We start from the raw sequence: 57,671 nt of genomic DNA, 5'->3' as shown, positions 1-57,671 counted from the left end.
CACCCGTTTGCGGTAGGCGATGTTCATTGGGTTCAACACCTGAATAAACACCGCTGAGAAGAAGCAGAACGGGATGGTCAGCAGCACGTCGCGAAAGAAGACCGATGCTTCAGGGAATGCGCTGATATTAGCGAAGTTCCAGTGCGGAACCATCGCAAAACCAAACACGATGATGATACCCACTTTGACTACCACCATCGGACCGGAGATTTTGAACAGCAGTTTTTCTCCCCCGGAAGCAATGGCGACCAGCACGGCAAAAATGGCCACTTTGTAGATTATCGACTGTGAGAGATCGGCCTCGGTCAAGCCGAAAGTTTTGATATATGAGGCACTGTCAAAAACCACGGATAAGGAATAGATAAATATGCCGTGAATAATCATCAGAAAATAGATGACGCCAAGAAATACGCCCCAGTTCTTGCCCAGATAATGACTAATAATATCAGTATAGTCATTACAGGTTTCACTTTCTGATAATGTTTTTAAATAAATATCCTGCACAATATAGGTTGCCGGATAGGCAATAATAAAGGCGACAATGAATACCCAAATGCCTGTTAAACCTATTTGTACCGGCATCAGTACCGTTCCGGCGCCAATTGCCATGCCGATGCACAGTAATACCCAGCCAAAATCGTATTTCGTGAATGGTATTTTCTTTGAGAATGGTACGGCGGTTGCTGTATTGTTGCTTAGTTGTAGTGTGTTGTCCTGCATAGAACCCCCTGCCCAAAATACGCGCTCCCCCCGAAACAGGATTGCGCGTATTGCCAGACTGTTGTGCCTTGATTCTCAACAACCTGAACCGATCTGCGTCGGTTCAGGTCATAATGGTCAGAATGTTGCCTTTCTGATGGCGTGTTCAAGGTCGTTAATAATATCTTCTGGATCTTCAAGACCCACAGAAAGACGGATAAGCCCGTCGGTAATACCTGCTTTAAGCCGTTCCTCTGGCGCAACGGGCGAATGTGTCATAGACGCTGGGTGCTGAATGAGGGTTTCGGTATCACCGAGACTGACCGCGAGGAGGCACAATTCTACAGAATTGATCATCCGTCTGCCAGCCTCGAGGCCGCCAGCGATTTCGAAGCTGATGATTCCTCCTGGCAAGCTCATCTGCCGCTGGCCCAGCTCATACTGTGGATGCGAAGACAGGCCAGGATAATAGACCCGGGTAATGGACGGATGCCCTTCGAGGAAGCGGGCGATTTTCAACGCGTTTTCACAGTGGCGCTCCATACGAATACCCAGCGTTTTAACGCCGCGCAGCGTCAACCAGGCGTTGAACGGACTCATGCAGCCGCCAGTGATATCTTTCAGCCCAACAAACCGAGCCTGGTCGATGAACTCCTGCTTACCGACAATGATGCCGCCAATCACGTCCCCGTGGCCGTTGATGTATTTAGTGACGCTGTGCACCACAATATCTGCGCCCAACTGTAAAGGTTGCTGGCAGTAGGGCGACATAAAGGTGTTATCCACCACCAGCAATGCGCCTTGCTGATGGGCAATGCCGGCCACCGTTTCAATATCAACCAATGAGAGCGTCGGGTTAGCGGGTGTTTCGATATACACCACTTTGGTTTCCGGACGCATGGCGGCGCGAATTTCTTCAGGCTTAGCCGCATCGACAAAGCTGACTTTAATGCCAAACTTCGGCATGCTGTGCGACAAAAACGCGTGGGTACAGCCGTAAATCGCGCTGGCGGAAACAATATGGTCGCCCTGCTGGCATAACGTCAGCAGCGTTGTGGTGATGGCAGAAATACCGGACGCGGTTGCCAGCCCGGCTTCACCTCTTTCCAGTACCGCCAGTTTTTTCTCCAGCGCATCGGTGGTGGGGTTACCCAGGCGGGTGTAAATGTACCCGGACTCTTCGAGCGCAAAGCGGGCGGCACCTTGTTCGGCGCTGTCAAAAACAAACGTTGAAGTCTGGAAAATAGGCGTACTGAGCGCGCCAGTTGAAGGGTCGGGTTGTTGCCCCGCGTGAACGATCTGGGTGTTGAATCCGTAAGTACGACAGTCAGACATGATATCTCCTTTAATTCGGAACAGAACAGCTCACAGTCAAATAGCAATCGCTGTGCCAGAAATTGAATTAATAGATATCAATGGGTTATGTGTTTTCCTGGATTGATAGTCGGCAGGAATGTTGCCAACTGGCAAGAATCTTTCCAGCGTACTGGCGAGAAAAAAGGGTGAAATGCGAGGCGCTACGCAGAGCGGAATATTGCGCAGTGATATGGCTAGTGGGCTACCGTAGAATCAGCGGCAAGCCGGGAATTCCCGGTGAGGCGCAATGTTGCGGGGGCTTGATCCCCGGCGGCATCGGTTGCTGGAAAGAGAAAACCCCCGCACGTTGTTCGGTATAAACCTGGCAACAAAACGGGGGCTAACTTGACTCCAGACAAGTTAAGGATAGCCGCGAACAGTTGCCATTGCAACACAGGCGGCTATATGACGCTCGCACAGTTAGGCGTGGCCTTCTGGCACGATTTAGCGGCTCCAGTCATCGCTGGCATTATTGCCAGCCTGATTGTGAGCTGGCTGCGTAACAGAAAGTAATGCGCTTTGTGGGCGTCTGTCTGCCGCGATGGCAACATGCGCCCGAACCAGGCCGCAGGGGCGACCTTGCGGCCTTTTTCGGCTTAAATGCAGATAAATCTCGTCGTCAGGTGCCTATCCTGTCGCGATAATGCATGCTGGGAAGTTTTCAGATACCGCCTCTCTTAATACCGCTACGATCGGGTATACTCTGACGGCAGTTTCGTCTATCCGTGGAGAGTCAGTTTGCGTGTCAGTCGCTCGTTAACAATTAAGCAGATGGCAATGGTTGCGGCCGTTGTCATGGTGTTTGTGTTTATTTTTTGCACCGTTTTGTTGTTCCATTTGGTCCAGCAGAACCGCTATAACACGGCTACGCAACTGGAAAGTATCGCTCGCTCCGTCCGTGAGCCTCTGTCGGGCACAATCCTGAAAGGGGATATTCCCGAAGCGGAAGCCATTTTACGAAGTATTCGGCCTGCAGGCGTGGTCAGTCGTGCCGATGTGGTGCTGCCCAATCAGTTTCAGGCGTTGCGCATGAGCTTTATCCCTGAGCGTCCGGTTCCGGTTACGGTGACCCGTCTGTTTGAGCTTCCGGTACAAATCTCGCTACCGGTCTATTCTCTTGAGCGTTCTGCGAACCCGCAACCGCTGGCGTATCTGGTGCTGCAGGCGGATTCTTACCGCATGTATAAGTTCGTGATGAGTACGCTCTCAACGTTAGTGACCATTTACTTACTTCTATCGTTAATCCTCACAATAGCCATCTCATGGTGTATTAACCGATTGATTTTGCATCCATTACGTAAAATAGCACGTGAGTTAAACGATATTCCCCAACAGAATCTGATTGGCTATCAGCTGACGCTGCCGCGTCTGCATCAGGATGATGAGATTGGCCTGCTGGTGCGTAGCTACAACCTCAATCAGCAGCTGATTCAGCGCCACAGTGAAGAACAAAGCAACAATTCAATGCGGTTCCCGGTTTCCGAACTGCCCAACAAGTCGTTTCTGATGGAACTGCTGGAGCAGGTTGTTACCCGCCAGCAGACGACGGCGCTGATGATTGTCACCTGCGAAACCCTGCGTGATACCGCGGGTGTGTTATCCGAGACCCAGCGGGAAATCCTGTTGCTTACGCTGGTGGAAAAGCTGAAGTCAGTATTGGCCCCCAGAATGGTGCTTACCCAGGTGAGCGGCTATGACTTTGCCATCCTCGCACATGGCGTAAAAGAGCCCTGGCACGCGATTACGCTAGGTCAGCAAGTACTTACTATCGTTAATGAGCGATTACCGATTCAGGGTATTCAACTCCGTCCTGCCTGCAACATTGGGGTGGCGATGTTTAATGGCGATTTGACCGCAGAACAGCTATACCGCCGGGCGCTCTCAGCCGTGTTAACGTCGCGCCACAAGGGTAAAAACCAGATTCAGTTCTTTGATCCGTTGCAAATGGAAGAGGCGCAGCAGCGTTTGACGGAAGAGAACGATATTCTTACCGCGCTGGATAACCGTCAGTTTGCGCTCTGGATGCAGCCGCAGGTGGAGATGTCCAGCGGTAAAGTATTGAGTGCAGAAGCATTATTGCGAATGCAGCAGCCGGACGGAAGTTGGGAGCTGCCAGAAGGGTTAATCGACAGGATTGAGTCCTGTGGTCTGATGGTAACGGTCGGTTACTGGGTGCTGGAAGAGACATGCCGCCAGCTGTCAGCCTGGCAGGAACGCGGCCTGATGCTGCCTCTGTCGGTGAACCTGTCTGCGCTACAGCTGATGCACCCGAGTATGGTGTCGGATCTGCTGGAATTGTTAAATCGCTATCGCATCAAGCCAGGGACGTTGATTCTGGAAGTGACCGAAAGCCGGCATATTGATGATCCTAATGCCGCTGTGGCTATTTTACGCCCGCTGCGCAACGCAGGCGTGCGTATCGCACTGGACGATTTTGGCATGGGGTATGCCGGTCTGCGACAGCTGCAGCATATGAAGTCGTTACCGGTAGATGTACTTAAAATCGATAAGATGTTTGTCGATGGCGTTCCTGAAGATTGCAGCATGATCTCCGCCATTATTCAGCTGGCTCATAGCCTTAATTTGCAGATGATCGCCGAAGGCGTCGAAACCGAAGCGCAACGCGAATGGTTATCACAAGCCGGAGTTGAAGTGGCGCAAGGGTTCCTGTTTGCAAGGCCGGTCCCGGCAAATATCTTCGAAGAACGTTATCTGACGCCGGAAAACGCTGATTACAAAAGTTAAAAAAGGTCTCGCTTGTGCGAGCCAGCTCAAAATTTTTAACATTTCTGTATCAATTATGATCCAGGTGCATTTCTGTCATGTTGAGTGGGTGTTACTTTAAGGCCGCAGGTTAAACAAAACCTTACAAGACCTGTGGTTTTTACTTTAAGGACACCCTATGAAAACCTCTATATTCAAAAGCCTTTACTTTCAGGTCCTGACAGCAATTGCCATAGGTATTCTCCTTGGCCATTTCTATCCTGAATTAGGCGCACAAATGAAGCCGCTTGGTGATGCTTTCGTTAAGCTCATCAAAATGGTCATCGCACCTGTCATCTTCTGTACTGTCGTTACCGGCATTGCAGGCATGGAAAGTATGAAAGCCGTAGGCCGCACCGGTGCGGTTGCACTGCTTTATTTTGAAATTGTCAGTACGATTGCGCTGATCATCGGCCTTATCATCGTCAACGTGGTGCAACCCGGTGCCGGGATGAACGTCGATCCGGCGACGCTGGATGCCAAAGCGGTTGCAATGTATGCAGAGCAGGCAAAAGACCAGGGGATCGTAGGTTTCCTGATGGATATTATCCCGGCGAGCGTCATTGGCGCGTTTGCCAGCGGTAACATCCTGCAGGTATTGCTGTTTGCAGTAATGTTTGGTTTTGCGCTGCATCGTCTGGGTAGCAAAGGCCAGATGATTTTCAACGTGATTGAAAGTTTCTCACAGGTTATTTTCGGCATCATCAATATGATCATGCGCCTGGCGCCGATCGGTGCTTTCGGTGCCATGGCCTTTACCATCGGTAAATATGGCGTCGGGACGCTGGTCCAACTGGGTCAGTTGATCATCTGCTTCTACATCACCTGTATTTTGTTCGTGGTGCTGGTGCTGGGCTCAATTGCGCGCGCAACCGGCTTCAGTATCTTTAAATTCATCCGCTATATCCGTGAAGAACTGCTGATCGTTCTGGGGACTTCCTCTTCCGAGTCCGCGCTACCGCGCATGCTCGATAAGATGGAAAAACTGGGCTGTCGGAAGTCGGTTGTCGGATTGGTTATACCCACGGGCTACTCGTTTAACCTTGATGGGACATCAATCTATCTGACGATGGCGGCGGTGTTTATCGCACAGGCCACCAACAGCCATATGGATATCTTCCATCAGATAACCCTGTTGGTAGTGCTCCTGCTCTCCTCAAAAGGTGCTGCGGGTGTGACCGGGAGTGGCTTTATTGTTCTGGCCGCGACTATCTCTGCGGTGGGGCATTTGCCGGTTGCAGGTCTGGCGCTGATTCTCGGTATTGACCGCTTCATGTCTGAAGCCCGTGCGCTGACCAACCTGATTGGTAACGGTGTGGCAACTGTCGTTGTGGCTAAATGGGTGAAAGAATTGGACACCAAAAAGCTGGATGATACGTTGAATAACCGTGCGCCGGATGGCAAAACGCACGATTTATCCTCTTAATCTCGTCACTTATGCCCGTAGTCCCTTCCAGGACTGCGGGTGTTTGCGCATAATTACCCCCTGTGCCTGAAACTGCCGATTCGGCGGCGTCGGGATTTTTTCACTTCCTCCGTGACATTTTTATGTTCTTGCGGTCTAACACGAAGTGTTTTTAACGTCATATTCAGAGAGTCCTTTCACGGGCTGTCTTTTTATTTCCAGGATAGTTGATCAGGGGTTCACATGCAGGGCACAAAAATTCGACTTTTAGCGGGCGGCTTGCTGATGATGGCCACTGCCGGCTATGTGCAGGCAGATGCGCTCCAGCCTGACCCGGCGTGGCAACAGGGTACGCTGGCAAATGGTTTACAGTGGCAAGTCTTGGCCACTCCCCAGCGCCCCAGCGACCGTATTGAGGTTCGCCTGCTGGTTAATACCGGTTCACTCACCGAAAGTACGCAACAGAGTGGTTTCAGCCATGCGATCCCACGTATCGCGCTGACGCAAAGCGGCGGCCTCGACGCCACGCAAGCCCGTTCACTTTGGCAGCAGGGGTTCGATCCCAAACGTCCCATGCCGCCCGTTATCGTTTCCTATGATTCCACGCTGTATAACCTCAGTCTGCCTAACAGCCGTAACGATCTGCTGAAAGAGTCGCTTTCATATCTGGCCAATATTTCCGGCAATTTGAGCATTACCCCTGAAACGGTCAATCATGCGCTGAGTAGTGAAGACATGGTGGCAACCTGGCCGTCAGATACCAAAGAGGGATGGTGGCGCTATCGTCTGAAGGGATCGACGCTGCTGGGTCATGATCCAGCCGATCCGCTGAAAACGCCTGTCGATGCGACGAAAATCCAGTCCTTCTACCAGAAATGGTATACCCCGGATGCGATGACGCTGATTATCGTCGGTAACGTAGATGCGCGCAGCGTGGCTGAGCAAATCAACAAAACCTTTGGCGAGTTAAAAGGTAAACGCGAAACCCCGGCGCCGGTACCGACGCTCTCTCCGCTGCGTGCAGAGGCTGTGAGCATCATGACTGATGCGGTACGTCAGGATCGTCTGTCTATTATGTGGGATACGCCGTGGCAGCCGATCCGTGAATCTGCCGCACTGCTACGTTACTGGCGCGCTGATTTAGCTCGCGAAGCGTTGTTCTGGCACATTCAGCAGGAGCTCACCAAAAACAATGCCAAAGACATTGGCCTTGGATTCGACTGTCGGGTGCTGTTCCTGCGCGCGCAGTGCGCCATCAACGTTGAATCACCGAACGGTAAGCTGAATGCGAACCTCGGTACGGTTGCGCGTGAGCTGGCCAAAGTGCGTGATAAGGGGCTGCCGGAAGAAGAGTTTAATGCGCTGGTGGCGCAAAAGAATCTGGAACTGCAGAAGCTGTTTGCCACCTATGGTCGCACCGATACCGATATTTTGATCAGCCAGCGTTTGCGCTCACTGCAAAATCAGGTGGTGGATATTGCGCCTGAACAGTATCAGCGTTTACGCCAGAGCTTCCTGAACAGCCTGAGCGTTGAGATGCTGAACCAGGACCTGCGTCAGCAACTGTCGCAAGACATGGCGTTAATCCTGCTGCAGCCAAAGGGTGAACCTGAATTCAATATGAAGGATCTACAGGCGACGTGGGATAGCATTATGGCGCCGGTTACCGCAGCGGCAACCTCGGTTGAAACGGATGAATCACATCCTGAAGTGTCGGACATCCCGCCGGTACAGTAGACCTGTAGGCCGGGCAAGCTAAGCGCCCCCGGCCTACAAGAACAACACGTTATTGCGGCATGGCGTCGCGGGGGATAATCGCCCCACGATGCTGAATCACCGTGCTTGCCGTCAGATGGCCGCGTTTTGCGGCATCAGCAGCATCGCCACCGGTCAGACGTACCGCCAGATACCCGGCGCTGAAGGAGTCTCCCGCAGCGGTGGTATCGATCACCTTCTCTTTCGGCAGTTTTACGGCCGGAACGTCGATCAGTTCTTCGCCTGCAATGGAAACCAGGCAAGAGTCTGCGCCGCGCTTCACAACCACTTCCTGAACGCCAGCAGCGTGAGTACGGGCAATCACCTCGGCAACGGGTTTTTCACCCCACAGCGCGTCTTCATCGTCCAGCGTCAGGAACGCAATATTGGTGCATTCCAGCATCTGCTGATACACCTGCTGGGTCTCTTCTTTACTGCTCCACAGGCGTGGACGGTAGTTATTGTCAAAAATGACTTTTCCACCGTTGGCACGGCATTCACGCAGCAATGACAGCAGCTTGTCACGACTTGCCGGGCTTAAAATCGCCAGGCTGATTCCGCTCAGATACAGATAGTCAAATGTCGCCAGCTCTTCGCAAATCGCGGTGGACTGTTCGCTCTCCAGCCAGAATTTTGCGGCGGCTTCATTACGCCAGTAATAGAAGGTGCGCTCGCCGGTGCTATCGGTCTCAATGTAATAGAGGCCCGGCAGGCGGTTTTCCATGCGCTGAGTTAATGAGGTATCGACGTTTTCGCCCTGCCAGGATTCCAGCATTTGTTGGCTAAAACTGTCGGTACCCAGTGCAGTCACATAGTGTACGGAAAGTGCCGCAGCATCGACCTGACGGGCGATATAAACGGATGTATTCAACGTGTCGCCACCGAATCCGCGCTGAACGTCAGCGCCTTTCTGTGACAGCTCAATCATGCATTCGCCAATCACGGCAATCTTTCTGGACATAGTCGTAACCTGCTCTGAAAAAAATTAGCGTTAGTGTGCGCTGTGGGTGTTAAGTGGTCAACTATATTAAAACATCGTTCCATTATTTTTTTGAGCCAGCACGTGTTCTGCGTCGTTTTTTGCCGCTTAGTTTCTATTTTGCGTACGGCTGAACGTAAAGTTCTGCGCCTGAGCGCCGATAACCTTTGACGAGTCCGGTCAGTCACACTCTTATTTACAGGACATCTCAGATGATAAAGCAGGTTACCCAGCAGCTAATTACGCCCGATGCGAGTATTGAAAGCTTGCAGGAGAGACGCTATTGGCTGCAGTGCGAGCGTGCTTACACCTACCAGCCGATTTACCAGACCAACGGTCGGCTGATGGCCGTTGAGCTGCTGACCGTCGTGAGCCATCCTGAAAACCCCTCCCAACGCATCGCTCCAGACCGCTATTTTGCCGAAGTAGCCGTCCGACATCGTGTCGATGTAGTGAAAGAGCAGCTTTTACAGCTTGAACAAAAAGCAGCGTTTTTCCGGGTCAATAATCTGCTGGCATCAGTGAATGTCGACGGGCCAACGCTTATTGCCATGCGCCAGGATCCCGAAATCCTGAAAATCATCGAATGCCTGCCGTGGCTGCGCTTTGAACTGGTGGAGCATATCCGTTTGCCGAAGGGCTCGTCGTTCGCCTCAATGTGCGAATTTGGCCCGCTCTGGCTGGATGATTTCGGTACCGGTATGGCGAACTTCTCGGCCCTGAGCGAAGTGAGTTACGACTATATCAAAGTGGCGCGGGACCTGTTTGTCATGCTGCGCCAGACGCCGGAAGGCCGCAATCTCTTCACGCTACTGTTACAGCTGATGAACCGCTATTGCCGCGGCGTAATTGTTGAAGGTGTCGAAACGCTGGAAGAGTGGCGTGATGTGCAAAACTCACCGGCTTTCGCGGCCCAAGGCTATTTTCTCTCTCGTCCAGTGCCCCTGGATACCCTCGAAGACGTTATTCTGTCGCTTTGATGAGGATGTAGAGCGCCTCCTTTTCTTCTACTGGACTATCTTTAGGACAGGCAAGGAAGGAAGTAAGGAGGTTAGACATGACGAGAACAGGTAAAATAACCACTTCAGTAATAGGGGTTTTCTTGTTGTTGATCGTCGTACTCATCATTGTGATTGCGACATTTGACTGGAACCGGCTCAAACCGACCATCAACCAGAAAGTCTCTACAGAACTCAACCGGCCCTTCGCCATACGAGGGGATCTGGGCGTGGTTTGGCAGCGCCAGCAGCAGGAAACCGGCTGGCGTAGCTGGGTTCCGTGGCCGCATATCCATGCCGAAGATATTATCCTTGGCAACCCGCCAGATATTCCTGACGTTACCATGGTGCATCTCCCGCGCGTTGAAGCCACGCTCGCCCCACTGGCGCTGCTGACAAAAACCGTCTGGCTCCCGTGGATCAAGCTGGTCAAACCCGATGCGCGGCTTATCCGCCTGTCTGAGGAAAACAATAACTGGACCTTTAACTTAGCAGGGGATGAAAATCGCGATCCCAATGCGCCGCCATCCGCGTGGTCGTTCCGGCTGGATAACATTCTGTTCGATCAGGGACGTATCGCCATTAACGATAAGGTGACGAAGTCAGAGCTTGAGATCCTGGTCGATCCGCTGGGTAAACCGTTGCCCTTTAGCGAAGTGACCGGCGCAAAGGGTAAAGAGAGCAACGCCCGCGTCGAGGACTACGTATTTGGGCTGAAAGCGCAAGGGCGATATAACGGCGAACCGCTAAGCGGTAGCGGGAAAATAGGCGGAATGCTGGCGCTGCGTGGCGAAGATACCCCTTTCCCGATTCAGGCTGATTTCCGTTCGGGCAATACGCGCGTGGCGTTTATCGGCACGATAAACGATCCGTTGAACATGGGCGGGGCGGATCTGCGGCTTAAATTCTCGGGAGATTCGCTAGGGGATTTGTACGATTTGACCGGCGTACTGCTCCCGGATACGCCGCCGTTTGAAACCGACGGGCGTCTGGTGGCAAAAATCGACCCGGAAAAATCCTCTGTTTTTAATTATCGCGATTTTAATGGCCGCATTGGCGATAGCGATATTCACGGAACGCTGGCCTATACCACCGGTAAACCGCGACCCATGCTGAAGGGGGATGTTGAGTCTCGCCAACTGAGGCTGGCTGATTTGGGTCCGTTGATCGGTGTGGATTCAGGCAAAGGGGCAGAACGGGCAAAACAATCTGAACAGCGCAAAGGTGAGAAGAGCGTTCAACCTGCGGGCAAGGTCTTGCCGTATGACCGTTTTGAAACCGACAAATGGAACGTGATGGACGCTGACGTGCGTTTCAAAGGACGGCGTATTGAGCACGGCAGCAGTCTGCCGATCAGCGATCTCTCCACCCATATCATCCTGAAAAATGCCGACCTGCGCCTGCAGCCGCTGAAATTCGGTCTTGCGGGCGGCAGCATTGTTTCCAGCATCCATCTGGAAGGGGATAAAAAGCCGATGCGGGGGCAGGCGGATATCCAGGCTCGCCGCCTGAAGCTTAAAGCGCTGATGCCGGATGTGGAACTGATGCAAAAAACGCTTGGCGAAATGAACGGTGACGCCAGGTTTAGTGGGAGCGGAAACTCGGTCGCTGCGCTGCTTGGTAACAGCAATGGCAACCTCAAGCTACTGATGAACGATGGTTTGATCAGCCGGAATCTGATGGAAATTGTGGGCTTGAATCTGGGTAACTATATCGTCGGGCAGATATTTGGTGATGACGAGGTGCGGGTGAACTGCGCGGCGGCGAATCTGGATATTGTGAACGGCGTGGCGCGTCCGCAGATTTTTGCTTTCGACACGGAAAACGCGGTCATCAATGTCACCGGTACGGCGAGCTTTGCGTCGGAGCAACTGGATTTAACCATCGATCCAGAGAGCAAAGGCATTCGTATTATTACGCTGCGTTCGCCGCTGTATGTTCGCGGCACCTTTAAGGATCCGCAGGCTGGCGTGAAGGCAGGGCCGCTGATTGCGCGCGGTGCGGTTGCTGCCGCGCTGGCAACACTGGTGACGCCAGCGGCGGCCTTGCTGGCGCTAATTTCGCCGTCAGAGAGTGACGCGAATCAGTGCCGGACGATCCTGTCGCAGATGAAGAAGTGACGTCTGGCCGGATGCGGTGGTTACACCGTATCCGGCAATAGAATCACAATGACTGATGGCGGGTTTCGTGGGTTAACAGCAGCGCAATCAGCGTTAACGCCGCCATCGATGCCAGATACGTACCGACCGCCGCCAGACCGTAATTCGCCTGCAGCCATGCGGCAATGTAAGGGGCAACGGAGGCGCCAAGAATCGATGAAACATTGTATGAAAACGATGCCCCCGTGTAGCGCACTTCGGTCGGGAACAGCTCCGGCAGCAGCGCGCCCATCGGACCAAATGTCAGTCCCATCAGACTCAAGCCCAGCAACAGGAAGGCGAAAACCAGCACCGGATTGCCAGAGCCGAGCAGTGGTTTAAAGGCAAACAACGCAAACAGAATGATAAGCGTGGTGATGATGAGCATGCTCTTGCGACGACCAAACGCGTCGGCCAGCAGACCCGCCACCGGCACCATAACGCCAAAGCCAATAACCGCCATCATCAGCATCCACAACACTTCATTACGCGGCAGGCCAAGCCCTACAGGCGCTGCAGCGGTGCTGAACGTCATCGAATAGACGGTCATGATATAGAACAGCGTATAGGTCGCCAGCATGATGAACGTGCCGAGGATCGTCACGCGGACATGTTTTGTCAGCAGGGTTCCCAGCGGGATTTTCACCTGTTTTTTCGCCGCAGCCACTTTGACGAAGACCGGAGATTCATGCAGCGAGACGCGTACGTACAAACCGATAATCACCAGCACCGCAGAGAAGATGAACGGCACGCGCCAACCCCAGCTCATAAACTGCTCGTCGGTCAGCAACCAGGAGAGCAACAGGAAAGTGCCGTTGGCGAAGAAGAAGCCGATAGGCGCGCCCAACTGCGGAAATGATCCGTACAGCGCGCGTTTACGCGGCGGTGCGTTTTCCGTCGCCAGCAGCGCAGCACCACCCCATTCACCACCCAGACCTAACCCCTGGCCAAAACGTGCCAGAGCCAGCAGCAGCGGGGCGAAAATGCCGATAGTTTCATAGCCCGGCAGCAGGCCAATGACAACCGTCGAGATCCCCATGGTGAGTAGCGAAGCAACCAGCGTGACTTTGCGCCCTACGCGATCGCCAAAATGGCCGAACACAGCGGAACCGATCGGCCGTGCCACAAAGGCGATAGCAAAGGTGGCGAGCGACTGCAGCGTAGCAGCGGTCGGATCCCCCTGGGGGAAGAAGATATGCGGGAACACGATTACCGCAGCGGTGGCGTAAATATAGAAGTCGAAGAACTCAATGGCGGTGCCAATGAGCGAGGCGACGACGACTTTATTGCGCGAGTTGACCGGGGTATGTTCCTGTTCGTTGTCGAGCGTTGTGGCTGTTGCTTGCATAATATTTTCTTATTTTAGGTCGAACGAAAGGTCATATTACGCACAGCAAAAGAGACATTTCAATCTGTAACAAACCTTGGCGCCGGTCAAAAATGGAGCAAAAAGGGGATAATTTTTAGGCTGGAGATTTCACTTCCATGAAATGCTTCACAAAATTTAAAACTTGGATGATAAAACTGGTTTTTGGTTAAATAAAAGTTACGGACTGGATTTATTCACTAAATCAGTAAGAACAGGCGGTATTATAATTGCCGGATGGCGCTGCGCTTATCCGGCCTACAAACTCACCCGTAGGCCGGATAAGACGCGTGCGTCGCCATCCGGCAATTCACAACTAATCCGGCGGTGGCTATTGAGTTTTCCCCGGCATTCGCGGGTCGTCTTTGTATTCCGCCGTGGCAATCCAGGCTGCGCAAAACAGCGTCAGACGGGCGAAGAAGTAGAAAAATGCCATCAGTCCAAGCACGGAACCAAACGCCGCGCCTGACGGTGATTGGACCAACGATGGCAGCGTGTACGTCATGATCATTTTGATGACTTCAAACCCCAGCGCCGCGATAAACGTACCGCGAATGAGCGCTTTCTTACGCGGTCGGTGACGCGGTAGCCGCCAAAAAATCCAGAAGAACAGCAGGTAGTTGGCGAAAATAGAAATGGCCAGGCCGATCAGTCGCCAGGCGGGCTTCAACCAGTCGATACCGTCGAGATACAGCGCAGAGATAATCATCTGCTGGGCGGAACCGGCGATGGAGGTAATGGACAGAGTAACAATTAGCGCAATCAATAAGCCAATCAAGGACACAAAATCACGCAGATATTTGACCCAAATTTTTTCCTGATCCTGTGGGGTACGCTCCCAGACATCCCGCGACTGGGCACGAATCGCTTCGCGCAGGTTTCCCATCCAGTTAATTCCGGAATAGAGCGCAATGCCAAGCCCTACCAGACCCACGGTGGTACGTTGCTGAACGGCGGTATTGATGGTGTTTTTCAACGTGGAGGCGAGCGTCGGGTCGCTGACGTTGAGCAGAATTTTGCTGAAGATATCCTGCAACAGCGTAGGGTGCGAAGCGAGAATAAAACCTGCGGCGGCAAACGACACCATCAGAATGGGGATCATCGACAGAAACGAGAAGTAGGTGATGGCGGCGCCAAACTGGTTTCCCATGCGGTCATTAAAACGCTCTGCGGCACGAATCATATGGGCGATGACGGGCTGACGTTGAATTTTATCGGCGAAGGTCAGGGCGGTTTTCAATGCCTGATTGGTCGTACCGTCGGTTTCTGTTTTTTTACGCTCCTGGGTCTCAATTTTTGGGATCGGCGCGTGCTCAAGTTCCTGAATGGGGCGTTTAATTTCTTTTTCCTGCGTCATCAGGGCAGTAATCCTTGTTTTATTCATTCTCAAGACAGTATAGCTTGTCAGTCCACATAGTCTTTCATCACGCCGGTCAACCATTCCATAAACAGGTGTACCCGGCGGGAGAGGTTGCGGCGATGCGGATAGAGCAATGAAACCGGTAATGGCTCGGCGCGATATTGCGGCAATACTTCGACCAATGTACCGGCGCGCAGGGCTTCACGTACACCCACGCGCGGTACCTGAATAATGCCCAGACCGGCAAGACATGCCGCATGATACGTTTCGGTACTGTTCACCGTCAGCATACCGCCGGTTTTAACCCATTTAGCACCGTTGTCTGTCGCCACTTCGAAGCCTTGCGCACGCGTTCCCAAATTGACCGAGTAGTGCACCACCGCATGGGAGGCTAAATCTTCGAGGCTTTCCGGATAACCAAAGCGGGCGAGATATTGTGGGCTGGCGCAGTTAATCTGCGTGAGTTTTCCCAGCGGGCGTGCAATCAACCCTGAATCTTTCAGCGTTCCCACACGTACTACACAGTCGAAGCCTTCGCGGATCAAATCCACCAGACGGTCGCTGCTGCTGAGTTCGAGCTCAAGGCCCGGATATTGATGCAAGAAGGTCGGTAAGCGGGGCATCACCAGATTTCTCGCCACGCCAACCGGCATATCGACGCGCAGCTTGCCGCTGATGCTGGCCGGATCGTGATGAAATAGCCCATCCAGTTCATCCAGGTTGCTCAACAGATCTTTCGCACGTTCGTAATAAATCATGCCGTCTTGCGTGAGCTGAACGCGGCGGGTAGTGCGATGCAACAACTGCGTGCCCAGATGATTTTCCAGGGCCTGGATTTGGCGCGATACGCTACCTTTAGGAAGTCCGAGGGTGTCTGCCGCGCGTGAAAAGCTCTCCAGTTCTGCGACGCGGATGAACAACTGCATTGCGTGAATTTTATCCATTCTCATGCCCTATTGTTGTTCTAAATGAAACAGTAATGCGCAGTCAGCGGTATTTATTGTTTTTCTACCACCTAATAAGCTTTGTCTCAATCTTCACAACACCTGAAATGAGGTTTCTTATGACGCAACGTATCGCATTGGTGACCGGCGGCGGCCGTGGACTCGGTAAAAACGCGGCGCTGAAGCTGGCGAGTAAAGGAATTGGTATCATCCTGACGTGGAACAGCAATGAAAAAGAAGCGCAGCAGGTTGTGGAGGAGATCCGCCAATCTGGCAGTAAAGCAGCGGCATTGCCGTTGAATGTCGGCGATATTTCGACTTTCCCACAGTTTGTTAAACAGGTGCAGGAAACCCTACGGACGCACTGGCAAAGCGACACCTTTGATTATTTATTGAACAACGCCGGGATTGGCATTAACGCACCGTATCCGGCGTTCACCGAAGCGCAATTTGACCAGCTTTTGAACATCCATTTTAAAGGTCCTTTTTTCCTGACGCAGAACCTGCTGCCGTTGATCAACAGCGGTGGACGGATCCTTAATGTTTCGACCGGGCTGGCGCGCTTTGCGCTGCCAGGCTACAGCGCTTACGCTGCCATGAAAGGCGCGATGGAGGTGTTAACCCGTTATCAGGCAAAAGAGCTGGGCGAGCGCGGTATTACGGCGAATATTATAGCGCCTGGCGCAATAGAGACGGATTTTAGCGGCGGAAACGTGCGGGATAATGCGCAACTGAATGCGTACATCGCATCGCAAACGGCGTTGGGGCGCGTTGGGTTACCGGATGATATTGGCGACGCTATTGCTGCGTTGCTCAGCGATGAGCTGGCCTGGATGACGGCGCAGCGTATCGAAGTCTCTGGCGGGATGTTCCTGTAATCGACCCTCTTTTGGTCAGCCTTTGGAGCAATAGAAAACTGGCGCGCTATCATAGTTAAAAATATAGCTGGTGGCGTTTGCCGGTATTATCTGAAATCTGATCCCGCGATCGCGGTGCTGAAAGAAATCGGGGATAAACGTTCTGAAGAATTCATTCTTCTTCGGGAGTGGATTTGTTTCATCAGAAACCATGATCACTTCCCCATCCTCATGCCAGTATTTAAACGTCACTTTATTACTGACGGACTGAGACTGAGCGCCATCTTCTGTATATTCCCCCACGGCTTCATAGTTACCATTACCGTTATTAAGATTAAAGTCCAGGATCATATCCAGTACCGAATTGTCATACACAATGGCGGTGTGGATCTCACAGCTAAAATTCGCTCGCTGATGTTGAATATAAATGGCGGCCAATAGCGGTGCCGCAATCGCCAGAGCAATCAGCGACCAGATTAGAAGACCCTTATTTATTTTCATTATATTGCTGCTTGTAATAAATGGAGCGGCAACGTGTGGCGCTCTTTTGTGGGTTATTATCGCAAATTAACACCGTTACACCACGCTGCGCATGGTTGAGGGTTAAATAAGCATTTTCGCCTTCATGACAACTGAATGGATAGCGACCGGACAACGCTTCAAATGCGCTTTGGCTTTTGTCACGATCGTACCAGGAAGAGAAAACCGTGCATCCGTTCATTTGGCCAACAGGGTGATAGCGAGCAAAAATGGGCTCTTCATATTTCCAGGTCTGATAAAGGACGCTGCAGGAGAGAATAAACAGCAGGAGAGCTACCCAGTACGGCCACAAACGCTTTGGTGATGTTTTAGTGGCCTCGACAAATGCTTCTGTTTGTTCAGATGATGGTGCGATTAAAACGGGGTCGGCAGATATTTTCTGCGGTTTAATAAAATTGTCCCGCTCACCCGCAACAACCCGGGCGATACACTTAAAGCCCGCCTTGGGCAGCGTTTTTACCACATCATCAGCCAGACCCGCCGCCTTCAGCGCTTTGCGAATGGATGAAATCGTCTGATAAAGCGCATTGGTCGTGACAACCGCTCCCTGCTTTTCCCATACGGCAGAGAAAAGATAACGTTGTGTAAGCACTTCTCCATTGTGTTCAAGTAGTTGCGCCAGGCATTCATTTACCGGGCCATGCAGAGTGACCGCGCGTTCCGGGTAACTCGCTAATGACCCAAGGCGGCGAAGTTCCGGTTCAAATATTACCGTTTCGTTTATCAGAAACACTTTATTCATGACATGACCATTTGCGGCCGTTCAGGGGCCGGATTGTCCGCGATGTTTAACTGGCTTGCGCGCAAAACTTCTGATTCAGATTTTTTAGTTTGTAAATCAAATAATTATCGTTATATCTGTCAGCGTGTTTCACGCGTTTCCCCTCAAGTTGTGCGCTATGATTCAGTATAAATCAAAAAATATCACTGCTTCTTGTGGCCGATTGCTCTTATCGTGGCGTCAATGTGATAAAGGGAGCAGACGATACAGCGAGTCAGGGGGTTAAGGATTTAATTCTTTAGAATTATAAAAATTCGACATTAAAAGTTGAGTGTTCGATCGCTTATGCGCAAACAGGGTACATACTCTGAAAATTTCACATATGAAGAATAATAAACCGTGAATTTAATTTATAACTTCTAATCTACCATAAACGAATGCTAAACGACCGGTTCCTTATAGTACATCGGGTTGTGGATTGGAAAGCATTCATAGCAGCCATATAATCCACCACATAAACGGTATGGATTATCTCAACGCTTATATGTAGAGGTGCATGTTAGTCTTCATTTAACGTGGGTATAAGATATGGGCTATCGTCTATATGGATTTATGATCGGTGATGAAATTCATTTTGACATTTCTAATCGCCGACTGTATCGGCTTACAGGTAGCCATACCGAGAAAAGTCTCGCTTTTGCGTCAATTTATTTTAATGAAACAATGTTAAGGCTTTTCCTGTATTTATTAATGAATGCCAGGAGCCAGCCGGTAACGAAAGAAGAGTTATTTGAAAAAATCTGGGAGGCGCACAGTCTGAGCCCCTCCACGCAAAGATTATGGCAGGTTCTGCACAATCTTAATAATAAACTTAGCCTGCTGGGGTTACCCAGGGATTTTATTCTTAATATAAGAGGGCGGGGGTATATTATCAATTATCCTGATGTCATCCCCGTTTATTATAGAGTGAGCGAACTCCCGACTCACGCCGTTAAAAAAAGGGAGAAGACAGATAACCTGAGTGAGTGATGTCAACCCAGGTATTTGCCCTGAGCACGCAGGTGTGAGGGGCTTTTTTTTATCGTTACCTTTTCAATATCTATTTTCTATTAATGTTCGTTAAATAGCATTGTTGTTCGGTATATACCGACTCTGGGGTAATATATGGGCATAATTAATCGGTTTACCAATTTAAAAGTCAGTAAGAAATTATTCTTTGGATTTTCAATCGTCCTGCTTGTTACGCTTGCTATTCTGGTTTCGGGCTTGCTTGGTTTGGCAAATATCCAGGACAAAGTGAGAAAAAACGGACATACCACCGATCTGTTTAACGCGCTGTCCGAGGTACGCCTGGGACGCACGAATTTTCAGTATACGCTGGACCAGAAATATCTGGATCAAATCAACGCCGCCACCAAACGCATGCAGGGTATTGCCGTTGAGATGGATACGTTGTCCTGGTCCCAGGAGGGGAAAAAGGCGCTGGACGATACGGTAAATGCAGTCAATAGCTACGTTGCGAGCCTTGAACCCTTTACGAAAGCGCTTTCTGAAAAGAAAATCAGCGAACAAAAACTGAATACCCAGGGACTGTGCGATAACTCTGAGCTGGCTTCAACGCTGAGCCGGAATGGTACGCTGGACGCCCAACATGCGCTTGTTGCGGCGCAAATCGCATTTATCATGAGTGACATTGACTCACAGATGTCGCTGTATAAACAGCATCCGACAGATGAGTTAATGAATGGGATCCGCAAACGTCTGGAGACGGCAAAGTCCGATACCGGGCAACTGCTGTTGGTTGCTTCTGAAGATCAAAAGGTCTGGTTGCAGTCCGGGCGTGAAAACATGCAGAGCGTAGCGGCTGAGCTGGTCAATTACAAAAGCGTTTGGGATCAACAGGCAGCGCTCTCCGATACCTTGACCGGCAAAGCGGTCACGCTGACCCAGGCGATTCAGACCTTATTTAGCATGCAGCAGAAAAAGGTCACCGATACGGTAGAGAGCGTCCAACTGCAGATGGGCATAGTCGCCGTTATTGGTATCGCGCTGGGCGTCCTGCTGGCAATGGGGATTACCTTATCCGTTACTCGTCCGCTGAACGAAACCCTGCGCGTGGCGGAACTTATCGCCAGGGGGGATTTAACCAGCACCCTGACCAGTACGCGTCGTGATGAGCCGGGCCTGCTCATGCAGGCGGTTTCCACCATGAACAGCAACCTGAAAAACATCATTAACGATGTGCGTGACGGCGTGGATAGTGTTGCCAGGTCGTCCTCAGAAATTGCGGCGGGGAATATGGATTTATCAGCCCGCACTGAGCAACAGTCTGCCGCGGTAGTGGAAACTGCCGCCAGTATGGAAGAGCTCACCTCGACCGTCGCGCTGAACGCTGAAAATGCTAACCATGCGCGACTGCTGGCGGATGAAGCCTCACAGAACGCGACGGAAGGAAGCACGATCTCACTGCAGGTGATTGAGACCATGAAGAGCGTGCGCGACAGTTCGCACCGTATTTCTGAAATCACCACCGTCATTAACAGTATTGCTTTCCAGACTAACATTCTGGCGCTCAATGCCGCGGTAGAAGCTGCCCGTGCGGGCGATCAGGGGAAAGGTTTCGCCGTGGTTGCGGCTGAAGTGCGTACGCTTGCCCAACGCAGCGCTCAGTCAGCAAAAGAGATTGAAAACCTGATCAATGAGTCCGTGGTGTATGTGGATAACGGTTTTCACCTGGTGGAGAGCGCGGGCGTTGCGATGACCAGGATTGAGACTTCCGTGTCTCAGGTGCGCGATATCATGAATGAAATTGCCGCCGCGACCGATGAACAAAGCCGCGGGATTTCGCAAATTGCGCAGGCCATGGCGGAGATGGATACCACCACCCAACAAAACGCCGCTCTGGTTGAAGAGTCTTCAGCAGCGGCCAGTTCGTTGGAGGAACAGGCCGTACAACTTGAAAAAGTGGTGTCGATTTTCCGCGTGTCGAACGATCAAAGCGCCATTGCGCGAAACCACAAGGAAAAGGTTGGGAACACCGTCAGGCCGACCTCGATGGTACGTTCTTCCTCTAACGACCAGGACGACTGGGTCAAGTTCTGATGATTGCCGTGCGGCTGTTCTGGACCGGCTGCCGCACGCTTGAGGCTCGTGATGATTACCATAACCAGGCAACTCCCGACATTATTCTCTGACGCCAGTGGCTTGCTGGCCCGTTTCCTTACCTGTGCGCCGGTAAAAGCGTTGAAGACAGCCATTGCTCATCGCCAGTTCAGACCGGTGTATCAGCCCATTTTTAACAGCCAGACGGGTAAAATAGCAGGTATTGAGGTGCTCGCCCGATGGACGCATCCCCAGTATGGCACTATTCCCCCTGATGTATTTATTCCCCTGGCGGAGGAGCAGGGCCTGATTGCCTCGCTGACGCATCAACTTATCCAGCAGGTCATTGCCGATCTGCAGCCACGACTCCCTCTTTTCCCCAATGGACTTTACCTTAACCTGAATCTGAGCGCCGAAAACTGCCTCGATCCGCGCTTTGAATCGGACGCCGTGGCGCTCATGCAAAAGCTTGCCCCGGGTCAGGTTCAACTGGTTATCGAAATTACCGAAAGCCGCCCTCTGCACTTTACCCCTCAGTTAAGCGAGTGGTTTGCCTCGTTGAGGAAATCCAATATCGCCGTGGCGTTAGATGACTTTGGGACGGGGTACTCGAATCTGTGTTACCTCCACGCGCTGGAACCGGAGTTCATCAAGATAGACAAACTGTTTGTCGGCCAGATTGGCGAGGGAGGTGATACCAGGATTATCGATACGCTTATTGAGCTGGCGCAAAAGATGAATCTGCGCATGATTGCCGAAGGCGTTGAGACTCGGGCTCAGGCTGACTATCTGCGCGTAAAACGCTGTGATTTTTTACAAGGGTATTATTTATGCAGACCCGTTCCGCCTGAAGAGCTGATTGGAGTAATGCAATCACCCGCAATCTTTAGCGTCGATTGATACGGCAATGCTGCCCGGGTAAACCACAGGTGATGATCATTTGATGCGACATTTCGTTTTGTAACATATTTGTCTGTTATTGTGAGTTCCTTATTTTTAGCTAAGAATATAGACTCTGAAAATTAATATTAACGTTCCGATTTTGAACGTCCAGTATTAAGGATTTTCTTAATATTGGACCCCGTTTTTGATCCTTTGTGTGATTCTTTGGTTTGAGCTGTAACTATTCATAACTTCTCCTTTTTTCTTTTCCGTCTATCGGTAAAATGGCCTCCGCCAAATGGTGACTTCTTATTTTACCCCCCGGGTAATACCCTTCCGCGTGTTAAGGCTAATATCTTATTCAGACGGAGATAAATAATGCAGGTAATAATGTTTGACAGGCAGTCAATATTTATTCATGGAATGAATGTAAGTTTGCAAGAGCATATTCCAGGAGTGGATGTTCAGGGTGTCAGTCAGGCAGATGACCTTTGGCAGATGCTGGAAGACAGCCCTGATGCGTTGGTTATGCTGGATGGCGACCTTGATGCAGAGTTCTGCCGTAGCTTGCTGCAACAGATAGCAGAACGCTTTGCGACGGTAAAAGTGCTGGTAACCGCAACGGATTGCCGTAAAAAGTGGCTGCAGGAGGTCACGCAATTAAATGTGCTGGCCATTGTTCCGCGTGATTCTGACGCGGAAACCTTCACGCTGGCTCTCAATAGCGTCGCGATGGGGATGATGTTTATCCCCAGAGATTGCATAACTGCTACCGAAAGCGGTGGGCAAAATATCAGATTGCTCAGCGCGCGTCAGCGGGAGATTCTGACGATGCTGGCCGCCGGAGAATCTAATAAACAAATTGGTCGATTGTTAAATATCAGCACCGGAACGGTAAAAGCCCATCTTGAATCGCTGTATCAGCGCCTGGAGGTAAAAAACCGTACCCAGGCGGCAATGATGTTAAACGACGCCATGTAGTGGGCACATATTTCACAGTCAGAATGTTTCTGGCTGTGAAATAGCCACCGGCCAGATTTCTTTAGCGCAAAATCGGGCAATCCCCACGCTGAATATCCATATAATTAATGCTTCCAGCTGAAACCTGTCTTTTATTTGCGGCATTTCCTTATGGATGAATGCCTCGCAGATACGCATATCCGCGAGCAGCAATGTTTCTGCCTGCATCGCTGTTATTGGGGTAGCAAAGGTTTCGTTTGCGGTGATTTCATGCCCGTGGCCAATAACCCAAATTCCCTTTTTGTCCTGATACTTTTCCAGCGACAGGCCCTGCCATTGCTTAATAAATGTGACACAGGCGGGCGTGAAAGGCGTCGAACGCAGCGGCATAATAATCTCTGTGCAAAGAGACCTATTCTAAGTAATGCTCAGCGTTACGCCAGTTGCCACCCAGCCAGTTTTTACCGCAATATGCCTTATGGCGCGGGCGGCTGATATTCATGTTTTAACAGGCCAAAAATCCAGTCATCATCTTGCAGCGGTTGACTGATGAGACGCGGGGTGTGCAGTACAGGCACTGGCTTATCCCCTGAATAATTTGCAATGATTGTGCGGAAGTCACTGTAAAACACTTTTATTTACTATATGAATATGTTTTGGTCGGCGTCACAGCGCTGCGTTTATAAAAAGATAACTACATACCATTGTGAGACCGCACTTTTTGGGGCCTTTTAGGGAAGATAATGACCAATAGCGCATTACAGGCGACATGTACACCATTTGAACATTGTTTGGGGATAATCCGCCAGGCGTCGGTAGAAATATTGCTGATGCTGGGTGTGCACGTAGCAGAGGGGAAAGATCCACGCTGGTTTCTCGAGCAGCTTGACCAGGCACGACTGAATCTGGGCGGTTGGGGAGTTGTCGCCAGACGGTTGCAGATGAATGATGCGCAATTGAGCCAGTTCACTTTGCGCCTGCGTCATCTTCAGCAGAGCGTACCCCAATATGAAAATGGTCAGGACGTCAGTGAAAACCAACTGATTTCTGCGCTGCGTTTTGTCGCCTCTCTGGAACAGTTGCGCCAGCAACAGCCCATCCTGAAGTATTCAACCGATATTGAACGTGCAGAACCGGATGCACAGATGCGGGCGCAGCGTCAACTTCGCGCAATAGAATTAACCCTCAAATCCCTGATTGCGCGGGTATGGCCGGATCAACATCCGCTCAACAGCTTCCTGAAACAGCACTTTGGCGGTGAACGCTTGCGTCGCTGGTTAAAGCTGGGGGAAAGCCGGGATGCACTGGACGGCATGATGTTTAGCGAACTGGCGCTGATGGTCGTCGATAAGAAATTATTCGTACGCCACTTTACCCAGATTTTTAACGATACCTCAGTGCTCATGTCGTTTGTTGAACCACGTATCACGCTGCGGATGTTCCTGGATGATTGCCGCCTCGCCCGTAACTGTGTTATCGCGCAGCAACCTCTAACCTCAGTACAACTGCTGCTGCTGGATTACCAGTACCGTCAGATTACTCACTCTGTGCAGCGAGCATTTGAAGAACGGCGTACGCGCATTAATCCTGCGTCGTATCTGGAGTCAGATGAGGCGACGGTTCGCCAGTTTTGGGAGGCCGCAAAGCAAAAAGACGAGCAGGCGGGTGGTGATAAACAAGAAATCGCAGACAGTATCGATCCGCCGGAGAAGCGGACCAAACGCACGGCGGAAGAGCGTGAACAGCTAATTTCCGGCATGTTGTGGGTCGCGGTCGGCGTGATGGTGCTGGCGATTTCGCTGGGTGCGTTCTGGTTATTCACTGTGCCAGCGCCACAGGCGCCATCCGGGCAATCCGTTGAAATTGTGCAGGAAGAACCGCGACGTGATGCCCCCAGCGCGCGGGAGGCGGTAACCCGAATGGGCATCACCTGGGATGCCTTTAACATGCGCGCGGCTATCGATCGCAATGACACCCGCGTGACGTCTCTGTTCCTGCAGGGCGGGATGGACTGGAAGCTGGCATGGACGGAGCAGGCGTTCTCGGCGGGCAATACCGAGGTGTTGAGGCTGCTGCTGCGTTACCCTTCGCAAATGGACGAAAGCAAACCATGCCGACAGTTTATGACCACGCTCAGCCATGCGATGTCGAATGGGGCGTCACTCACTTCGCTGCACAAAAGTTATCTGCAAAGTTTTTGCTCAGTGCCTGCGGTCGTCGCACGTCAGCAGTATGATCTTGAACAGGCCGAGCTGCGCGTTCGCGCCCAGCCAAGCCCGGAAAACAAGAAATGGCAGAAAATTCACGCCGAACTGTATGATGCGATTAACTGACAGCCTGATGATTCAGACCGTCAGCCGTTAGGGCTCGCCATACAGACCGATGAGTCTGCGCACCACGCCATTGGTCCAGCCAAAGCCGTCCTGCAACGGATATTCCCCGCCGCCGCCTTCGCGCGGCGCGGCATCCGCTATGTGGTATTTTTCGATAATCTTATGGTGTTCCTGATAAAAGAGATTCACCGTTTTCAACCAGTTACGGGCGATTTCATCTCCGAGATGATCGTCTCCGTACAGTTTGAAACCCTGGATCGCCATCCACTGCAGCGGCGCCCAGCCGTTGGGCTTATCCCACTGCTCACCGGTTTCATGTTCCGTGGCTAAAATCCCGCCGGGCGTTAGCAGGCGGCTACGCACCGCATTGGCAAGTCGGTCGGCTTGTTCATGGGTTGCCATGCCGACATACAGCGGCACAATACTGGCGGCAGAGAACAGGGCCATTTGCTCGCGTCGCCAGTCGTAATCACGATAGCAGCCGTTTTCATCGTCCCAGAGATAGCGGTTCACCGCATCGCGGCGGTCACTGGCTTTCTGGCGAAACTGCGCTTCAGTTTCTTTGTCGCCTTTCAGTGCCGAAATATTGGCGATAGTGCTTTCCAGCTTGTAGAGGAATGCGTTCAGGTCAATCGGGATGAACTGAGTGGTGCGTATGCTGGCAAGGCGGCCTGCGTCGCGTAGCCAGCGCGAGGAGTAATCCCAGCCGGAGGCCGCGCCCGCGCGTAAATCCCGATACACCTCATTGGGTGGGCGACCCGAATGCTTAGCGGTCTCGACGTCTTCAAGCCACGACTCATCGCGTGGCGTGTCGCGATCGTCCCAATAGCGGTTGAGTAGAGAGCCGTCAGACATTCTGATCACGTGACGGTAGGCCTGGTTAAGCACCAGGGAGTCAGCGCCATCCATCCAGAACGCGTACTCCATTTTTAAATGATCAAGGTAACGACGCGCGCCGCGTACGCCATCCTCTTCAAACAGTTCCACCATCAGCGCAAAAACTGGCGGCTGCGAGCGACTCAGGTAATAAGTACGGTTACCGTTCGGGATGTGACCATAGTTTTCAATCATCCAGGCAAAGTTATCCGCCATACATTTCAGCAGGTCTTCGCGACCGCTCTCGGCCAGGCCCAGCATAGTGAAATAGGAGTCCCAGTAGTAGGTTTCGCTAAAACGTCCGCCGGGCACAATGTATGACTGCGGTAATGCCAGCAGGGAGGACCAGGGGATGTGATCCTGTGGCTCGCGCGTCAGTACTGGCCACAGTTGATCAATATGCTCTTTCAGCGAATTTTCCGGGTCAGAAACGTATTCACTGGAGGGCGTTTCCGGGAGCCAGAAGTGGTTCTCGACAAAGCGTCGCAGATCAAAGTCGCGGTGGCGTTTAACCTTGCGATAGCGGATTAAAATGTCCAGCGGGTCCATTTTGGGCGCGCAATCGGGAAAGGTTTTGCTATCTGCAAACAGTTTTGACGACTGAACGTGTTCGAACAGTTCGAGGTAACGATCGGCGGGGGTTAACGCATCTGAGGCGGGTAACCCTGCAATCATCTCCGGTTCAGGCTCCGCCTCAATCATTTCATCCAGCTTTAACTCGCACGGATCCATTTCATAAAGCAGATCGATGTCGATCGTCATTTCTTCAGAAGGGGCGTGGGGTAGTTTCTGGTTGAGCATAATGAGAAAGACCTCCGATGGACGTTGAAAGATTAAGGCTATTGCCCGCTCGTCAGTTAAGCGTAGACATTCGCTTCGGTGTCTGGTGAGTAAAGCGTGCGGTCGATCACGTTTTAATGCTGGGCAATATTTAAAAAATAAAACTATCCCAATGAAAATAATGAATAATTCAGAATTCTGCGCGACCTGAAGATATTCCATTTTCAGAACATTCGATTGCAACGAGGTGTGAACAAAACAGGTAACGTCTTATCTCTATAATAGGCACAGGCTATTCTATCGATAGTTCTCCCCCATGTAATTGCTTGATACTTATCAAAATAGTAATCCCCTCATTTCCTATGATGGTCAGGTCCGACAAAGACTGTGTGTTAATTAGTCTATTTTCTGGGTCACAATAACTCACAACGGTGAGGGTAAAAATAATGAAAATCATTACCCGTCTTACCGCGATTGCTATAGCTGGCATCGCGATTTGTTATTTTGGATTATCCGGTTATGTGTGGTATCACGATAATCAACGTAGCAAACAGGCTGATGTTCAGGCCTCTACGCTGGAAGAAAATAATAAAGTATTAGGGTTCTTACGCGAAAAAGGATGCGATTATTGTCACACCCCTTCAGCCGAATTACCTTTCTATTCTTCTTTTCCTGTCGCTAAACAGTTGATGAATTACGACATTCAACTGGGATACAAATCATTCAATCTTGAGGCCGTTCGTGCGGCGCTGGTCGGGGATAAACCCGTATCGCAAAGCGACCTGAATAAAATTGAATGGGTGATGCAGTACGACACCATGCCACCGACGCGTTATACCGCATTGCACTGGGCTGGCAAGGTAAGCGATTCGGAGCGAGCCGAGATCCTGGGCTGGATTGCGAAACAGCGTGAGCAGTACTACGCCAGTAACGATACCGCCGCACAGCATCGTAACGAACCTGTGCAGCCGATACCGGAAAGTATCCCGACCGATGCCCGCAAAGTGGCGCTGGGCTTTACGCTTTACCACGACCCGCGTATTTCCGGCGATAGCACAATTTCTTGCGCCCACTGCCACGCCCTGAATGCGGGCGGCGTGGATGGCCGGAAAACATCAATCGGCGTAGGCGGCGCGGTTGGGCCTATTAATGCGCCAACGGTATTTAACTCGGTCTTTAACGTAGAACAATTCTGGGATGGCCGTGCGCCAACACTGCAGGCGCAGGCGGGTGGTCCACCGCTCAATCCAATTGAAATGGCGTCTAAATCCTGGGATGAAATCATCCAGAAACTGGATAAAGACCCGACCCTGAAGCAAGAGTTTATCGCTGTTTATCCGCAGGGATTCAGCGGGGATAATATTACCGATGCGATTGCCGAGTTTGAGAAAACGCTGATCACGCCAAATTCGCCGTTTGATAAATGGCTGCGTGGTGATGAAGGCGCGTTAACGGCCCAGCAAAAACATGGCTATCAGTTATTTAAAGATAATAAGTGCGCGACCTGTCATGGCGGTATTATTTTAGGCGGACGTTCATTTGAACCACTGGGTTTGAAAAAGGACTTTAATTTCGGCGAGGTCACTGCCGCAGATATTGGCCGCATGAACGTCACCAATGAATTACGTGACAAGCTGCGTCAAAAAGTCCCTGGCTTGCGTAACGTTGCGCTGACCGCGCCTTATTTCCATCGCGGTGATGTGCCAACGCTCGACGGTGCGGTAAAACTGATGCTGCGTTATCAGGTGGGTAAAGAACTGCCGCAGGAAGATATCGACGATATCGTGGCGTTTCTTGAGAGTCTGAACGGTGTGTATACGCCGTATATGCAGGGTAAATAAGAGAAAACCGGATGGCAAAGCGCCATCCGGTTTTTTATTGCTTAACGCATGGTAACGAACTCTTCTGCCGCCGTTGGGTGAATCGCAACGGTGTTATCAAAGTCTTTCTTGGTTGCGCCCATTTTCAGAGCCACCGCGAAGCCTTGCAGCATTTCATCCATCCCAAAACCGATGCCGTGAATACCGACAATCTTCTCTTCCGGACCGACGCAAACCAGCTTCATGCGGCACGGCTGACGGTGCGTGGTGACAGCGGTATACATCGCGGTAAACGATGATTTATACACTTTCACCTGGTCATCGCCGTGCTGTTCGCGAGCCTGCTGCTCGGTTAAGCCCACGGTGCCAATTGGCGGGTGGCTGAAGACCACGGTCGGGATGTTGCTGTAGTCTAAATGCTCGTCCGGTTTGTTGTTAAATAGACGCTCGGACAGGCGACGGCCCGCGGCAACAGCAACCGGCGTCAGCTCAACGGCACCGGTGTTATCGCCGACGGCATAAATTCCCGGCACGCTGGTGTTCTGATATTTATCAACGACGATGTAGCCTTTTTCGTTGGTTTTCACGCCAGTCGCCGCCAGGTTGAAGTTGTCGGTAGCAGGTTCACGACCAATTGCCCAAATCAGGCAATCTACCGTTTCGCTACGGCCATCTTCCAGTTGCAGGGTCAGACTGCCGTCAGCATTTTTAACGACTGCTTTCGGAATTGCATGAGTATGCAGAGTCGGGCCTTCGGCGTTCATCACCTCAACCAGCGTGTCGACGATCATTGGATCGAAGCTGCGCAGCGGCGCGTGTTTACGTACGAACAGATGCGTTTGGGCACCCAGGCCGTTTATCACGCCCGCCAGCTCAACGGCGATATAGCCTGCGCCAACAACAGCCACGCGTTTTGGCAGCGCTGGCAGTTCAAAGAAGCCATCGGAGTCGATACCGTATTCCACACCCGGAATGCTCGGATGGCTCGGGCGACCACCGGTAGCAATCAAAATATGATCGGCAGTAATGGTTTCACCATTCACTTCAATGGTTTTGGCATCTACAAAGCGGGCAAAGCCTTTAATCACATCGACATTATTTTTGCCCAGCACGTTGTCGTACGAGGTATGAATGCGGTCGATATAAGCGGTACGCGTGGCGATCAGTTTATCCCAGTCGAACTTATTGATGGTGGTGTCGAAACCGTAATCCGGACCGTACATGTGGATCGCTTCGCGGACCTGTGCGGCATGCCACATCACTTTCTTCGGTACGCAGCCAACGTTAACGCAGGTGCCGCCTAACTCTTTGGCTTCAATCAGTGCGCATTTCTGGCCGTACATTGCTGCACGGTTAATGGAGGCAATACCGCCGCTGCCGCCGCCAATAGCGATGTAATCATAGTGCTTGGTCATGACCGCTCCTTCATGTTCATTGTAGGGCGGAGAAGCGTTACGCCATCCGCCAAAATATTCGCGATTGTATACCTGATATTAAAAGGTTCCACCGATGGCTGCGATTACTCCGGCACGATCCAGCTTACCGAGGTATGGCCGGTTCCTGCCGGTACCAGTTTGCTGTGTAACCACGGCAGAACGTTGTTCATCTGCTGCTCCAGCTTCCACGGCGGGTTAATCACAATCATGCCGGACGCCGTCATGCCGCGCTGATCGCTGTCCGGGCGTACCGCCAGCTCAATTTGCAGAATTTTGCGGATGCCGGTGTCTTCGAGATCGTGGACCATGCGCTTGATTTGCTGGCGCAAAACCACCGGATACCACAGCGCATAGGTGCCGGTCGCGAAACGCTTGTAGCCTTCGTTAATACCGGTTACCACCGCCTGGTAGTCACTTTTGATTTCATATGGTGGATCGATAAGGATCAGCCCGCGACGGGAAACTGGCGGTAATTTTGCTTTTAGCTGCTGATAACCATCGGCTTTGGCCACGCGAGCGCGCTCATCCTTCTGGAATTCGCCGCGCAGCAGAGGAAAGTCGCTCGGGTGCAGTTCAGTTAATTGCAGGCTGTCCTGTTCGCGCAGCAGCTGGCGAGCAATTAACGGAGAGCCCGGGTAGTAGCGCAACTGACCGCTACGGTTGAAGTGCTGCACCACACCAATGTAGGGTTCCAGCTCGGCAGGCAAATCGTCCTGCTGCCAGATACGGGCGATCCCTTCAAGATATTCACCGGTACGTTCGGCATGCTCACTGCTCAGCTGATAACGGCCTGCGCCAGCATGGGTGTCCAGATAGAGAAACGGTTTTTCTTTCTCTTTGAGCGATTCAATGATCAGGCTCTGAACGGTGTGTTTAAGGACGTCGGCGTGGTTGCCAGCGTGATAACTGTGGCGATAACTGAGCATGGGTAAACGTGTTCCAGGTTATAAACGTAGGCCCGAAAACAGCGCGATATCGGGCGAAAATAAAGCGTATCGCCACAGTATACAGAAAACTCGTCACTGCCGCGAAAGCGCAACGCCTGGCATTGAAATCCTCTACACTTAACCCCATTGTACAAATTAATATGCACAGCGCCGGATACGCGCTTCATTCACTCTTTTCAACAGGACCGCGCTAATGACCAATCCATTGCTGACTCCCTTCGAACTGCCGCCGTTTTCTAAAATTCAGCCTGAGCACGTTGTGCCTGCCGTCACTAAGGCGCTGAATGATTGCCGCGAAAACGTTGAGCGAGTGGTTGCGCAGGGCGCGCCGTACACCTGGGAAAATCTCTGCCAGCCGTTGGCAGAAGTTGACGATGTGCTGGGGCGTATTTTCTCTCCTGTTAGCCACCTGAACTCGGTGAAAAACAGCCCGGAATTGCGCGAAGCCTATGAGCAAACGCTGCCGCTGCTGTCTGAATACAGCACCTGGGTTGGGCAACATGAAGGTTTGTATCAGGCGTACCGCGATCTGCGTGATGGCGATCATTACGCCACTCTGAACACCGCACAGAAAAAAGCGGTCGATAACGCACTGCGCGATTTTGAACTTTCTGGTATTGGTCTGCCGAAGGAAAAACAGCAGCGCTATGGCGAGATCGCTACCCGCCTGTCTGAACTGGGTAACCTGTACAGCAACAATGTGCTGGATGCCACCATGGGCTGGACTAAGCTGGTGACTGATGAAGCGGAACTCTCCGGCATGCCGGAGAGCGCGCTGGCCGCCGCAAAAGCCCAGGCTGAAGCTAAAGAGCAGGAAGGCTATCTGTTAACGCTGGATATCCCAAGCTACCTGCCGGTCATGACCTACTGCGACAACCAGGGACTGCGTGAGGAGATGTATCGCGCTTATTCCACTCGCGCGTCTGACCAGGGACCAAACGCTGGCAAATGGGACAACAGCCCGATAATGGAAGAGATCCTCGCGCTGCGCCACGAACTGGCACAGCTGTTGGGTTTCGAAAGCTACGCTTTTAAATCGCTGTCCACCAAAATGGCGGAGAACCCGCAGCAGGTGCTCGACTTCCTGACTGATCTGGCGAAACGCGCCCGTCCGCAGGGTGAGAAAGAGTTAGCCCAGCTGCGCGCCTTCGCAAAAGCGGAATTTGGCGTTGATGAGCTGCAGCCGTGGGATATCGCTTACTACAGCGAGAAACAAAAACAGCACCTCTACAGCATCAGCGACGAGCAGTTGCGCCCATATTTCCCGGAAAACAAAGCCGTTAACGGCCTGTTTGAAGTGGTTAAACGTATTTATGGCATCACCGCCAAAGAGCGCACCGATGTTGACGTCTGGCACCCAGAAGTCCGTTTCTTCGAGCTGTATGACGAAAACAACGAACTGCGCGGCAGCTTCTATCTTGACCTGTATGCCCGGGAGCATAAACGTGGCGGGGCGTGGATGGACGACTGTGTCGGGCAGATGCGTAAAGCCGACGGTACGCTGCAAAAGCCTGTTGCCTACCTGACCTGTAACTTTAACCGTCCGGTGAACGGCAAACCCGCCCTGTTTACCCACGATGAAGTGATCACCCTGTTCCACGAGTTCGGCCATGGTCTGCACCATATGCTGACTCGTATCGAAACCGCGGGGGTTTCCGGCATCAACGGCGTGCCGTGGGATGCGGTCGAACTGCCGAGCCAGTTTATGGAAAACTGGTGCTGGGAGCCAGAAGCACTGGCATTTATCTCCGGTCACTTTGAGACCGGTGAGCCGCTGCCGAAGGAACTGCTGGATAAAATGCTGGCGTCGAAAAACTATCAGGCGGCGCTGTTTATTCTCCGTCAACTGGAGTTCGGCCTGTTTGATTTCCGTCTGCACGCGGAGTTTAACCCGCAGCAAGGGGCGAAAATCCTCGACACACTGGCGGAAATTAAAAAGCAGGTTGCCGTGGTGCCGGGCCCAACGTGGGGCCGCTTCCCACATGCCTTCAGCCACATTTTTGCTGGTGGCTATGCGGCAGGTTACTACAGCTATCTGTGGGCCGACGTGCTGGCGGCAGATGCCTTCTCTCGCTTTGAAGATGAAGGGATTTTCAACCGCCAAACCGGACAATCGTTCCTCGATAACATCCTCACCCGTGGTGGTTCGGAAGAGCCGATGACGCTGTTCAAACGCTTCCGTGGCCGCGAGCCGCAGCTGGATGCAATGCTGGCGCATTACGGCATCAAGGGCTGATTGTTCGCGTGAAAATTTGTTTACTGGATGAAACAGGCGCCGGAGACGGCGCCTTATCTGTTCTGGCCGCCCGCTGGGGACTGGAACACGATGAAGATAACCTGATGGCGCTGGTGATGACGCCGGAACATCTGGAACTGCGCAAACGTGACGAACCTAAACTTGGCGGTATCTTCGTTGATTTCGTGGGCGGTGCAATGGCCCATCGGCGCAAGTTTGGCGGTGGCCGCGGTGAAGCGGTGGCGAAGGCGGTTGGCATTAAAGGCGATTACCTTCCGGATGTAGTCGATGCGACAGCCGGGCTGGGGCGCGATGCGTTTGTACTGGCCTCGGTAGGCTGCCGCGTCCGAATGCTGGAACGTAACCCGGTAGTGGCGGCGCTGCTTGATGATGGTCTGGCGCGCGGCTATGCCGACCCGGAAATCGGCCCGTGGCTGCAGGAACGTTTACAACTAATCCATGCCTCCAGCCTGACGGCGTTAACCGATATCACCCCGCGCCCGCAGGTGGTCTATCTCGACCCGATGTTCCCGCATAAGCAGAAAAGCGCGCTGGTGAAAAAAGAGATGCGGGTGTTTCAGTCGTTGGTAGGACCGGATCTGGATGCGGACGGCCTGCTGGAGCCTGCGCGTCAGTTGGCCACCAAACGTGTAGTGGTGAAACGCCCGGACTACGCGCCGCCGCTGGCGGATGTCGCCACGCCGAATGCGGTAGTCACGAAAGGGCATCGGTTCGATATCTACTCAGGGACAGCATAGTTTGTAGGCCGGATAAGGCGGTAGCCGCATCCGGCATTACGGCTTAAACAAACGGTGCCAGCGGATCGGCAATCTCAAACGCTACCGCGCGGTCTGCTTTCGGTGGGTAAATCAGCTCGCTGACAATTGACACCTTCAGCTTCTTCGCTTCTGCGCGCGTCAGTTTCACCTGTTGGTCCCAACCTTCGGTATATACCGCGCCCCAGGCTCCCAGATCCAGACAAGTGACGTACATCTCCTGGCGGTACGGCAGCGGCGCCACGTCCAGCACGCTTGCTGCGGCGTTGTTCCCGGCGAACTTGCCCAATAAAATTGCGTGCTGGCAGGTCATTAACGCATGGTTGCCTTTGTCGTCGGTGGCGGCATAGGCCACATCGCCGGTGGCGTAGATATCATCGTGACCCACAACCTGCAGATGGGTATTTACATGCAGACGGCCCTGGCGATCGCGCGGAGCGTTAATCTGTGCTGTCAGGCTATTCGCTTGTACGCCGACCGTCCAGATAACCGTCTGCGAAGCAATCATCTGACCATCTTTCAGCGTGACGCCGGAGGCATCCACGCACTCTACTTCCGCATTGACCAGCCATTCGACGCCCAGTTCAGCGGAGGCTTCGATAATGACGTCACGTAATTCCTGGCTCCAGCGCCCGCCTGGCTGAGCGCCGCGTTCAACTACGACAACTCTGGTCTTAGCATCAGCGCCCAATATTTCGCGCAAACGCCCCGGCAATTCCAGCGCCATCTCAATCCCGGTAAAGCCGCCACCACAGACCACGACCGTATTGCGGGCCTCACTTTCCGGTTGTAATGCGAGATCCTTAATGTGCTGCTCCAGTACGGCGGCGCTCTCGAGCTGGTCGAGGTCAAACGCGTGCTCAGCGGCGCCGGCGACAATGTCGCGGTTTACGTGGCTGCCGCTGGCGAGCACCAGGCGGTCATAGCGGCGCAGATGAATTTCACCGTTGGCATCTTTCCAGCTTATCTCTTTAGAGTCCGGGAGGATCTGCTCGACGTGGCCTTGCAGGAAGTTGACGCCAGTAACGTCAAACAACGGCTGCAGCGGGGCGACCAGGGTTTGTACGGCGCTTTCATAAAAGCGTGGACGGACACGCAGCTCTGGTTGTGGCGCAATTACGGTAATATCAATGGCCTGCTGATGTTTATCCGCCAGTCGTGCGGCGCTTAATGCTGCCCACATACCGGCAAAGCCGGCGCCCACGATCAGAATTTGTTTACGCATTAGGGTTTTCTCACTAGTGACTACGAATTATTTACTCGGATTTTATTTGTCGTAGTTAGGAATTGCAATGCGATCAAACTCCTTTTTACTGAAAAGGGTAAGGGTTTTTTAATATCTATCTGATAAATATGTATTTAAAATTATATTTTAAAGTGGCTTCACTTTGCTGTCTGGAATGAATGAGACGAAAAAGCTACAATAAACTCAGATTCATTTTGGCTGAGATAAGAGAATGGCATTCTACAGTTCCGGGGTTGAGTACGGCATTCATAGCCTGATGTGTATGGTCGACAGCAAGGGCGACGCGCGGGATATGAGCGTGCGTGAAATTGCCGAGCTGCAAAGCGTGCCGTATGACTATCTGGCGAAAATTTTTACCCGTTTATCGAAAGCGGGCCTGGTACGCAGTATTGAGGGCAAGGGCGGCGGTTTCCAGTTGGCTAAACCCGCTGAACATATCACGGTGTTGGACGTGGTGAACGCCATCGATGGCGATAAGCGCATCTTCGAATGTCGCGAAATTCGCCAGCGGCTGGCGGTATTTGAGGAGCATCCGCCAGAGTGGGCCTGTGAAGGCATTTGCGGTGTGCGCTCGGTAATGGATATGGCCCAGCAGCGAATGGAAGAAGCGCTCGGCCAGCATACGATCCTCGATTTGGCGCGCAAAATGTATCGCAAAGCGCCGGACACTTTTGTCGTTGAAGTTCAGGAGTGGATAGACGCCCGCAAAGGGTAGCGATTGAAAATGCCCGATGGCGCCAGGCTACCGGGCATTTTGAATGTAGGCCGGATAAGGCAATAGCCGCCATCCGGCACTGATGATTATTGCTCGGTACTTGGCGTATTAATCATGCGGTTCAGCCATGGCACCATAATCGCCATCACGACCGTTACTGCCAGGGTGACCAGGCCAATCTTACTGAAGACGTTGGTGTAGATAGGCAGCGTTTGCAGCGGGTCGGTGATGTTCTCTGGTACGGCGGTGAAGGTGGCGACATAACCCCCCATCAGGAAGGCCGCAGCCTGGGTCAGGAACCACATCCCGAGAATAAAGCCCATCAGGTGCTGTGGCACGAGAGCGGCGACCATCGCCAGTCCCAGGGCGCTAATCAGCAGTTCACCCAGACTCTGGAACAGGTAGACCAGCACGATAAACCACGGTGACGTCAGCCCCTGCGCATCGGCAAACCACATCCCGGCAGCGGCGGCCGTCAGGAAGCCCAGCGAGCACAGGAACATACCGAGCGTAAATTTCATCGGCATGGTCAGGTCTTTGCCTTTGTTTCCCAGACGGGTATAGACAGCGGCCAGCACCGGACTTGCCAGTACCACCCAGAACGGGTTCAGCGCCTGGAAGCTCACCGGGTTGATGGCAAAACCGAGAATTTCATGGTGCACGTTATTGATAGCAAAGAAGTTCAGCGATGTCGGCATCTGCGCGTACAGAACGTAAAACACCACTGCTTCCAGCATCAGGATAAAGGCCACGAACATCTTGTTGCGCCCGGTTTTATCCAGTTTGAATGCCTGACGGAAGAAGATGATCGTCACGGCAATCGACAGGACAATCAGCACCAGGTTGGCAACCTGCACGTTGTGCATCAGCCAGGCGCAGATAAATACCATCACTACCGTACCGGCCAGCACGCAGAATAGATTACGGAAACTCAGCGGCTTATGGTCTGGCTCAGAGCCGATATCCTTCACCATGCCACGACAGGCAAAGTAGACCAGCAGCGCGACGATAAGCCCGGCACCGCACAGGTTGTAGGTCACTGCGTAGCCAAACTTATCGGCGATCACTGGCGCCAGCGACAGCGACAGCAACGAACCGATGTTAATCGACATATAAAACAGGGTGAAAGCACCGTCCAGACGGGCGTCTTTCGGTGGATAGCATTTTGACAACAGGCTTGCCGGGTTGGCTTTAAACAACCCGTTACCAACGGCAATGGTACCCAAAGCAATAAAGATCAGATCGGGCTTAAGCAGCGACATCCCGGTCATGAAGTAGCCGATGGCCAGTACAATGGCACCGAGTACCAGTGTGCGCTTGGTGCCTAGCAGGTGGTCGCCGACGTAGCCGCCGATCGAAATCAGGCCGTAAACCAGCGCGGCAAAGGCACCAAAGGTGACGAATGCCTGTTCTTGTGAAAATCCGAGCTGCTTAACAAAAAATACCGCCAGGATGCCCTGAACGCCGTAATAGCCAAATCGTTCCCACAATTCTACGAAGAAGATCATGAAGAACGGACGAGGTTGCTGCAGCAAGCCCGTAGGTGCAGTTTTATTCATATTCCATCGCCTTTCAAAGCCATCCCGAAAAGTATGAACGCGTATGCTTAAACGCGCCGAAAAAGTCTTATTTTGTTATAGACTGCGGTTATTGGCCGCGAGGGTAGAGTATTATAGAGATGGTTTTCGATCCAATTAGTTGATCACACTAATTATGATTTGTTTGTTGGATTGATGTACTAATTGTGTCCGAATGATAAAAACAAAAACGCCCGCACAGGCGGGCGTTTACAGGCTAAGCGACTTGCTGCGGGCCGGGTTATGTTCCGGCGGTAAGCATTTTATGCTTCTTCGTCGTCACGCAGCGGAACAATCAACATGTCGACGTGGACAGTGTTGATCAGTTGGCGCGCGGAGGACATCAGTTTGCTCCAGAAATCCTGGTGGTGACCACAAACGACCAGATCCATGTCGTATTTTTTGATGGCATCAACCAGAACCTGACCCAGATCGCCGCTACCGCTCAGGGTTTCGGTGATAGGGTAGCCTGCATTGGTGGACAGCTCGGTTAACGCGTGGTGGGTTTCTTCAGAAATGCGTTTCTGCATGTCGCCCAGATTCACGTCGATAAGCCCGGTGTACAGGTCGGAATAGTTTACGTCAACGTGGATAAGGGAGACTTTAGCATTGTAAGGCCGCGCCATAGAGACCGCTTTTTCAACCAGAACTTTGCTTTCCGGAGAAAGATCAACCGCGATAAGAATGTGTTTATAAGCCATAGTGTTACTCCTTCCATAAGTTGTCGATGACTAGCCTGCTGGCGTTATCTGCCGCCGCGTCATCCGCGTCCTGCGAACCTTGCGCGCGGGGCTAGCCCAGTCGTAAAAACGTACCATATAAGGACTATCCTTACATTATAGCGACCAGGATAATCCGTCAATCCGCCTTGCTTGCCAAGCAGTTAAACAAATTTTTTAGTTAATTGCATTGATAGCGATTAACCTTCTGGCAAAAAAATTAACTAATCTCCTACACTATCTAGAGAGGCGTTCGGATGCGTGATACTAATACGAACGGTTTCGGCTGTACTCTTCACTGAATGGTTTGGCAGGGTATCGGGGAGCGGTAGTCCCGGAAAGGAGTTCCGTGGGCGGGTCGCCGGGGAGGAGGTATGATAAGCACCATTGCATTGTTCTGGGCTTTATGTGTCGTTTGCATTGTTAATATGGCGCGCTATTTTTCTTCGCTACGCGCACTGTTAGTGGTACTTCGTGGTTGCGATCCATTGCTTTACCAGTATGTAGATGGAGGAGGCTTTTTTACCTCGCATGGGCAACCGAATAAGCAGATGCGTCTGGTGTGGTATATCTACGCTCAGCGTTACCGTGATCATCATGATGATGAATTTATTCGCCGCTGTGAGCGGGTTCGCGGTCAGTTCATTCTCACCAGCGCGCTATGCGGCCTGGTGTTAATCAGCATGGTTGCGCTGATTATCTGGCACTGATTCCAACGACAGATACAAAAAAAGCGGGCCAGTTTCCTGACCCGCTTTTTTACCGTGCATTCGCTTAGATAAGCTTCAGGGAGAGCCAGTACAGCACCCCGGAAAGAATAATCGCAGCCGGCAGGGTGAAGACCCAGGCCATCAGAATGCTGGTCACTGTTTTACGCTGCAAACCGCCGCCATCAACAACCATCGTTCCCGCAACGGAAGAGGAAAGAACGTGAGTGGTGGAAACGGGCATACCGGTGTAACTGGCGAGACCGATAGAGACTGCGGCAGTCATCTGCGCCGACATCCCCTGGGCATAGGTCATACCTTTCTTACCGATTTTCTCGCCGATGGTGGTGGCTACGCGACGCCAGCCAATCATCGTACCAATACCCAGCGCCAGTGCGACGGCCATAATGATCCAGATAGGCGCGTACTCAATGGTGCTCAGCATGTCAGCTTTCAGTTTCTTCAGCAGACGCTGATCGTCAGCGCTTACGCCAGGCAGCTTAACCACTTTATCGGTGGTATCAGAGATGCACAGCATAATACGGCGCAGCTGACCACGCTGCTCGACGCTTAACTTGTCGTAAGTTTCCAGATTCGCCAGCATACCTTTCGCGCGTTCCAGCGCGTTGATGGTATTCGCCGGGTGGCAATGAAACTCTGTCGCCGTCGCGGGTGCCGCGTCCGTCGGTGACGGAATCAACTGGTCTACGCCTGTGGCCTGTTTAAGCAGGTCAGGGCGCTGCTGGAAGAAGACTTCGACGTTATTGATTGCATCACGGGTACGGGTAATCTCGTAACCGGAAGCATTCATATTCACCACGAAACCTGCAGGCGCTACGCCAATCAGCACCAACATCACCAGACCAATGCCTTTCTGACCATCGTTCGCACCGTGGGAGAACGCCACGCCGATTGCGGAGAGGATCAGTGCAATACGCGTCCAGAACGGCGGCTTTTTCTTACCGTCTTTCTTTTCACGTTCTGCCGGCGTCAGGTGGATACGGGCACGTTTTTTCGTACCGCTCCAGTAGCGACGCAGAATGAAAATAAGACCACCTGCAACCACCAGACCGACAATTGGCGAGATGATTAGCGAGGCAAAAATACCGATAACTTTCGGGATGTTAAGTGCGTCCACCACCGAGGTGCCGGTCATCAACGCATTGGTTAAACCAATACCGATAATGGCGCCAATCAGCGTGTGGGAGCTGGATGCAGGCAAACCAAAGTACCAGGTACCCAGGTTCCAGATAATTGCCGCCAGCAGCATGGAGAACACCATGGCGAGGCCATGTGACGATCCCATATTTAGCAGCAGATCCGTTGGCAGCATATGCACGATGGCATACGCCACGCTGAGACCGCCCAGCAAAACACCAAAGAAGTTGAACAACGCAGCCATGACCACCGCCAATTGCGAACGCATTGCGCGGGTGTAGATCACGGTTGCGACAGCATTGGCTGTGTCATGGAAGCCGTTAATTGCTTCGTAGAACAGCACGAAAGCCAGAGCAAGCAATAGTAAAAGCCCGGTATGTAAATCCAGGCCAGCAAACAAATGTAGCATAGGACGTTACGCCATTTTGAGGACATGAACGCGGCGCATTATCAGTGACTTTGGCGGCGCGGGCAAAGTGAAATATAGAGTTTTTTTGATTTGTCTCCTGCTTTGTTTTACACCACTAAAGAATTATCCTATATATTTCAGATAAATACCCTTTATCGGTAGTTTGGTGCTGGTGCGACCACTGAGGAATCTTTACAATTCACTCCCGCTTTTTAGAGAGGATCGCAACGTGGAAAGGTTTGATACCGTTATTATAGGCGCTGGCGCAGCGGGTATGTTTTGTGCCGCGCAGGCAGGACAAGCAGGTAGTCGCGTACTGCTGATCGATAATGGTAAAAAGCCAGGGCGCAAGATTCTCATGTCTGGCGGGGGCCGCTGCAACTTTACTAATCTTTATGTCGAACCGGCTGCGTATTTGAGCCAAAACCCGCATTTTTGCAAATCGGCGCTGGCGCGTTATACGCAGTGGGATTTTATCGATCTGGTGGGCACGCACGGCATTGCCTGGCATGAAAAAACGCTAGGTCAGCTTTTCTGCGACGATTCCGCCCAACAAATTGTCGATATGCTGGTGGACGAGTGTGAAAAAGGTAACGTAACTATGCGGTTACGTAGCGAAGTCCTGAGCGTTGAGCGCGATGGTGACGATTTTATCCTGGAATTGAATGGGATGACTGTCGGCACGAAAAAGCTGGTTATTGCCTCAGGTGGCCTCTCTATGCCGGGTCTGGGCGCAACGCCGTTTGGCTATAAAATTGCCGAACAGTTCGGCCTGAACGTGTTGCCGACCCGCGCTGGTCTGGTGCCGTTCACCTTACATAAGCCGCTACTGGAGCAGCTTCAGGTACTCTCTGGCGTATCGGTTTCCTCCGTTATCACCGCCGAGGACGGCACCGTATTTCGTGAAAACCTGCTCTTTACGCACCGCGGGCTTTCTGGTCCGGCCGTGCTGCAGATTTCCAGTTTTTGGCAGCCAGGTGAATTTGTCAGCATTAATTTGTTGCCGGATGTTGACCTCGCGGGCTTCCTCGATGACCAACGAAGCGCACACCCTAATCAAAGCTTAAAGAACACGTTAGCGATGCAGTTGCCAAAGCGTCTGGTGGAATGCTTACAGCAGTTAGGGCAAATTCCGGATGTCTCGCTGAAGCAGCTTAACGTACGCGATCAGCAAACGCTGGTTGAAACGCTGACCGAGTGGCGGGTGCAGCCGAACGGTACGGAAGGGTATCGTACCGCTGAAGTCACGTTAGGTGGCGTCGATACCAACGAGCTGTCATCGCGCACGATGGAAGCGCGCAAAGTGCCGGGGCTGTATTTTATCGGCGAAGTTATGGACGTCACTGGTTGGTTGGGCGGCTATAACTTCCAGTGGGCGTGGTCGAGCGCCTGGGCGTGCGCACAGGATTTAGCTTCTGGGGTAAAAACACAGTAGATTTTGCCAGCAAGAAGTCAGCATTTTATGAATGGAATCAATTAGCAGTGTGCTCAATCGCTATCGTTATTCAGGCCGATAGCGGGAACAGAATCTCACTTAGGGTTTACCCGGTTTGCGGCCAGGTAAACCCTATATGATCACTACGCGACCACTTCCATTTCCATCATCACCGGATGGAAACGGCGCTTGAAGTAAATCAGCCCGTGGCCTTGCTGGCTGAGGGTAATGTTCTTGATTTCGACCAGATAGACCAAATGACTGCCGATAGTCTGCACTTGATTAATCTCACCCTCGAGGCTTGCCAGCGATCCTTTCAGTACCGGTTGGCCTTGCGCGCCTTTCTGCCAGCATGAAAGGTTGAAGCGATCTTCCATAGCCATGCCTGTCATCCCGGCGAAATGGCGGGCCATCACTTCCTGCTCGTGGTTCAACACGTTGATACAGAGCTTGCCGTTGCCCTGAAACACCGGGTTCATCGCGCTATTGGCGTTGATACAGACCATCACCGACGGTGGCGAGTCGGTCACCGAACAGACTGCCGTAGCGGTGATCCCGCAGCGGCCCGCTTCGCCTTCGGTGGTGATGACGTTAACGGCGGCCGACAGACTGGCCATGGCATCGCGAAAACGCAGACGTTGTTCATCTAATTGCATTGTGACCTCCCGCTGCTGGTTACTTCAGCAGCTTATCCAGCATGTTGATATCGGAATTGTTGTGCAAATGTGGAACCGTCCAGCCATTTTGGTCGTACTCGGACAGGCAGCGATCGACCATCGCCATCATTTTGTCCATGTTGCCGGAGCTCTGTGCCTGGCGCAGACACTGCAGGCGGATTTCGTCCTGGCTACCGGAGTAGTTGATTTCATACAGCTCGTGGCGGCCACCAAATTCGCTGCCGATGGCGTCCCACATTAGTTTGAGGATCTTGATGCGCTCGACGTGATCCATACCGTTCGATCCGCGTACGTATTTCGCCAGATATTCGTTGATTTGCGGGTTATTGAGATCGCGTGCGCTGGACGGCAGATAGATCAGGCCGCTGGTGACGCTGCGCTCGATAATATTTTTGATTTTGGCGTAAGCCATCGGCGCCATCACGCGATAGGTTTGCAGCGCGGCGTGATCCGGCAGATATGCTCCGTTGACCCACGGCGTTGCTTCAGCGCACATTGAGTCGCTCAGCGCCCAGAACATATTGCGCCAGGCCACGACTTCGCCAAGCTCGGCCTGTACGCCGCGGAACTCCAGGGTACCGGTGCACTCCAGCGAGCGCTTCAGCAGGGCTGTGATAAAGTCGAGCTTCACCGCCAGACGTACGCAGGCCTGCAGCGGATACATACGGGCGAAGCCACCTTCCATCGTCCAGCGGCGGCAGCGGTCAAAGTCGCGGTAAATCAGCACGTTTTCCCACGGGATCAGCACGTTATCCATGACCAGGATCGCATCGTTTTCGTCGAAGCGACTGGAGAGCGGATAATCGTATGGCGATCCGGTTGCTCCGGCGACCAGTTCATAGGAGGCGCGAGAGATAAGTTTGACCCCTTCGGCATCCATTGGCGCGACGAACATCAGCGCGAAGTCCGGGTTTTCGCCCATCACCTGCGCGGAGCCGAAGCCAATCATGTTGTAGTGGGTCAGCGCAGAGTTGGTCGCCACCACTTTTGCACCGCTGACGATAATCCCGGCATCGGTCTCTTTCTCGAGCTTGATATAGACGTCTTTCACTTCATCCGCTGGCTTATGGCGGTCGATCGGTGGATTGACGATGGCGTGGTTAAAGTACAGGCCGGTTTCCTGAATGCGGGTGTACCAGTTGCGGGCGTTCTGTTCAAACTGACCATAAAATTCTGGGTTAGCACCCAGCGCACAGCCAAACGCGGCTTTGTAGTCCGGAGTACGCCCCATCCAGCCGTAGCTCAGGCGCGACCATTCGGCGATGGCATCGCGCTGCTGGCGCAGGTCATCGGCACTTCTCGCGACGCGGAAAAACTTGTGGGTATAGCCGCCGCTGCCGGTGTCGGTACCCCAGCACAAGGTGTCCTGCAGTTCGGGTTTGTGCAGCGCATCGTACATTTGGGCGACAGAAGCGGCTGCGTTGCGAAAAGCTGGATGCGTAGTCACGTCTTTAACACGCTCACCGTAAATATAGATTTCGCGGCCGTCCTGCAAGCTCTTCAAATACTCTTCACCAGTTAACGGGCGTTTAGCGTCTGCACGGAAATTTTCAGGTTTCATAGGGGACCTCTTCAGTATTAATCGGATTGTGATGTTAAATTTATGTTTTGTTTTTGTTGTTCAATTGAAGCGGTTAAGAAGGTTTTCGTGAAGAGACTTTTAGGTCATCTGTGGGTACTTTTCAGGTGAGATAACGTTCTGTGATCCAGGCGTCATTTAGAATGAAAGGGTAAGCAGAGTCACGACACGGGCACTTTCTTCAGTCTGAACGCGCTCGGTGAGCAGCCGACTAAGCGGTTAAAGAAGCGAGCGAAATAGGCTGGATCCTTAAAACCCAATTGCCAGGCTATTTCGTTGATCGCGCTGTCGGAAAACAGCAATAGCCGCTTGGCTTCGCGCAACTGCCTGTCGAAAATTAGCCTTTTTGGTGGGCGGTTAGCGAAGCGGCGACAGATATCGGTCAGTCTGGATTCGGTCAGATGCAGCTCGTAGGCGTAGTCCGGCACCGTCCAGTGCTGGTGATAGTGGTTATCGATTAGCTGGTTAAAACGTTGAAACAGCCTTAGCTCGCCGCGTATCCCGCTGGCGGCATGATCGTCAAGCTTCGCATTCCGTAGTAGTAGGGTGAACACCGCCTGCGCCAATAGCATCAGTGTGTGTTCACGTCCCGGTAATTGCGAGGTCGACTCACGTTGAATCAGCCGCCAGTAGTGTGTTAGTGCCTCCAGTTCTTCGGGCTTATCGGCCAGCGACAGGCAGATACCCGGCAGGCCGAAGGCTTCCCGTGTGCCGGGATAAAGTACCTCCAACAGCGGCCAGACCAAATCCTCCCGCACCGTCAGTACGTGCCCATCACTATCAGACTCAGTGATAAAGGCGTGCGGCACCGACGGCGGTGTCAGAACGAACAGCGGTGCCTGTACTGAATAACGACTCTCGTCAAGCTGCAGCTCAATCTGCCCGGTATCAAGAAAGTGCATCTGAAAATATTGGTCGTGACGGTGCGCCTGCATATCGCGGCCAAAGAACTCAGCCATGCGGGCAAACGACTGATAATGCACATCTTCCGTTCCCAGACTCTCATCGTACTCTTTGTTGATATCGATATTGGCGATAGAGCTCTGACACATAGCGGCTCCTTACGGCGTCGCGCGAGGACGCGATCCTTTCATCGGAATAGCCCAGATAATCACCGCGCCAATGACCAACAGGGTGGCAACAAACCACAGACCACTGCTAAAGCTGCCAGTAATATCTTTCAGCCAGCCGATCATTAATGGGCTTACTGCTGATCCGATATTGCCGGTGGCGTTGATCACCGCAATACCGATCGCTCTGGCGCGTAGGCTGATCGACTGATCCGGGGTGGTCCAAAAGATGGCCATGGCGCTAAAGGAGCCGGTGGAGGCCATCACGATCCCCAGTAGTTGGATTAGGTTGTGATCGGTGGCTGAAGCCAGCAGCCAGCCTGCAGCGGCAAACAGAAAAGGTAGAGCGGTATGATGCTTACGCTCTCGATGTTTATCAGAGTGACGGCTCCAGTAGATCATTCCGAGAATGGTACAAATCTGCGGGATTGCCGCCAGCAGGCCGATAGTGATGTTGCTGCTGCTTTCGTTAAAGCTTTTAAGGATCTGCGGCGTCCAGATACTGATCGCACTGAGTGTATTCGTCAGGCAGAAGTAGGCCAGGGTGTACATCAGCACGATCGGCGTAAATACTTCCCGCCACAGGCTGCGTTGTTGCATGGCGTGATGGCTGATCGCCCCTTCCGGCTGTACCAGCATGAGGCGATCGTTATCCATCATCTCCTGCAGGCACTTTTTGTCTTCTGCCGTCAGCCATTTCGCCTTCGACGGTGAATCATCGAGCCAGAACCAGACCATAACGCCGAGCAGCACCGACGGGAAGCCTTCCAGCAAGAACAACCATTGCCAGCCGCGCAGGTTAAGCATGCCGTCCATAGACAGAATATATCCAGAAACGATCGACCCCAGCGCGGTAGTCACCGGCATCGCAATCATAAACAGCGCGTTGGCGCGGGCGCGGAAAAAGGCCGGGAACCAGAAGGTCAAATACAACAGGATGCCGGGCAGGAAACCGGCCTCGGTAATCCCCACCAGCATCCGCAGGATGTAGAGGCTGTTCGGCCCGGTGGCGAACATGGTGGCGGTAGAGGCGATGCCCCATAGCACCATGATGGTGGCAATCCAGCGGCGAGCGCCGACGATGCTGAGCATCACGTTGCTGGGTATGCCAAAAATCACGTAGGTAACGTAAAACAGGGTGGTGGCAAGGCCGAACATGGTGGCGTTCAGTCCCAGATCCTGCCCCATGGTCAGTCCGGCAAAGCCGATATTGATCCTGTCTAAAAACGAAAAGATAAAGAGTACGAACAAAAATACGATCAGGCGACGGAACAGTTTGTTGATAACTGACTGCTGCTGCGCCGTCAGCTGTTTGTGCTGGTTAGCCGGATCGAACTTTTCCGGGATGGCAGATGATGTATCGCTCATTGTCATTTTCCTCTAATGGGAATTTTGTAGGGTACGGCTATTTTGCCCGGTAGCGCTGCGCTTACCGGGCATTAGTAGACGCTTGGCGAACCCGGCGCGTTTATTTCCCCCCCAAACCGCGCCGCCAGCGCTTCTGCGCCACGGGCCAGCAGAGTGGTATCAACGCCGACGGCAACGAACAGTGCGCCTAGCGCCAGATAACGTTTCGCCAACTGTTCGTTAGCCATCAGGATCCCCGGCGCTTTACCGGCTGCACGAATTTGCGCGATGGCCTGTTCGATGGCAGCCTGCACCTCCGGGTGCTGCGGATTGCCGCCAAATCCCATATCAGCACTGAGATCGGCCGGGCCGATGAACACGCCGTCCACGCCCTCAACGTCGAGGATCTGTGGCAGATTTTTTAGGGCTTCGCGGGTTTCAATTTGCACCAGCACGCACATTGCGTCGTTGGCCTGATGGATATATTCGGGGATGCGGTTCCAGCGTGAGGCGCGGGCGAGCGCGCTACCTACGCCGCGAATACCTGCGGGCGGGTAGCGGGTGGCCTTCACTGCCAGTCGCGCTTCGTCAGCGTTTTGTACCATCGGCACCAGCAGAGTCTGCGCACCCACATCCAGCAATTGTTTAATTTGCACCGGGTCGTTCCATGATGGTCGCACCACAGGTTGGCTGGGGTAAGGGGCGATCGCCTGCAGTTGGGTCAGTATCGTTTGCACGCTGTTCGGCGCATGCTCTCCGTCAATTAACAGCCAGTCGAACCCAGCCCCGGCCAGTAGCTCTGCGCTGTAGCTGCTGGTGAGTCCAAGCCATAGGCCAATCTGTGGGCGACCGGTTTTTAAGGCATCTTTAAAGGCGTTATTCATCATGTTTCTCCTAAACAAACCGGCAGCTAATCGCGCCCATGTTGCCGTAGTCAACGTGGAAAGTGTCGCCCTTGCGCGCCGGAACCGGACGGGTAAAGGAGCCACCGAGAATAATCTGCCCGGCTTCCAGTTGGACGTCATACGGCGCAAGCTTGTTCGCCAGCCAGACCACGCCGTTGGCTGGGTGATTGAGTACCCCTGCAGCCACGCCAGTCTCTTCGATCACGCCGTTGCGATAGAGCAGGGCGGAGATCCAGCGCAGATCCAGTTCGTCGGGTTTGATGGGGCGACCGCCGAGGATCACCCCGGCGTTGGCGGCGTTATCGGAGATGGTGTCGAAGACCTTGCGCGGGCGCTGGGTCTCCGGGTCGATGTTGTGGCAGCGGGCATCGATAAGCTCCAGCGCCGGAATCACATAGTCGGTAGCGTTGTAGACGTCGAACAGGGTGCAGTTCGGGCCGCGCAGCGGTTTGGCCAGCACGAAGGCCAGCTCCACTTCGATGCGCGGGACGATAAAGCGGTCGGTAGGAATATCGCCGCCATCGTGGAAAAACATATCGTCCAGCAGCGCGCCGTAATCCGGTTCGCTAATCTGCGAGCTGGCCTGCATCGCTTTGGAGGTCAGACCGATTTTGTGGCCTTTAAGGACGCGGCCCTCGGCGATTTTCATTTTTACCCATTCGCGCTGAACGGCGTAGGCGTCTTCGATGGTGATCGTCGGGTGATCCAGCGAAATAGCGCGGATCTGTTCGCGCTGTTTTTCCGCCTGGTTTAGACGCTCGGCGATCAGAGTATGGGTATGTTTATCGAGCATAGTGGTTCCTGTGGCATTGCATTGCCGGATGGCGCTTCGCTTATCCGGCCTACAATTCATGGCCGGTGTAGGCCCGGTAAGCACAGCGCCACCGGGCAATTTGCACATTATTTAAATAACGCGTGCACGTTGTTCTGTTTGTAATTCAGCGTCGGGTGCAACTCCTGGATTTCGAACGACAGTGCCAGATAGCGGCTCTCCATCAGCGTGGCGAAATGGGCCTTAATCAGCGCAAACAACATCTCACCCACGTCCTGACGGCTCTCCAGGCTACGCCCGGAGCCGATTTTCAGCGTCATATGCACGAAGGCATAATCATGCTGGCCGTCGGCCATCTGCCAGGTATCCAGCCAGATGGCGCGACTGCGAATGCCGCCGATGGGAAAGATGCCGGTCGCCGCCAGCGCTTCGTTCACTTTGCCGAACAGACCCGGTAAATCGGCCTGTTCGCGGATGTTGTCGGTACACTCGGCAATAAAGTGCGGCATTCTGAACTCCTTAAACCTGCTCAGGCAGCGGGAAGACGGCGTTGACCTGGCCGGTGCCGGAACTGGCGAAAAGCTCGGTGATGAATTCAACGTTGCCGTCATATTTATCCCAGCCCAGCATGCCGAGCAGCATCACCGTGTCGTGCATGTTGCCCTCGCCGTAGCAGTAGTTGGCGTACTCCGGCAGCATGGTGCAGAACTCTTTGAACTTACCTTCACGCCACAGCTTCACGACCCGCTCGTCCATCTGATGGTCGAACTCGCGGGTGTAGCTGTTCATGCCTTCTTCCGCACGCTGATCGTCGATAAAGCGGTGCGACAGTGAGCCGCTGGCCAGGACCGCCACGGTGCCGTCGTATTTCTCGATAGCTTTAAGAATTGCTTCACCCAGCTTGCGACTGTCCGCGAAGTCATGCACGGTACAGAATGCTGAGATGGAAACGACTTTGAAGTGGTTGTCTTCGTTCATATAACGCATCGGTACCAGAGTGCCGTATTCCAACGTCAGGCTGGGAATATTGTGTGCCTGAGCACGCACACCCAGTTTGACGGCTTCAACGGCGATTGATTGGCCCAGTTCCGGGTTTCCCTCGTAGCGGTAGGCCATGTCGCGAATAAAGTGCGGCAGTTCGTGGCTGGTATAGTTCCCCTCAAAATGGGGGCTACAGTTGATGTGGTAGGCGCTGTTGACCAGCCAGTGGGTGTCGAACACAATGATGGTATCGACGCCCATTTCGCGGCAGCGTTTGCTTATCTCTTTATGTCCATCGATGGCTGACTGACGACAGCCGTGGTTTTTCCCCGGCAGTTCAGAGAGATACATCGACGGAACGTGTGTAATTTTTGCAGCTAAAGCTAACTTTCCCATATCAGACTCCCCATTTTGGGATCGGATGGTCGCCCATCGAGATGCAGACGTTTTTCATTTCGGCGAACACTTCAAAGCTGTATTCGCCGCCTTCACGGCCTGTACCAGAAGCCTTCACGCCGCCAAACGGCTGACGCAGATCGCGGACGTTCTGCGTATTGACGAACACCATTCCGGCTTCGATGCCGCGTGCCAGGCGCAGCACTTTGCTGATGTCCTGGGTCCAGATATAAGAGGCGAGGCCGTACTCCACATCGTTGGCCAGGCGCAGACCTTCCGCCTCGTCTTTAAACGGCAGCAGACAGGCTACCGGGCCAAATATCTCTTCCTGCGCGACACGCATGCGGTTGTCGACATCCGCCAGCACCGTTGGGCGCAGGAAGTTGCCGCTTTTCAGATGTGCAGGCAGGTCGGCGGGTTTATCCGGGCCGCCCGCCAGCAGGGTCGCCCCTTCTTCAATGCCGAGGCGGATATAACCGGTGACTTTCTCCCAGTGCTGTTGGCTAATCAGCGCGCCTACCTGAGTGTTCAAGTCGGCTGGGTCGCCGACGCGCAGGCGGTTGGCACGTTCAGCAAAGCGTTTGACGAATTCGGGGTAGATGCTCTGCTGGATAAAAATGCGCGAGCCAGCGGTGCAGCGTTCGCCGTTGATCGAGAAGATGGTAAACAGCGCGGCATCAAGAGCACGTTCAATATCGGCATCTTCAAAAATTAGCACCGGTGATTTGCCGCCAAGTTCCATGGAGTATTTTTTCAGCCCGGCATTTTTCATGATATTGCGCCCGGTGGCGGTACCGCCGGTAAACGACACCGCGCGTACGTCGTGGTGGCGTACCAGCGCATCGCCTGCCGTTGCGCCGTAGCCCTGAACCACGTTCAATACGCCTGCCGGAATGCCTGCTTCTAACGCCAGTTCACCCAGACGATCGGCAGTCAGTGGCGAAAGCTCGGACATCTTCAGCACAGCGGTATTGCCCAGCGCCAGGCACGGCGCGACTTTCCAGGTGGCGGTCATAAACGGCACATTCCACGGCGACACCAGTGCACAAACGCCGACCGGCTGTACGAGGGTGTAGTTGAGCATCTTGTCGTCGACCGGATAGGTCTTGCCATTCATCTGCTGGCACACTTCGGCGAAAAATTCGAAGTTATGCGACGCGCGAGGGATCAGCACGTTTTTGGTCTGGTGGATCGGCAGGCCGGTGTCGGCGGTCTCCATGGCGGCAATTTCAGGGACGTTCTGGTCGATCAGGTCGCCCAGACGGCGCATCAGGCGTGCACGCTCTTTCATCGGCAGATTGGCCCATTTAGGGAACGCTTCCTTCGCTGCCGCCACCGCCTGATTCACTTCGTCGGCACCGCCGGAGGCCACTTCCGCCAGCACTTCACCGGTTGCCGGGTTGGTGGTGTGAAAATACTCCGTAGCCGCGACGTTTTTGCCGTTGATCCAATGGTTAATCTTTTTCATGACAGCTTCTCCTCATATGCCTGCTGACTGATGATGCGGTTGACCAGACGGCCGACGCCTTCCACTTCGACGATCACTTCATCGCCCGGCACCACGTCTGACAGCCCTTTTGGCGTACCAGTGGCGATCATGTCGCCCGGTTGCAGGGTCATAAACTCGCTCAGATAAGCGATCAGGAACGGGATGCTGAAGATTAGATCGGCGGTGGTGCCCTGCTGGCGCAGTTCGCCGTTGACCCAGGTGCGCAGGGCCAGGGTGTGCGGGTCAGGAATATCCGCTTTGTTGACGATGCAGGGGCCTATTGGCGTCAGAGTGTCGCGGCTTTTTACCCGCAGATTGGGGCGATAGTAGTTTTCCAGATAGTCGCGGACGGCGTAGTCGTTGCAGACGGTGTATCCGGCTACGTACTCCATGGCGTCGGCTTCGGCGACCTTACGCGCGGTTTTGCCGATCACCACCACCAGTTCGGCTTCGTAGTGCATGTACTCAACGTTATCCGGGCGTACCGATTCCTGCTGGTGGCCGATAAAGGTGTTTGGCGCTTTGATAAACACCAGCGGTTCGGTGGGCGGCTTGAACTCCAGCTCGCTGGCGTGATCGGCGTAGTTCAGACCCAGCGCGAACAGCGTGCCGTCGGCGGGCGGCAGCCAACGAAATTCGCCTTCTTTTAGCAGTCTGCCGTCAGCCAGGCGAACCTGCTCGCGTTCATCGATCTGGACGTTGTGTTGTTGTCCCTGCCACTCAATACGTGCTTGTTTCATGCCAGTTCTCCTTCGGTAACCACCGGGTTTTCCAGCGGCAGGAGGCCTGCGGCAAGAATACGTACGCGATCGCCTGGTCGCAGGGTTACGCGGTTGTGCGGGGTGCCGATCAGAATGGCGTCGCCAGGGTTGAGGGTCGCGAATTCACTCAGGGCGCTTAGCAACTCGGCGGCGGAGCGCTGGAGATCAACAGTGTTCCAACTGTCAGCTTCCCGACCGTTGATTTCGGTGATAATGGTCAGGTTATCGACGTCGCTGAGCGTAGAAAGTGCGCCAATCGGGCAGAAGCCATCGCGGCATTTGGCTTTGATTGCCGGGCGATAGAAGCTCTCTTCCGGCAGGCTTACGTCGTTAGCCAGCGCATATCCGGCAATGTAAGCAACCGCTTTTTCTGCAGTTACTTTACGGGCGGTTTTACCGACGATCAGGGCCACAGTCCCTCCGCTTAGCACGGTTTCACCCTGCGGGAAGGGGATGCTATCTCCGTTGCCGATAACGGTATTACGCGGTTTGATAAACCACACCGCGGTCTTTGGCGGCGTTTTGTAGGGGGCCTGTTGGAACGCTTCGCGCCAGGCATCGAGCTGGCTGCGGTGGTTAAGCGCCACGGCGAAAATGGTACCTTTCATTCACCACTCCTCTGATTCTGATTTCGGATACGATCATTTCATTAACATATTAATGATCATTTTTTATGCTTTGCAGAAAGGTTTGGCAAACAGAAGTGAATGATTTGTGATCTGATTAACAATAAATTTACAGGTTTTGTTTTTATTTCTTATAAATCAATATATAAGATTATCTTCTTATCTCGACCTGTACTTTTCAGAGACAGAAACCGGTTGCGTTCTGGTGTGATTAACGCTAATTATTAACTTATTAACAAATGAAGGTGTGATTCAGAGGTCAGTCATGCATGATTCATTAACTATCGCGCTACTACAGGCGCGGGAAGCGGCGATGGCCCACTTTCGCCCGATCGTTAAACGCCACAATCTTACCGAACAGCAATGGCGTATCGTGCGTATCCTTGCCGAAAACCCGTCGATGGATTTTCACGATCTGGCTTTTCGCGCCTGTATTTTACGCCCGAGTCTGACGGGCATCCTGACCCGCATGGAACGCGATGGCCTGGTTCTGCGCCTCAAGCCAGTTAACGATCAGCGCAAGCTGTACGTTTCTCTAACCCCGGCCGGTTCAAAACTTTATGAAAGTGCGCAGGTCCAGGTGGAAGAGGCCTATCGCCTGATAGAAGCCGATTTTACCGTCGAAAAAATGCAGCAACTTACCATGCTGCTGGAAGAGTTTATTTCCCTGGGCAATGGAGCGCGGGCAGAGGAAGAGGGATCTTAAGGCGTTCCAGAGCCAGAAGTAACGTTCTGGACGCCATACAAAAAATGGTACTTTCAGTGCGTTACCTTAGTCATCCAGCTAACCTTCTAAGAAGAACGTTTGTCCGGCAAATGGATTGCCGGGCACGATTTTTTGCCTGCAACATCCGTGCTACAACCGAATAGACATATTGAATCCAGGTGTTAGTATTCAATAGACAGCAGTTATGAGTATGCGTGTTTCATTTCCGGCCAGGAACGCTGATGATGACAACATTACTACCCGATCTCACAGCACTTTCGTCATTCACTTCCTGCGCGGCGCAGGTTGCCTTAGCGCCTGTCCGCTCTCTGGCCATTGTTTCTCATTCCTTCTCATCCCGGATGGAATCTCCCGCTGAATAGCTATTTAGTGGGCTTTGTGACACGCATCGTTTGAAAACAGGGATTACGGCGGGTCGAATATGGATAAGTTGAAGCGTCATTTGATGTGGTGGGGCGCGGGCCTCCTGGTCGTGGTGGCCGCGATAGCGTGGTGGATGCTCCGCCCTGCCGGAATACCGGAAGGGTTCGCAGCCAGCAACGGCAGAATTGAGGCCACGGAAGTGGATATTGCCACCAAGATTGCCGGACGAATTGACACGATCCTCGTGTCAGAAGGGCAATTCGTTCGTCAGGGCGAAGTGCTGGCGAAAATGGATACCCGTGTGCTGCAGGAGCAGCGGCTGGAAGCGGTCGCCCAAATCAAGGAAGCTGAAAGCGCGGTGGCGGCGGCGCGGGCGCTGTTAGAACAGCGGCAAAGTGAAATGCGCGCCGCGCAGTCGGTGGTCAAACAGCGCGAGGCGGAACTGCAGTCGGTCTCTAAACGCCACGTGCGTTCTCGTTCTCTATCCCAGCGTGGGGCTGTATCTGAGCAACAACTGGATGACGATCGGGCTGCGGCAGAAAGCGCACGCGCTGCGCTGGAATCCGCAAAGGCGCAGGTCTCTGCGGCAAAAGCCGCCATTGAAGCCGCTCGCACCAGCATTATTCAGGCGCAAACCCGCGTAGAAGCCGCGCAAGCCACCGAACGTCGTATTGCGGCTGATATTGATGACAGTGAGCTGAAAGCCCCGCGCGATGGTCGCGTGCAGTACCGCGTAGCCGAACCGGGCGAGGTACTTTCTGCGGGTGGGCGCGTGCTGAATATGGTCGATCTCAGCGATGTCTACATGACGTTCTTCTTGCCTACCGAGCAGGCTGGCTTACTGAAGATTGGCGGTGAAGCGCGTCTGGTGCTGGATGCCGCACCGGATTTGCGTATTCCGGCAACCATCAGCTTTGTGGCAAGCGTGGCGCAGTTCACGCCGAAAACGGTCGAAACCAGCGATGAACGGCTGAAGCTGATGTTTCGCGTCAAAGCGCGTATCCCGCCAGAGTTGTTACAGCAGCATCTTGAGTACGTGAAAACCGGTCTGCCGGGTATGGCGTGGGTGCGTGTTGATGAAAATCGCGCCTGGCCTGACGACCTGGTCGTGAGGTTGCCGCAATGACGCATCTGGCGCTGGTTCCCGTTCCTCCCGTGGCGCACCTTGACGGCGTGAGTCAGCATTACGGGAAAACGGTAGCGCTGAACAATATCACGCTGGATATCCCCGCCCGCTGCATGGTGGGGCTGATTGGTCCGGATGGCGTCGGAAAATCGAGCCTGCTGTCTCTCATATCCGGGGCACGGGTTATTGAACACGGCAACGTGAGGGTACTGGGCGGCGATATGCGCGACCCGAAGCATCGCCGGGATGTCTGCCCGCGAATTGCCTGGATGCCGCAGGGGCTGGGGAAAAACCTGTACCACACGCTGTCAGTGTATGAGAACGTCGATTTCTTTGCCCGGCTGTTTGGTCATGACAAAGCGGAGCGCGAAGCACGGATTACCGAGCTGCTGAACAGCACCGGACTGGCGCCGTTTCGCGATCGTCCTGCCGGGAAACTCTCGGGCGGCATGAAGCAAAAGCTGGGGCTGTGCTGCGCGTTAATCCACGACCCGGAACTGTTGATTCTTGATGAACCCACCACCGGGGTCGACCCGCTGTCCCGCGCCCAGTTCTGGGATCTGATTAACAGCATCCGCCAGCGACAGACCAACATGAGCGTGCTGGTTGCCACCGCCTACATGGAAGAAGCCGAGCGCTTTGACTGGCTGGTGGCGATGAACGCCGGGGAGGTGTTAGCCACCGGGAGCGCGCAGCAGCTCCGTGAACAAACCGCCAGCGACACGCTGGAGCAGGCATTTATCGCGCTGTTACCCGAAGCCCAGCGCCAGGCGCATAAACCGGTGGTGATCCCGCCGTATCACGCTGAGCAGGAAGAGATTGCCATCGAGGCGAAAGACCTGACCATGCGCTTCGGTAAATTTGTGGCGGTGGACCACGTTAACTTCCGTATTCCGCGCGGGGAAATCTTCGGTTTTCTCGGCTCTAACGGATGCGGTAAATCCACTACCATGAAAATGCTCACCGGGCTGCTGCCCGCAAGCGAGGGCGAGGCGTGGCTGTTTGGGCAAGCGGTTGACCCGAAAAATATCGATACCCGCCGCCGGGTAGGCTATATGTCACAGGCGTTTTCGCTCTACAGCGAGCTGACCGTCCGGCAAAACCTCGAACTACACGCGCGGCTGTTCCATATCCCCGAAGCAGAAATTCCGGGGCGGATACAGGAGATGAGCGAGCGCTTTTCGCTGACCGATGTCGAAGACGCGTTGCCCGGCGCGCTGCCGTTGGGGATCCGTCAACGCCTGTCGCTGGCGGTGGCGGTTATCCATCGCCCGGAGATGTTGATTCTCGATGAACCGACCTCCGGGGTCGATCCGGTGGCGAGGGACATGTTCTGGCAACTGATGGTTGATCTGTCGCGCCAGGACAAAGTGACCATTTTTATCTCCACCCACTTTATGAACGAAGCGGAGCGCTGTGACAGGATGTCGCTGATGCACGCCGGAAAAGTACTGGCCAGCGGCACGCCGCAGGAACTGGTGAAACAGCGCGGCGCCGCCAGTCTGGAAGAGGCGTTTATCTCCTGGTTACAGGAAGCGGCTGGTCCGGCGCCGGAAGCTCAGTTAGCGCCAGGCAATGTTCCGGCAGTGCATGAAAACAATAACCCGCCGCGGCAGGGTTTTAGCCTGCGGCGCTTGTTCAGCTACAGCCGCCGCGAAGCGCTGGAGCTGCGGCGTGACCCGGTTCGTTCAACGCTGGCGCTGATGGGCACGGTGATCCTGATGCTTATCATGGGCTATGGCATTAGCATGGATGTGGAAAACCTGCGGTTTTCGGTGCTCGATCGTGACCAGACCGTCAGCAGCCAGGCGTGGACGCTGAATCTGGCGGGCTCGCGCTATTTTATCGAGCAGCCGCCGCTCGCCAGTTATGACGAGCTGGACAAACGGATGCGTTCGGGCGAAGTCGCGGTAGCAATTGAAATCCCGCCAAATTTTGGCCGCGATATTGCGCGCGGAACACCGGTGAAGATTGGCGTCTGGATCGATGGCGCAATGCCGAGCCGTGCTGAAACGGTCAGGGGCTATGTGCAGGCGATGCACCAGACCTGGCTGCAGGATGTGATGGCGCGTCAACCCAATGCCAGTAGGCAAAACGGATTGATGACCATTGAAACTCGCTATCGTTACAACCCGGATGTGAAAAGTCTGCCGGCGATTGTTCCGGCGGTGATCCCACTGCTATTGATGATGATCCCTTCCATGCTCAGCGCCCTCAGCGTAGTACGTGAGAAAGAGCTGGGGTCGATTATCAACCTGTACGTTACGCCCACGACCCGCAGCGAGTTTTTACTCGGCAAACAGTTGCCTTACATCGTGCTGGGCATGCTGAACTTCTTGCTGCTGTGCGCGCTGTCGGTGTTTGTGTTCGGGGTCCCGCATAAGGGGAGCTTTGTGACCCTGGCGCTGGCCGCGCTGCTGTACGTCACCATTGCCACCGGGCTGGGCTTATTAATCTCTACGTTTATGAAAAGCCAGATCGCCGCCATTTTTGGTACGGCGATTATAACGCTGATCCCGGCGACGCAGTTTTCCGGGATGATCGATCCGGTCGCCTCGCTGGAAGGGCCGGGACGGTGGATTGGTGAAATTTACCCGACCAGCCATTTTCTGACTATCGCGCGTGGGACGTTCTCTAAAGCGTTGGATCTGACCGATCTCTGGCCGCTGTTTATTCCGCTGGCGGTGGCCATTCCGGTGGTGATTGGTCTGAGCGTATTACTGCTGAAAAAACAGGAGGGGTGATGCGCCGATTACGCAATATTTATAACCTCGGCATCAAAGAGTTACGCAGTTTGCTGGGTGACAAAGCGATGCTGACGCTGATCGTCTTCGCTTTCACGATTTCGGTTTACTCT

The 57,671-nt window shown here is 53.2% G+C and carries 48 protein-coding genes and 2 pseudogenes (2 of these 50 running past the window's edge); 22 read left to right on the top strand and 28 right to left on the bottom strand.

Features of this window, described 5'->3' with window-relative positions; genetic code table 11:
* From LA337_22420 to LA337_22410, 3 genes and pseudogenes are all read right to left on the bottom strand, one after another.
* Positions 1-720, bottom strand: the 5' portion of a protein-coding gene (locus tag LA337_22420) for an amino acid permease (protein UBI15873.1). Its footprint begins 579 nt before the window's first position; 720 of the gene's 1,299 nt are visible here — the first part of the coding sequence; its start codon is at positions 718-720; the stop codon falls past the left edge of the window.
* Positions 721-837: 117 nt separating this feature from the next.
* Positions 838-2,034, bottom strand: a complete 1,197-nt coding sequence (gene megL / locus LA337_22415) for a methionine gamma-lyase (protein ID UBI15872.1) — start codon at positions 2,032-2,034, stop codon at positions 838-840.
* A 234-nt stretch (positions 2,035-2,268) separates the two neighbouring features.
* A pseudogene (locus tag LA337_22410) lies at positions 2,269-2,510 on the bottom strand (hypothetical protein).
* On the opposite strand from LA337_22410, the gene LA337_22405 reads away from it, so the two are divergent.
* The 4 genes from LA337_22405 to LA337_22390 all read left to right on the top strand — a co-directional run bounded on the left by LA337_22405 (position 2,461) and on the right by LA337_22390 (position 7,960).
* Complete coding sequence (locus LA337_22405; GenBank protein UBI15871.1) at positions 2,461-2,568, top strand: type I toxin-antitoxin system toxin Ldr family protein; 108 nt, start codon at positions 2,461-2,463, stop codon at positions 2,566-2,568. The pseudogene LA337_22410 and the gene LA337_22405 overlap by 50 nt on opposite strands.
* A 225-nt stretch (positions 2,569-2,793) precedes the next feature.
* Positions 2,794-4,800 carry a biofilm formation regulator HmsP gene (gene hmsP, locus LA337_22400; protein ID UBI15870.1) on the top strand — a complete coding sequence of 669 codons (2,007 nt, stop codon included), beginning with the start codon at positions 2,794-2,796 and terminating at the stop codon, positions 4,798-4,800.
* A 157-nt stretch (positions 4,801-4,957) separates the two neighbouring features.
* Positions 4,958-6,244: a C4-dicarboxylate transporter DctC gene (dctA, locus tag LA337_22395; GenBank protein UBI15869.1), complete on the top strand. Its 1,287-nt coding sequence runs from the start codon at positions 4,958-4,960 to the stop codon at positions 6,242-6,244.
* 222 nt (positions 6,245-6,466) lie between these two features.
* Entirely contained in the window at positions 6,467-7,960 is a 1,494-nt protein-coding gene (locus LA337_22390; protein ID UBI15868.1) for an insulinase family protein, read from the top strand.
* Positions 7,961-8,009: 49 nt separating this feature from the next.
* Here LA337_22390 and LA337_22385 read toward each other — a convergent pair whose 3' ends face one another.
* Positions 8,010-8,939: a sugar kinase gene (locus LA337_22385; protein UBI15867.1), complete on the bottom strand. Its 930-nt coding sequence runs from the start codon at positions 8,937-8,939 to the stop codon at positions 8,010-8,012.
* A 230-nt stretch (positions 8,940-9,169) separates the two neighbouring features.
* Here LA337_22385 and pdeH point away from each other — a divergent pair, with 230 nt between their 5' ends.
* Positions 9,170-9,937 (top strand): cyclic-guanylate-specific phosphodiesterase, encoded by a 768-nt coding sequence (gene pdeH, locus LA337_22380; GenBank protein ID UBI15866.1) that lies wholly within the window; start codon positions 9,170-9,172, stop codon positions 9,935-9,937.
* Between the two features lie 77 nt (positions 9,938-10,014).
* Positions 10,015-12,075, top strand: coding sequence for an AsmA family protein (locus tag LA337_22375; GenBank protein UBI15865.1), 2,061 nt, complete (start codon positions 10,015-10,017; stop codon positions 12,073-12,075).
* 43 nt (positions 12,076-12,118) lie between these two features.
* Here LA337_22375 and LA337_22370 read toward each other — a convergent pair whose 3' ends face one another.
* From LA337_22370 to LA337_22360, 3 genes are all read right to left on the bottom strand, one after another.
* Complete coding sequence (locus LA337_22370; GenBank protein UBI15864.1) at positions 12,119-13,441, bottom strand: MHS family MFS transporter; 1,323 nt, start codon at positions 13,439-13,441, stop codon at positions 12,119-12,121.
* Positions 13,442-13,790: 349 nt separating this feature from the next.
* Positions 13,791-14,816 (bottom strand): inner membrane protein YhjD, encoded by a 1,026-nt coding sequence (gene yhjD, locus LA337_22365; GenBank protein UBI15863.1) that lies wholly within the window; start codon positions 14,814-14,816, stop codon positions 13,791-13,793.
* Between the two features lie 47 nt (positions 14,817-14,863).
* Positions 14,864-15,763: a LysR family transcriptional regulator gene (locus LA337_22360; protein ID UBI15862.1), complete on the bottom strand. Its 900-nt coding sequence runs from the start codon at positions 15,761-15,763 to the stop codon at positions 14,864-14,866.
* 119 nt (positions 15,764-15,882) lie between these two features.
* Between LA337_22360 and LA337_22355 the strand changes: the two genes are divergently transcribed.
* On the top strand, positions 15,883-16,641 hold the full coding sequence (locus LA337_22355; GenBank protein UBI15861.1) for an SDR family oxidoreductase: 759 nt from the start codon (positions 15,883-15,885) through the stop codon (positions 16,639-16,641).
* Positions 16,642-16,656: 15 nt separating this feature from the next.
* On the opposite strand, the gene LA337_22350 is transcribed toward LA337_22355, so the two are convergent.
* Positions 16,657-17,121 (bottom strand): hypothetical protein, encoded by a 465-nt coding sequence (locus tag LA337_22350; GenBank protein UBI15860.1) that lies wholly within the window; start codon positions 17,119-17,121, stop codon positions 16,657-16,659.
* Positions 17,108-17,902 carry a winged helix-turn-helix domain-containing protein gene (locus LA337_22345; GenBank protein UBI15859.1) on the bottom strand — a complete coding sequence of 265 codons (795 nt, stop codon included), beginning with the start codon at positions 17,900-17,902 and terminating at the stop codon, positions 17,108-17,110. The genes LA337_22350 and LA337_22345 overlap by 14 nt, the downstream gene beginning before the upstream one ends.
* Positions 17,903-18,469: 567 nt before the next feature.
* Here LA337_22345 and LA337_22340 point away from each other — a divergent pair.
* From LA337_22340 to LA337_22325, 4 genes and pseudogenes are all read left to right on the top strand, one after another.
* A complete protein-coding gene (locus tag LA337_22340) occupies positions 18,470-18,910 on the top strand; it encodes a helix-turn-helix domain-containing protein (GenBank protein UBI15858.1) in 441 nt (146 codons plus the stop codon).
* Positions 18,911-20,122: 1,212 nt separating this feature from the next.
* Positions 20,123-20,866 (top strand): annotated as a pseudogene (locus tag LA337_22335) (methyl-accepting chemotaxis protein).
* 168 nt (positions 20,867-21,034) lie between these two features.
* Positions 21,035-21,883 carry an EAL domain-containing protein gene (locus LA337_22330; GenBank protein UBI15857.1) on the top strand — a complete coding sequence of 283 codons (849 nt, stop codon included), beginning with the start codon at positions 21,035-21,037 and terminating at the stop codon, positions 21,881-21,883.
* A gap of 360 nt (positions 21,884-22,243) precedes the next feature.
* On the top strand, positions 22,244-22,846 hold the full coding sequence (locus LA337_22325; GenBank protein ID UBI15856.1) for a response regulator transcription factor: 603 nt from the start codon (positions 22,244-22,246) through the stop codon (positions 22,844-22,846).
* A gap of 18 nt (positions 22,847-22,864) precedes the next feature.
* Here the strand turns inward: LA337_22325 and LA337_22320 are convergent, their stop codons facing one another.
* Positions 22,865-23,215, bottom strand: a complete 351-nt coding sequence (locus LA337_22320) for a lysozyme (GenBank protein ID UBI15855.1) — start codon at positions 23,213-23,215, stop codon at positions 22,865-22,867.
* A 353-nt stretch (positions 23,216-23,568) separates the two neighbouring features.
* Here LA337_22320 and LA337_22315 point away from each other — a divergent pair, with 353 nt between their 5' ends.
* Positions 23,569-25,158, top strand: coding sequence for a hypothetical protein (locus LA337_22315; protein ID UBI15854.1), 1,590 nt, complete (start codon positions 23,569-23,571; stop codon positions 25,156-25,158).
* A gap of 27 nt (positions 25,159-25,185) precedes the next feature.
* Here the strand turns inward: LA337_22315 and LA337_22310 are convergent, their stop codons facing one another.
* On the bottom strand, positions 25,186-26,835 hold the full coding sequence (locus tag LA337_22310) for an alpha,alpha-trehalase (GenBank protein UBI15853.1): 1,650 nt from the start codon (positions 26,833-26,835) through the stop codon (positions 25,186-25,188).
* A gap of 425 nt (positions 26,836-27,260) precedes the next feature.
* Here LA337_22310 and LA337_22305 point away from each other — a divergent pair, with 425 nt between their 5' ends.
* Complete coding sequence (locus LA337_22305; GenBank protein UBI15852.1) at positions 27,261-28,655, top strand: cytochrome-c peroxidase; 1,395 nt, start codon at positions 27,261-27,263, stop codon at positions 28,653-28,655.
* A gap of 41 nt (positions 28,656-28,696) precedes the next feature.
* On the opposite strand, the gene gorA is transcribed toward LA337_22305, so the two are convergent.
* Positions 28,697-30,049 carry a glutathione-disulfide reductase gene (gene gorA, locus LA337_22300; GenBank protein UBI15851.1) on the bottom strand — a complete coding sequence of 451 codons (1,353 nt, stop codon included), beginning with the start codon at positions 30,047-30,049 and terminating at the stop codon, positions 28,697-28,699.
* A gap of 104 nt (positions 30,050-30,153) precedes the next feature.
* The gene (locus tag LA337_22295; protein ID UBI15850.1) at positions 30,154-30,996 is read right to left on the bottom strand and encodes a 23S rRNA (adenine(2030)-N(6))-methyltransferase RlmJ; all 843 of its coding nucleotides are present in this window, start codon (positions 30,994-30,996) and stop codon (positions 30,154-30,156) included.
* Positions 30,997-31,210: 214 nt separating this feature from the next.
* Between LA337_22295 and prlC the strand changes: the two genes are divergently transcribed.
* Together prlC and rsmJ are read left to right on the top strand one after the other, a co-directional pair.
* Positions 31,211-33,253 (top strand): oligopeptidase A, encoded by a 2,043-nt coding sequence (prlC, locus tag LA337_22290; GenBank protein UBI15849.1) that lies wholly within the window; start codon positions 31,211-31,213, stop codon positions 33,251-33,253.
* 8 nt (positions 33,254-33,261) lie between these two features.
* On the top strand, positions 33,262-34,011 hold the full coding sequence (gene rsmJ / locus LA337_22285) for a 16S rRNA (guanine(1516)-N(2))-methyltransferase RsmJ (protein ID UBI15848.1): 750 nt from the start codon (positions 33,262-33,264) through the stop codon (positions 34,009-34,011).
* Between the two features lie 43 nt (positions 34,012-34,054).
* On the opposite strand, the gene LA337_22280 is transcribed toward rsmJ, so the two are convergent.
* On the bottom strand, positions 34,055-35,254 hold the full coding sequence (locus tag LA337_22280) for an NAD(P)/FAD-dependent oxidoreductase (GenBank protein ID UBI15847.1): 1,200 nt from the start codon (positions 35,252-35,254) through the stop codon (positions 34,055-34,057).
* 232 nt (positions 35,255-35,486) lie between these two features.
* Here LA337_22280 and LA337_22275 point away from each other — a divergent pair, with 232 nt between their 5' ends.
* Positions 35,487-35,990 (top strand): Rrf2 family transcriptional regulator, encoded by a 504-nt coding sequence (locus LA337_22275; GenBank protein ID UBI15846.1) that lies wholly within the window; start codon positions 35,487-35,489, stop codon positions 35,988-35,990.
* 86 nt (positions 35,991-36,076) lie between these two features.
* Here LA337_22275 and dtpB read toward each other — a convergent pair whose 3' ends face one another.
* Positions 36,077-37,549, bottom strand: coding sequence for a dipeptide/tripeptide permease DtpB (dtpB, locus tag LA337_22270; protein UBI15845.1), 1,473 nt, complete (start codon positions 37,547-37,549; stop codon positions 36,077-36,079).
* Between the two features lie 281 nt (positions 37,550-37,830).
* Entirely contained in the window at positions 37,831-38,268 is a 438-nt protein-coding gene (gene uspA, locus LA337_22265) for a universal stress protein UspA (GenBank protein ID UBI15844.1), read from the bottom strand.
* Between the two features lie 392 nt (positions 38,269-38,660).
* On the opposite strand from uspA, the gene uspB reads away from it, so the two are divergent.
* Positions 38,661-38,996, top strand: a complete 336-nt coding sequence (gene uspB / locus LA337_22260) for a universal stress protein UspB (protein ID UBI15843.1) — start codon at positions 38,661-38,663, stop codon at positions 38,994-38,996.
* Positions 38,997-39,060: 64 nt separating this feature from the next.
* Here the strand turns inward: uspB and pitA are convergent, their stop codons facing one another.
* Positions 39,061-40,560, bottom strand: a complete 1,500-nt coding sequence (pitA, locus tag LA337_22255; protein UBI15842.1) for an inorganic phosphate transporter PitA — start codon at positions 40,558-40,560, stop codon at positions 39,061-39,063.
* A gap of 229 nt (positions 40,561-40,789) precedes the next feature.
* Between pitA and LA337_22250 the strand changes: the two genes are divergently transcribed.
* Positions 40,790-41,995 (top strand): NAD(P)/FAD-dependent oxidoreductase, encoded by a 1,206-nt coding sequence (locus LA337_22250; GenBank protein ID UBI15841.1) that lies wholly within the window; start codon positions 40,790-40,792, stop codon positions 41,993-41,995.
* A gap of 143 nt (positions 41,996-42,138) precedes the next feature.
* On the opposite strand, the gene LA337_22245 is transcribed toward LA337_22250, so the two are convergent.
* The 11 genes from LA337_22245 to LA337_22195 form a co-directional block, all read right to left on the bottom strand.
* The gene (locus LA337_22245) at positions 42,139-42,651 is read right to left on the bottom strand and encodes a 4-hydroxyphenylacetate 3-monooxygenase reductase subunit (protein ID UBI15840.1); all 513 of its coding nucleotides are present in this window, start codon (positions 42,649-42,651) and stop codon (positions 42,139-42,141) included.
* 19 nt (positions 42,652-42,670) lie between these two features.
* Positions 42,671-44,233, bottom strand: coding sequence for a 4-hydroxyphenylacetate 3-monooxygenase, oxygenase component (hpaB, locus tag LA337_22240; GenBank protein ID UBI15839.1), 1,563 nt, complete (start codon positions 44,231-44,233; stop codon positions 42,671-42,673).
* 179 nt (positions 44,234-44,412) lie between these two features.
* The gene (gene hpaA, locus LA337_22235; GenBank protein UBI15838.1) at positions 44,413-45,303 is read right to left on the bottom strand and encodes a 4-hydroxyphenylacetate catabolism regulatory protein HpaA; all 891 of its coding nucleotides are present in this window, start codon (positions 45,301-45,303) and stop codon (positions 44,413-44,415) included.
* 9 nt (positions 45,304-45,312) lie between these two features.
* The gene (gene hpaX / locus LA337_22230; GenBank protein ID UBI15837.1) at positions 45,313-46,689 is read right to left on the bottom strand and encodes a 4-hydroxyphenylacetate permease; all 1,377 of its coding nucleotides are present in this window, start codon (positions 46,687-46,689) and stop codon (positions 45,313-45,315) included.
* A gap of 71 nt (positions 46,690-46,760) precedes the next feature.
* Entirely contained in the window at positions 46,761-47,552 is a 792-nt protein-coding gene (gene hpaI, locus LA337_22225; GenBank protein UBI18536.1) for a 4-hydroxy-2-oxoheptanedioate aldolase, read from the bottom strand.
* A gap of 10 nt (positions 47,553-47,562) precedes the next feature.
* Positions 47,563-48,366 (bottom strand): 2-oxo-hepta-3-ene-1,7-dioic acid hydratase, encoded by an 804-nt coding sequence (gene hpaH, locus LA337_22220; GenBank protein ID UBI15836.1) that lies wholly within the window; start codon positions 48,364-48,366, stop codon positions 47,563-47,565.
* A gap of 107 nt (positions 48,367-48,473) precedes the next feature.
* On the bottom strand, positions 48,474-48,854 hold the full coding sequence (locus LA337_22215) for a 5-carboxymethyl-2-hydroxymuconate Delta-isomerase (protein ID UBI15835.1): 381 nt from the start codon (positions 48,852-48,854) through the stop codon (positions 48,474-48,476).
* A gap of 10 nt (positions 48,855-48,864) precedes the next feature.
* On the bottom strand, positions 48,865-49,722 hold the full coding sequence (gene hpaD, locus LA337_22210) for a 3,4-dihydroxyphenylacetate 2,3-dioxygenase (GenBank protein ID UBI15834.1): 858 nt from the start codon (positions 49,720-49,722) through the stop codon (positions 48,865-48,867).
* Position 49,723: 1 nt separating this feature from the next.
* A complete protein-coding gene (hpaE, locus tag LA337_22205; GenBank protein ID UBI15833.1) occupies positions 49,724-51,190 on the bottom strand; it encodes a 5-carboxymethyl-2-hydroxymuconate semialdehyde dehydrogenase in 1,467 nt (488 codons plus the stop codon).
* Entirely contained in the window at positions 51,187-51,951 is a 765-nt protein-coding gene (locus LA337_22200; GenBank protein UBI15832.1) for a fumarylacetoacetate hydrolase family protein, read from the bottom strand. The genes hpaE and LA337_22200 overlap by 4 nt, the downstream gene beginning before the upstream one ends.
* Positions 51,948-52,580, bottom strand: a complete 633-nt coding sequence (locus LA337_22195; protein UBI15831.1) for a fumarylacetoacetate hydrolase family protein — start codon at positions 52,578-52,580, stop codon at positions 51,948-51,950. The genes LA337_22200 and LA337_22195 overlap by 4 nt, the downstream gene beginning before the upstream one ends.
* A gap of 283 nt (positions 52,581-52,863) precedes the next feature.
* Between LA337_22195 and hpaR the strand changes: the two genes are divergently transcribed.
* The 4 genes from hpaR to LA337_22175 form a co-directional block, all read left to right on the top strand.
* Positions 52,864-53,304 (top strand): homoprotocatechuate degradation operon regulator HpaR, encoded by a 441-nt coding sequence (gene hpaR, locus LA337_22190; protein ID UBI15830.1) that lies wholly within the window; start codon positions 52,864-52,866, stop codon positions 53,302-53,304.
* A 442-nt stretch (positions 53,305-53,746) separates the two neighbouring features.
* Entirely contained in the window at positions 53,747-54,814 is a 1,068-nt protein-coding gene (locus tag LA337_22185; GenBank protein UBI15829.1) for an HlyD family efflux transporter periplasmic adaptor subunit, read from the top strand.
* Positions 54,811-57,558, top strand: a complete 2,748-nt coding sequence (rbbA, locus tag LA337_22180; protein ID UBI15828.1) for a ribosome-associated ATPase/putative transporter RbbA — start codon at positions 54,811-54,813, stop codon at positions 57,556-57,558. Before LA337_22185 ends, rbbA begins: the two co-directional genes overlap by 4 nt.
* A protein-coding gene (locus LA337_22175; protein UBI15827.1) for an ABC transporter permease crosses the window boundary here: on the top strand, positions 57,558-57,671 show its start. The gene runs 1,011 nt beyond the window's last position; only the first 114 of its 1,125 coding nucleotides appear in the window; its start codon is at positions 57,558-57,560; the stop codon falls past the right edge of the window. Before rbbA ends, LA337_22175 begins: the two co-directional genes overlap by 1 nt.

The sequence above is a fragment of the Citrobacter europaeus genome (genome assembly GCA_020099315.1).
GTDB classification, from domain to species: domain Bacteria; phylum Pseudomonadota; class Gammaproteobacteria; order Enterobacterales; family Enterobacteriaceae; genus Citrobacter; species Citrobacter europaeus.
The sequence above is the reverse complement of the archived record's forward strand: the minus strand, read 5'-3'. Positions and strand labels throughout refer to the sequence as shown.

Coding starts and splice junctions, on each gene's coding strand:
- LA337_22305 (UBI15852.1), top strand. CDS start 27,261: ATGAAAATCATTACCCGTCTTACCGCGATTGCTATAGCTGGCATCGCG.
- hpaD (UBI15834.1), bottom strand. CDS start 49,722: ATGGGAAAGTTAGCTTTAGCTGCAAAAATTACACACGTTCCGTCGATG.
- LA337_22275 (UBI15846.1), top strand. CDS start 35,487: ATGGCATTCTACAGTTCCGGGGTTGAGTACGGCATTCATAGCCTGATG.
- LA337_22315 (UBI15854.1), top strand. CDS start 23,569: ATGACCAATAGCGCATTACAGGCGACATGTACACCATTTGAACATTGT.
- LA337_22345 (UBI15859.1), bottom strand. CDS start 17,902: ATGAATAAAGTGTTTCTGATAAACGAAACGGTAATATTTGAACCGGAA.
- hpaH (UBI15836.1), bottom strand. CDS start 48,366: ATGCTCGATAAACATACCCATACTCTGATCGCCGAGCGTCTAAACCAG.
- hpaE (UBI15833.1), bottom strand. CDS start 51,190: ATGAAAAAGATTAACCATTGGATCAACGGCAAAAACGTCGCGGCTACG.
- uspA (UBI15844.1), bottom strand. CDS start 38,268: ATGGCTTATAAACACATTCTTATCGCGGTTGATCTTTCTCCGGAAAGC.
- hpaR (UBI15830.1), top strand. CDS start 52,864: ATGCATGATTCATTAACTATCGCGCTACTACAGGCGCGGGAAGCGGCG.
- LA337_22325 (UBI15856.1), top strand. CDS start 22,244: ATGCAGGTAATAATGTTTGACAGGCAGTCAATATTTATTCATGGAATG.
- uspB (UBI15843.1), top strand. CDS start 38,661: ATGATAAGCACCATTGCATTGTTCTGGGCTTTATGTGTCGTTTGCATT.
- yhjD (UBI15863.1), bottom strand. CDS start 14,816: ATGACGCAGGAAAAAGAAATTAAACGCCCCATTCAGGAACTTGAGCAC.
- LA337_22185 (UBI15829.1), top strand. CDS start 53,747: ATGGATAAGTTGAAGCGTCATTTGATGTGGTGGGGCGCGGGCCTCCTG.
- megL (UBI15872.1), bottom strand. CDS start 2,034: ATGTCTGACTGTCGTACTTACGGATTCAACACCCAGATCGTTCACGCG.
- LA337_22355 (UBI15861.1), top strand. CDS start 15,883: ATGACGCAACGTATCGCATTGGTGACCGGCGGCGGCCGTGGACTCGGT.
- hpaX (UBI15837.1), bottom strand. CDS start 46,689: ATGAGCGATACATCATCTGCCATCCCGGAAAAGTTCGATCCGGCTAAC.
- LA337_22385 (UBI15867.1), bottom strand. CDS start 8,939: ATGTCCAGAAAGATTGCCGTGATTGGCGAATGCATGATTGAGCTGTCA.
- hpaA (UBI15838.1), bottom strand. CDS start 45,303: ATGTGTCAGAGCTCTATCGCCAATATCGATATCAACAAAGAGTACGAT.
- LA337_22200 (UBI15832.1), bottom strand. CDS start 51,951: ATGAAACAAGCACGTATTGAGTGGCAGGGACAACAACACAACGTCCAG.
- pdeH (UBI15866.1), top strand. CDS start 9,170: ATGATAAAGCAGGTTACCCAGCAGCTAATTACGCCCGATGCGAGTATT.
- hpaB (UBI15839.1), bottom strand. CDS start 44,233: ATGAAACCTGAAAATTTCCGTGCAGACGCTAAACGCCCGTTAACTGGT.
- LA337_22295 (UBI15850.1), bottom strand. CDS start 30,996: ATGCTCAGTTATCGCCACAGTTATCACGCTGGCAACCACGCCGACGTC.
- gorA (UBI15851.1), bottom strand. CDS start 30,049: ATGACCAAGCACTATGATTACATCGCTATTGGCGGCGGCAGCGGCGGT.
- LA337_22370 (UBI15864.1), bottom strand. CDS start 13,441: ATGCAAGCAACAGCCACAACGCTCGACAACGAACAGGAACATACCCCG.
- LA337_22340 (UBI15858.1), top strand. CDS start 18,470: ATGGGCTATCGTCTATATGGATTTATGATCGGTGATGAAATTCATTTT.
- LA337_22310 (UBI15853.1), bottom strand. CDS start 26,835: ATGCTCAACCAGAAACTACCCCACGCCCCTTCTGAAGAAATGACGATC.
- pitA (UBI15842.1), bottom strand. CDS start 40,560: ATGCTACATTTGTTTGCTGGCCTGGATTTACATACCGGGCTTTTACTA.
- LA337_22195 (UBI15831.1), bottom strand. CDS start 52,580: ATGAAAGGTACCATTTTCGCCGTGGCGCTTAACCACCGCAGCCAGCTC.
- dtpB (UBI15845.1), bottom strand. CDS start 37,549: ATGAATAAAACTGCACCTACGGGCTTGCTGCAGCAACCTCGTCCGTTC.
- LA337_22215 (UBI15835.1), bottom strand. CDS start 48,854: ATGCCGCACTTTATTGCCGAGTGTACCGACAACATCCGCGAACAGGCC.
- LA337_22375 (UBI15865.1), top strand. CDS start 10,015: ATGACGAGAACAGGTAAAATAACCACTTCAGTAATAGGGGTTTTCTTG.
- LA337_22405 (UBI15871.1), top strand. CDS start 2,461: ATGACGCTCGCACAGTTAGGCGTGGCCTTCTGGCACGATTTAGCGGCT.
- LA337_22360 (UBI15862.1), bottom strand. CDS start 15,763: ATGGATAAAATTCACGCAATGCAGTTGTTCATCCGCGTCGCAGAACTG.
- prlC (UBI15849.1), top strand. CDS start 31,211: ATGACCAATCCATTGCTGACTCCCTTCGAACTGCCGCCGTTTTCTAAA.
- dctA (UBI15869.1), top strand. CDS start 4,958: ATGAAAACCTCTATATTCAAAAGCCTTTACTTTCAGGTCCTGACAGCA.
- LA337_22330 (UBI15857.1), top strand. CDS start 21,035: ATGATTACCATAACCAGGCAACTCCCGACATTATTCTCTGACGCCAGT.
- rbbA (UBI15828.1), top strand. CDS start 54,811: ATGACGCATCTGGCGCTGGTTCCCGTTCCTCCCGTGGCGCACCTTGAC.
- LA337_22245 (UBI15840.1), bottom strand. CDS start 42,651: ATGCAATTAGATGAACAACGTCTGCGTTTTCGCGATGCCATGGCCAGT.
- LA337_22350 (UBI15860.1), bottom strand. CDS start 17,121: ATGAAAATAAATAAGGGTCTTCTAATCTGGTCGCTGATTGCTCTGGCG.
- LA337_22390 (UBI15868.1), top strand. CDS start 6,467: ATGCAGGGCACAAAAATTCGACTTTTAGCGGGCGGCTTGCTGATGATG.
- LA337_22280 (UBI15847.1), bottom strand. CDS start 35,254: ATGCGTAAACAAATTCTGATCGTGGGCGCCGGCTTTGCCGGTATGTGG.
- hpaI (UBI18536.1), bottom strand. CDS start 47,552: ATGAATAACGCCTTTAAAGATGCCTTAAAAACCGGTCGCCCACAGATT.
- LA337_22320 (UBI15855.1), bottom strand. CDS start 23,215: ATGCCGCTGCGTTCGACGCCTTTCACGCCCGCCTGTGTCACATTTATT.